Raw genomic sequence first — 57671 nt, forward strand, 5'->3', positions numbered from 1 at the left:
GGGAATGGGCGGCTTTCCAGGCATGGGAATGAGCGGTTCACCAGGAATGGGAATGAGCGGCTTTCCAGGAATGGGAATGAGCAGTTCACCAGGCATGGGAATGAGCGGTTTCCCAGGGATGGGAATGTAAATCTTTTTAATATGACAAACTATGATCCTTTAACCTGATTTCCAATATAATGTTCAACCAAAAAAAGATTGGTAATTTTAATTTAAATCAAAAACGTAGTTGCAAAAACCTTCCTTATAGAATAATGGGAAGGTTTTTTTATATCATTCAACATTAGGCGGTCACGGAAAATTAACCAATCAACCTCCCTCTGAATATGAATATGGATAAATAACCAATTGGAGGAGGATAAAATTTGAAAATTAAATACGATCATTCCTTTCAGTTGCCAAGGTCCGTTGTATGGAAGTATATAAAAGATGAAACGGTTCTTCGAAATTCTCTCCCAGGTTGTAGGATTTTTGAAGAAAAATCCTATGGAAATTACTTAGCTGAAATAGACATCCATTTAGGACCGATTAAAGATGTGTTTAAGCTTGATATTCGGACAGTTGAAGAAAATTCATCATCCTCATACCGCCTTTTTGTAAGAGGAAAAGGAAATCTCGGGGAGATAAATGGCAGTGGAGTTTTGCAAATTAAAGAAGGACAGGAAGGGACGCATTTATCCTTCGTGTCAGATGCCGAAGTAACCGGCGCACTCGCCATGGTGAGTAAACGTGTATTAGACGGATCAGCAGACAAGAGTTTTCAAAGCTTTTTTCAAACCATAGAAAAAGAAATCAAAAGAAAAATCTATCTTTTGAAAAGAAGTGGTAGGTGACTAGGGGTGATCCTGGTCAGCTACCTTTTTATGTTTTGGGGAAGCTAAAATAACGTTTGTATTAGCAAAGCATGGGGGAATCTAGACATAGAAACTTCGAGACAAAAAATAAGGTTTCGTTTTGGGAAGGAGGATGTCTTTGACACAGAGGGCTAGGCTATTTATTTATACATTATTTATGGCTGCTGTGGCGATTACCATTGTTTCAGACCGTGTTCCAATCTATAACAAGACCTTGATCAAAGCCATAATTCTGTACTGGTTATTTAGTACACTTTATTTTCACCTCCGGACAATGAGTAGACAAGGAAATGTTACATTGGATTATGGCATGAATTACAGTTTATCTTTTGTCATGTTTACCGGTCCGTTCGGATTATTATTATTCGAGTCTATTTACCGATTTAGTAATTATGTTTATAAAAAATGGACAAAAACAGCCGACCCAGATGAATTTGAACATATTTTTTATAATATCGGATCGTTTGTCTTCCAGAATTCGATTGCCTATTTTGCGTTTCAATTCTTACATACCTATTTTCAAGGATTTCCGTTTGGATTTTGGATTTTGACGTTTATTCTCGTAACGATTAATGCTATCATTTCAGATACTTTTTTAACTTTAATTTTTTACTTCCTGGGGGAAATAAAAACGCGAGCAGAAGTCCTGCATTTTTTTAAAAGCCGGAGTATACCTGATATGGCGAAAATCTCCTTCACAAACGGAATGTTATTTGTCTTTCTACGAGAAGGAAAATGGGAAACACTGATTAGCTTTTTCATCCTGAATTACCTTGTGAACCACTCTTTTATTACAAAGTCACAATACTTGCAAAATAAGCTAGAACGAGACCAATTCGAACAAATGGCATATACAGACTATTTAACTGGCGTAGCTAACCGCGCCTATATGGCTAAGAAAATGGCGGAGTTTAACCAAAGTAATGAATCGATTGGAATTGTTGTAGCAGATATTGATAAATTCAAGATCATCAATGATACCTATAATCACGCTGTCGGTGATCGCGTGATTCAACATTTTGCAGATGCTTTTCAACGGTATCTTGATAAGGATGATTTATTATTTAGGAGTGGAGGAGAAGAGTTCACGCTTATCTTAAGAAATAGAGATTATGAGCGAACGCTAGTATTAATAGAAAAAATCCGTCTAGGAATTGAAAACAGTCAAGTCGATGTGGAGTTTAACGGAGAAAATGTTGTTATTACCTATACAGCTTCTTTCGGTCTTTATTTTTATCATGTTACTGAAAAGGTATCGATGGAAAAAGGTTATATTTATGCAGACCAATTATTACTTCAATCCAAACAGCATGGAAGAAATCAGCTATCAGCGAAAAAAGAACCACATTTGGAAGACGTGTAATCATGAGATGGTTGAATTGGCACAATCAATCGTTCTTACATAAATAAAAATAGAATGACAAACACTACCTTTCAAAAGGTGGTGTGAGTGATGAAAAAAGACAATCCTAATGATCCTCAGGAATTTCAAAATAAGGGAATAACCAATGAAAAGATGAATAAAAATGTTGAAGTTAATTTGGATAATAATGATATCCAAGCAGAAAGCGCAATAATTATCGGAGGCGGCGATCCAAATCTGTTTCCTGACGGAGGAAAGCCTTTAGTATAGATTACAATGAACATTTTACAAGGAGAGTAATTATGGACAGAGAAAATCATTTTGTAGCAGCTGACCTTTCGCCTAATTTAATAAACGAAATTCAATCTCTCGAAGAAAAACTTACGGAGCAAACTCATAAAAAAGTAGTGGTAATAGCTTACGAAAATGATGAAGCCAAATAAAGCAAAAACCTTCAAATTTTTGAAGGTTTATTTTATGTATGAGGGGGACGGGAAATGAAGATAAAGTGGTTCTTATTACCGATTTTATTTGTTGCCATTCTCATTTTCAGTGCTTTCCACTCAGCCAGGACTACCTCAAAGCAAACCCTAATGTTTCAACAAAAAAATAGGATAACCGTGTATCTCGCTGGTGATTCTACCGTAGCTAATTACCCAAAGACGTGGGAACCCAAAGCAGGCTGGGGACAAATGATTGCTGCTATGTTTGATGAACATGTTATCGTGAAAAATGTGGCCGTTCCTGGCAGAAGTTCGAAAAGTTTTATTAAAGAAGGTCGGCTGTCCAGAATCCTAAACCAAATTCATAAGGGAGATTACCTTCTTATTCAATTTGGTCATAATGATGAAAAAATCGAAGACCCAACACGATACACGGATCCAACAACTACATATAAAAGTTATTTAAAACAGTATATTGACGGAAGTAGAAAACGCGGGGCTATACCGGTCCTTGTTACACCTGTTGAAAGAAGGCAATTCTCGCGGGATAATCAGGCTTTGGCCACACACGGACAATACCCTGATGCCATGAGAGAAGTCGGAAGAGAGGAGAAGGTAGCAGTCATCGATTTAAATAAGAAAAGTAGAGAACTATTTCAACAACAGGGACCAGTAAAAACAAAGGAACTTTTTCTATTTCTTGATGCAGGTGTAAATCACAATTTTCTCAGGGGAGTAAAAGATAACACCCATTTTCAGGAAAAGGGAGCATACATGATGGCAAGACTAGTTGTTATGGAAATTAAAGCGCAAAAACTACCTCTTCAAATGTATATTAGTAATAAACGAAGCTGTCACATGGAGTGTGTATCAAAATGGAAAAATCAGAAAAAATTTATGCAAGGTCAAGTCGCCTGTTATTGAGACAATTTTCACAACAAGATGTTGATTCCTTTTATTTGTACCGTTCAAGTCCTGAAGTAGCCAAATTTCAGTCTTGGGAGAATTATCAATATCACGATGCGGAAATTTTTGTTCGAAAGCAATCTCAGAGTGTGCCAAATCAACCTGGGACTTGGTTTCAGTTCGCAATTGCCTTAGCCGAGACGAATCAATTAATTGGAGATTGTGCGCTTCATACACTCTTGGCAGAGCCTCGAATTGTTGAAATTGGCTTCACCCTTGCTGAAGAGCACCAGGGGAAGGGCTATGCAAGCGAAGCGGTGAGAGTTTTACTGAATTACGTATTTAATGATCTCAGAAAACACAAAGTGATCGCTTTTACTGATGTTAGAAACGAAAAGTCCATCCGGCTGCTTGAACGTGTGGGTATGAGGAGAGAAGGACATTTGTTGGAAAACTACATGTCAAAAGGGCTGTGGGTAGACGAATATCAATATGCATTACTGGAGTCGGAATGGAAAAACAGGTGAAAGGCAAGTTAATTATCGGAAAGCGTGAGCCAATCAGCGGATAAGCGACTCTAATCGGCGGATAACACATTTTAATCAGCAAAAAGCAAAATCACAAATATTTCTTTTATTAAGGGAAGTTAACAATTCAATTAAGAAATGGTTCAAATACCAGATATCGACAATTTTTTTTATATCTTCCGATTAAAATGGCACTTGTGGGAAGGGAGATGAATACGGACTGAAGTTATTTCCGTAAAAGGAGAATTTCACTGATAATCCTTGCTTTCAGATTAGGAATAAACAAAAACGATGGAGATCAGTTCTTTGTAAACATAGCAGCAAAATACCAAACCTGCTTGTATGCATAATAGAGGAGGTTTTTCATTTTGAAAAATAAACTTCGAAATGCTGTCCAGCAAAAAAGGCAACATCTAATCGACGAGCTACTTAAAATTGGTGTTTTTAAGAAAAATAATATGCATCTCTATGAATGGCCATTAAGTGATTTAGAAAAAGAATACAATGAATGGAAACATATGATTTGGATAGAAAGCAACACAAGTGTCGGAAGAATAAATGGAAAATAAAAGGAAGCACGAGGCGATCGTGCTTCCTTTTATTTTCTTGTTTTGATTAATCAATTTCTTCATCATTAATGCCATATACTTTAATTTTATAAGGTTGTTTATACTCTTTATCTAAAACAGTTTTTACCTCATTTCTAATATTATCTGCTATTTCCAATTGTCCCTTATTGTAATTGTCTATGCATGCTTTGATTGTTATGACCAGTGGATTTCCTTTTGTGTATTTAAAATATTCGACCTTATATTCTTTCTTAGAAACCAAACCTTCGAAAATGGTAGGACTTCATCATTTATCCGCGATTTCATCGTTTTCCCCCTTTTTTTATTTCTCTAAAGTATTTGACGCTAATAACCCTCATTTAGACGAACATTTTTGGAAAAATATATTATTATCTATAATCTTTTAAAGTGTTGGAAAAGCTATTTAGGTGCTTAAAGAAAGGTGGCACTTATTTGAGAAACTTTTCATATTCATTAAGGAGGTTAACGATGGGAATTTTAAGTGGAAATCCAAAGGAAGAACCTTTACACTACGGGGAAGTTTTTGATATTTGGGCTTCTCAATTAGTGGGAAATAGTATGATTGCGGGCTATCAAACGATGATGAACCACGCAGGGGATGAAGAGTTAAAAAAGTTATTGTCAGAAGCAATTGAGACATGCCAACAAGAAAAAAAGCAAGTTGAAGAATTATTAAAAGAAAACGGAATCGGCCTACCACCCGCTGCCCCAGAGCCTCCAGATGCATGTTTAGAGGATATTCCAGTTGGTGCAAGAATCCCGGATCCAGCTATTGCGGCTACACTTTCTGCCGATATTGCTGCTGGATTAGTAGCATGTAGCCAAGTGATTGGTAAATCCATCAGGGAAGACGTTGCCATGATGTATGGCCAATTTCATATCCAAAAGGCGGCCCTGGGAGCCAAAGTCCTTCGATTAAATAAAGAAAAAGGATGGCTTATTCCTCCACCACTACATCTAAATAAACATGGCGATTGTTAATGGAAGACACGGTTATTTTTAACCGTGTTTTTTAGTAGAGTAGGAACAGCTAAATTATGGGTTCGTTTAAGTTTAAGAAGTAAAACAAAGAGCATAGTTTACCAATCAGAAAGCAAACTAAAATCGTGGGTGCTGATTTTGCTATAACATTAGCAACCTTGATGGAAAGACAAATCTACAGCAAGGGTGGTAAAGAAATGGCTAAAAATAAGAATAATCAATTTAACAAAAAGAACAACGCACTACCAAAAGCCGATGCAGAATTTGCGGAAGAAAGAGGAAATGGCCTTGAAAAAGTAGCTTTACGAGCTCAAAAGAGTCAAAATAAGTAAACAGATATTGCTTGAATATGGGTTTGTAACAAAGAAAAACAACAAAAAGGCTGCTAAACAGCCTTTTTGTTGTTTTTGCATACCTAAGTAATCAATCATTTTATGGGTCCGTTTTTTGAAATACTTAAACGTTGAAAAATAGGTAGAAAATATGAGTGAGTCAGCGGTTACTCCCCAACTTTTGTTGTGTTCAGATGGAAGCAGTAGAATGTGTTATGATTTTAATAACAATACAGAAGGAGTTTTGTACATGTCTATTGAAACCGTTGTCCAACAGCAAATTGAATTTTATAATAAGCAGGATTTAGAGGGATTTGCGAGTACATACGCAGATGATATTACCGTTTTCTCCTTTCCTGACAACACGATTACATTAAACGGCAAGCAAGCTCTTATTGAAAGATACAAAGAAACATTCAAGAAGAAAATGTTTGCCGAAATAAGAAATCGTTCGATTGTAGGGAACAAAGTCATCGACTGGGAAATCGCAACGAATGGAATTACTGGGGAAAGCACAAGTTTGATGGCTATTTATGAAGTGAATGAACATTTAATTTCAAAAGTTTGGTTTATTCGTGAATAGATTCCTGAAACGATATGTTACGATAAACTGAAGAGCCAATAAAAAAATGACGGGGGAAATCCTATGTACAGTTTTAAGAACGATTATAGCGAAGGGGCACATCCTAAAATCTTAAATGCACTTATTGAATCCAACCTTGAGCAGGAGGATGGGTACGGGGAAGACCGCTACACCCAAAAAACGGTCGAACTGTTAAAGGAAAAACTTGGCCGTACTGATGTTGATATTCACTTAATCTCAGGCGGAACGCAAACGAATCTGATTGCTATTTCTGCTTTCCTAAGACCTCATGAAGCTGCCATTGCGGCAAGCACTGGTCATATTTTTACACATGAGACAGGTGCCATAGAAGCGACGGGTCACAAAATTTTATCAGTAGAAGTGGAAGATGGTAAACTGACGCCTTCCCACTTGCAGGGTGTACTTGACTATCATACAGATGAGCACATGGTGAAACCTAAACTGGTATACATATCAAATTCCACTGAAATTGGTTCCATTTATAAGAAGGACGATCTCAAGCAATTAAGTGAATTTTGTCATCAAAACAATTTGATTTTATATATGGATGGGGCAAGATTAGGTTCAGCCCTATGTTCAGACGAAAATGATCTTAGCATGGAGGATATTCCCTCACTTGTCGATGCCTTCTACATTGGTGGAACCAAGAATGGTGCTCTTATCGGCGAAGCATTAGTCATTTGCCGCGATTCTCTTAAAGATGATTTTCGTTTTCATATGAAGCAAAAAGGGGCGCTTCTTGCAAAAGGAAGATTACTCGGTATACAGTTTCTCGAACTTTTCAAGGATAATCTGTTCTTTGATCTGGCCAAAAATGCGAATAGAATGGCCGGGATGATAAGAGATGAATTGCTCAAGGAAAATATTAAGTTTCTGACCCATTCTCCTTCAAATCAGATCTTTCCGATCTTACCGAATTCAGTAATTTCAGAACTCCAAGAAAACTATTCTTTTCATATTTGGGAAAAGGTAGATTCCAATTACTCTGCGATTCGAATTGTAACCTCTTGGGCGACAAAAGAGGATGTAGTAATCGCATTTATTACGGACCTTAAAAAGGTCCTATCAAACCTAGTTACAAAATGAGAAAAGCTCGGCTAATGCTGAGTTTTTCTCATTTTTACTTTTCGATCAATTCTTCCTCCTGGTAAAATCTGCCTGATAAGAGTTCAGTCAATTATGTATGGTGATAAAGTCTATTTGTCTTCTCTTAATAAATAATCATTTCCATCTTGATCCTTAAAGGAGAACATATTTCCAAATGGCAATCTTAACATTTCTGCTACTTCGACGCCATTTTGTTTCATTTTCTCATACGCTGCTTCGATATCAGTTGTGCTGAACAAAATGGATGGATGGGCAACTTTAGATGGTTGATGTTGTTCCATGGCTGATTTTGAATAAAGGACTAAAGTAGTAAATTCGTCCTTACTTGGTCCAACTTCAATCCAATACGCGTCCGGTCCCATTGGTTGTTCAAATTTTAAAACAAAGCCGATCTTATTTAACCAAAAGTCCTTTGCCTGTTCTTGATCTTGTACATAAACAGTAATCTTGCCAATTTTATTAATCATCCTTGGATTTCTCCTTTATTCATTGATATAAATTAAGTTTATCAATCCCCAAAAACAAATGCAATTTCATATAGAATTAGAATCTTTATTAGATATAAAGTAATAGTAAAGAAGAACTTGTTTTGTTAAAATAAGGAAGGTGCATAGGACATTTGACAGTTAAATATCAATTCAATATAATTCGTTCATAATGAAAAATGATAGGGGCTTACTAATGAAAATACTTTTTAATGATTACATTAGTATTTTGATTCATCAAACTGACCTAACGCTAACCAGTTATATTAAAGCTAAGTTAGCACACTTGAATATTGCGCCGGAACAAAATTTAATTTTGCTGCTCCTTTGGGAACGGGACGGGTTGACACAAAATGAAATTGCTAAAAAGCTTGATAAAGATAAAACAAATATTGCGCGGATGTTATGTAATCTTGAAAAAAAAGGGTTTATCAGAAGGAAAATGAATGAGTTTGATAATCGTTCTTTTAATGTATTTCTCACAGAGGACGGCAAAAAGTTATCTGAACAAATGATTCCTATAGCTGAAGAATTCAATAATATCGTGTGTTCCGGAATTACGAGGGAAGAACTGCAAACAGTTAAACGAGTATTATTCCAAATGCGCCAAAATGTCGAAGGTATCGAGGGAAAATAGTTGCATAGGCAACTATTTTTTGCTAGAATCGAAATGTTCAAAAGTTGCTATAGCAACTATTTGCTAAATAGCAATTAAAAATACTTCATTCTACAATAGATGAATTCTTTTAAAAAGAAAGGACTGACAGGAAATGACAAAAGTGTTGTACATTACTGCTCATCCCCATGATCATACTCAGTCATATAGTATGGCAGTAGGGAAAGCTTTTATTGATTCTTATAAAGAGGTTAATCCAACTGATGAGGTCGTTCATCTTGATTTATATGCAGAAAACATCCCTCACCTAGACGCCGATGTTTTTAGCGGCTGGGGGAAGTTGCGCTCAGGTCAAGCGTTTGAACAATTAGCAGCAGACGAAAAAGCAAAGGTAGGCCGTCTTAATGAATTAAGTGATCAATTTATTTCAGCTGAAAAATATGTATTTGTAACGCCTTTATGGAACCTTTCATTCCCGCCCGTCATGAAGGCCTATCTGGATTCTGTTGCAGTTGCAGGTAAAACTTTTAAATACACAGAGCAAGGTCCAATTGGATTATTGACAGATAAAAAGGCGTTGCATATTCAAGCCCGCGGTGGCTTTTATTCTGAGGGTCCAGCAGCCCAACTGGAAATGGGACATCGTTATTTAAATGTCATGATGCAATTCTTTGGCGTTCCTTCTCTAGATGGGCTTTTCGTAGAGGGGCATAATGCAAGGCCAGATAAAGCAGTAGAAATTAAAGAAAATGCCATTGCACGAGCAAAGGATTTAGCACACACGTTTTAAATAAACATAAGAGCATGGAAAAAATATAGAAAAACGCACAATCACTGATTTAGTCGATTTGTGCGTTTGTTTCTTTATACAAGTTCTTGTGCTTTTATGTCTGAATGGTTGTTACTAAAAACTAAGAAATTTTATAGTAATCTTTATACCACTCGACAAACTTTCTGATTCCTTCCTCAACAGAAGTAATAGGTTTATAGTTAATATCATTCACTAAATCTTCTATATCCGCATATGTTTCTAGGACATCCCCCGGCTGCATTGGCAATAGGTTCATAACCGCTTTCTTTCCGAGCTGTTCTTCGAGTACTTTAATGAAGTCAGTAAGTTGAACAGGTTGATTGTTGCCAATGTTGTAGATTTTATTATAAGATTCAGTTTTGGCAGGAGGACCTTTTTTGATTAGACGATAGATGGATTCAATAATATCCTCAATATAGGTAAAGTCTCTTTTCATATTTCCATAGTTATAAACCTCAATTGGCTCCTGTTTAATGATGGCATTCGAAAATGAATAGTACGCCATATCTGGTCTTCCCCAAGGGCCGTAAACAGTAAAAAAGCGCAGTCCTGTTGAAGGAAGATGATATAAATGGCTATAGGAATAAGCCAATAATTCATTAGCTTTTTTGGTAGCCCCATATAAACTAACTGGGTTATCAACACGATCTTTAACGGAGAACGGCATCTTTTTATTATTTCCGTAAACGGAACTCGATGATGCATATATCAAGTGTTTGATTTGATGTTTGACACAGCAATCTAAAATATTGGCAAATCCAACCAGGTTGGATTGGATATACACCTGGGGATTTTTTAAACTGTATCTTACACCTGCTTGGGCTGCTAGATTAACCACAATTTCAATATCATACTGGTCAAATAGACTTTCCAGTAGTTCAAGGTTTTCAATAGAACCTTTAATGAAATTAAAATTTGGATACTTTAATAAAATACTTAATCTGTCATCTTTTAATTTTGTATCATAATAATTATTGATATTATCAATACCAAGCACATGGAAGCCTTCATCCAACAAACGTTTAGAAAGATGGAAACCGATGAAACCTGCACAACCCGTGACAAATATGCCGCCAGCAAATTTTTGCACGTTTAATTCCTCCTTTCCTGAATTAATCCTATGATGCGGGGGATAAACTGAAGAATACTAGGTTTCACCTTCCTCGTTTAAATTTGAAGTATAGGTGATTTGCGAAAAGCTTCCTAAGATAAATTGTAAATTTTCGAACTCATCATTGATTCCTTTTAGTGTAGTGTGTATTCCAAAAATGGAGTTTGAAAGAGGGGGACTTACATCCATAATTTTGCTGTTTTTAAGAAGAATACTATTTTCAACGACACAATTTATGAGAGTGGAATCATCCTGGATTGACGTAAAAGGTCCTATTTTTGTGTTTTTTATAATGCAGTTATTTCCAATCAAAACAGGGCCTTTTAAAGTACAATTTTCAAGTATAGTGTTAAATCCAACCTGAACCTTGTCCCCCAGTTGTTTCGAAAGCACCCATTCGTTGGCAGCCAACCATCTTTCAATTGTACCTACATCTGAAAAATGTTCATTTGTAAGAGAATAGGAAATTGGATAACCTTGATCGATCATCCACTGTATGGCATCAGTTATTTCATATTCTCCTCTTTTTGATGGTGGTATATGGCGGATAGCTTCAAAAATAGACCCATCAAATGCATACATCCCAATTACAGCAAGATTACTTTTAGGATGTTTGGGTTTTTCTTCCAAACTAATAACTTTGTGATTTTTGATTTCAGCAATCCCAAAATCACTGCCATTCTTTACTTCTGTTACAAGGACAGCCCCTTTATTACCCGTAAATGCTTGAATGAGAGTTTCGATGGGCTCGATGATGATATTATCTCCAAGCATCAATATAAAAGTATCATTATGAATAAATGTTTCCGCCTGGCTGAGTGCATGGGCAATTCCCAATGGCTCTGTTTGATAAATATATTCAAACTTGAACTCTTTTGGGAATGTGGAAAGATAGTTGATAATTTCTTTTTGACCATGGTTCAATACGATACCAATTTCACATATTCCTGCTTTTTTCATCTTCATTATGCAATGATAGAGTAGGGGCTGATTGGCAACTGGCATAAGAGTTTTTGGTAAACTTGAGGAAAAGGGCTGCATGCGAGTTCCTTTACCAGCACAAAGTATGACTCCTTTCATGAATATTTCTCCTTTCAACATTAAAATTCTGGCATACCAATTCCTTCATAATGGTAGCCTAATTGCTTCATGACAGAAGCATCAAGTGCATTTCTGCCATCAAATACAAAGGGGGCAGAAACAGTATTAAGGGCCGCTTTCCAATCCATATCGATAATTTCTTCCCATTCCGTTATAAGAAGGACAGCATCAGCTTTTTTTAGTGCATCTAGAGGATTGGATGTGTATGTTATAGAAGGATATATTTTTTTGACATGTTCAGTACCTTTTGGGTCGTATGCAGTAATATAGGCATTATTTTGCAGGAGATAATCTATTATTTTTAAGGAGGGAGCTTCTCTAATATCGTCTGTCCGGGGTTTGAATGTTAAGCCTAATATAGCTATACGTTTTCCTGATAGTGTACCTAAAGTTTTCTTTACTTTTTCCAAAAACCATTCTGGTTGAGTTTGGTTTACTTGTAAGACTGCTTGAAGGATATTCAAGGGGATACCATTTTCGGATGCCAATGCCAGTAAAGCGCTGATATCCTTCGGAAAGCATGACCCACCATAGCCTATTCCCGCTTGTAGAAACTGAGCACCAATCCTGCTATCCATCCCCATTCCTTTTGCCACTTCGGTTACATTTGCTCCAATTTTTTCACAAAATCTTGCTAGTTCATTTATAAATGAAATTTTCGCAGCTAAAAATGCGTTTGAAGCGTATTTGATCATTTCTGCATCTATAGGAGATGTAAAGAGTATTTTTGATTTTGCATGTCCATATAATTCTTTCATCATTTTTTGGGCTTTCTGTGTTTCACAGCCAATAACTATTCGATCAGGATGCAAGGCATCATATAATGCTTTTCCTTCTCTAAGAAATTCGGGGTTTGAAATCAAGTCGAAAGGAATCTTCAAATTTCGTTTTGTTAGTTCATTGATGATTAATTTTTTTATTTTTGCATTAGTTCCTACAGGGACCGTACTCTTCAAAACAATCACTCTATATTCGTTCATTAAATTTCCAATATTTCTCGCCACTTCTTCCACAAAGGACAAATCAGCTTGTCCGCCCATTAGGGAGGGAGTACCCACCGTAATGAAAAGGATGGAACATTTATCTATACATTCGTCCAATTGAGTGGTAAAAGAAAGTTTTCCGTTTCCTGCTAGTTTTTTTACCAACCCGTCTATTTCTTCTTCATAAAAGGGGAGGCTCGCCTGTTTCAGTTTTCCGATTTTTTCTTTATCATGGTCAATGGCAAACACGGTATGTCCTCTTAATGCAAAAGACACACTTGTTGTGGCTCCCACATAGCCCGCCCCTATTACAGCTATGTTCAAATGATTGACCTCCTTACCGTATTTTCTAAGTAAATCCTAATAATTATTGTAGTTTATGAGAAAAAATAAGTATTTGGAACAGTTAAAAACCTATACAAAAGAGATTTTTACACCTAATTGTACGAGCTTTTTTTACATACATCCGCTTATACCCCAAACCTTACTTGTACTATTTCATATCATAAATTAAGTCTATTTGAGGTTTCTGTAACGATCATCCCGTGTTAGTCTCTAAACAATCTAATGTTAAAAAGTTGCCTACCATAGGCGGACTTCAAAGGAGGGGTATTTTGAAGGAGATAGTAATTCTTCCGTGGGAAGAAAGGGAAGATATAGATAAAGTTTTTGTACCAGATTATATAAATACATTAGCAAAAGAGGTTATAAAAAATTATAGTTTTCAAGTTAATAGTATGGAAGTAGTAGCAACTAAGCCTGAACAAGGCGGGGCTATTTGGAAACTTGCCACCAGTAAGGGGCCGAAAAGTTTAAAACTATTACACCGTAGGCCGACCAGAAGCTTATTCAGCCTTGGTGCTCAAAGATATTTGGTTGATGTTAAAGGTGCAAGAGTGCCAGCTATTGTTAAAACAAATAAGGGACAAGATTTTATTGAGGCTGGCGGAAAAATATGGTTTGTTGCTGAATGGATTGAACCACTGGCCCCGATAGCCAAGGATTTGGAAGGAACAAAGCAGCTTTGTTACACTCTTGGCCAATTTCATGTTCAAACCAAGGGCTATGTCCCTCCAAATGGGGCAGAAATTGCTTCAAGATTGTACAAATGGCCAAAGAAGTATGAAAAAATGATGAATAAAATGGATTGGTTCAGAAATTTGGCCGATGCTTATCGGGAAATGCCCGCTAGTTCGGTTATTTTGAATGTAATAGGTAAATATCAAGAAGAAGTTAGAACAAGTCTAAATAGACTTAATCAATCTAAATATTCTGACTTAGTAAAAAAAGGAAATAAAGAATGGGGGCTCGCACATCAAGATTATGGCTGGTCCAATTCACAAATGGGACGTAATGGCATGTGGATTATTGACCTGGATGGTGTCGCCTATGACCTTCCCATTCGGGATTTGAGAAAGTTGATTACTGGTAAAATGGCAGAATTATATAAATGGGATGTAACATGGGTTCGTGAAATGATACAAGCGTATCATAGAGCCAACCCAATATCTCCTGAACTATATGAAGTTTTAATGATTGATTTATCACTGCCAAATGAATTTTACAGATTTATGAAAGACATAGTGAAGGAACCTGAATTATTCCTAAATCAAACAACAACTGAAGTAATTAATTCTCTTATCGTGACAGAACAATCCAAATGGCCTGTATTAAAAGCGATTCAAAATGATTGGAGGAAATAGGAAAAGATGAAAATATTAATGGTTTGTACAGAAAAACTTCCTGTTCCCCCAGTATTAGGAGGAGCAATCCAAACTTATATTTCCGGTATTTTACCATTTTTAAGCCAATCCCATGACATTACTGTTATGGGAATTAATGATTCATCACTGCCAGTAACGGAAACGAGAAACGGAATCCATTATGTTCGTGTACCAGGTAAAATCTTTGAAATCTATCGTGACGGGGTTGTTCGCTATATTCAAAACAATCACTTTGATCTGATCCACATTTTTAATCGCCCTCGTCTTGTCCTGCCAGTAAGGGCAGTTGCTCCTCAGTCTAAAATTACCTTAAGTATGCATAATGATATGTTCAATTTGGATAAAATTGATCCGTCTGAAGCAACTGCTGTTGTACAAGAAGTATCAAAAATTGTTACGGTGAGTAATTATGTTGGAAATGTCATCCGGCAACTTTACCCACAAGCATCACCGAAGCTCCGAACCATCTATTCAGGGGTAGATACCGAACGATTTTTGCCTGGTAGCTATTCCAAAATGAGCAAAATTAGGAGTTCGATTCGGAAACAACATGGCTTAGAAAACAAAACCGTTATATTATTTGCTGGAAGGCTTTCTGCTAACAAAGGTGTCGACAGATTAGTCAGAGCATTACCAGCACTTTCTAATAAATTTAAAAATTTAGCGTTAGTCATTGTCGGAAGTAATTGGTTTAGCCAAAATGATGTAACCGACTATGTAGCCTATGTCAGAGCTTTAGCGGCTAAACAATCCGTACCTATTGTCACAACAGGTTTTGTAAATCCAGCTGATATCCACAACTGGTTTGCAGTGGCTGATTTATTCGTCTGCACCTCACTTTGGCAAGAACCACTGGCAAGGGTTCATTACGAAGCCATGGCTGCAGGACTGCCAATCGTTACAACTGCAAGGGGAGGAAATCCGGAGGTTATTCTTCTTAATGAAAATGGACTTATAGTAGAAAATCCAGAAGATCCAGGGGATTTTGCAAACAAAATAACCGAAGTCTTATCTGACAAATCTAAGATGAAAAAAATGGGAGAAAGAGGAAGAGAGCTGGCTGAATCCAAATATCAGTGGACTAGGGTAGCAGGAGAGGTACTTGAAGTATGGGAACAGTCTGAAAATGCTGATTTGACGGAAATACCCATTAACGAAAATGATTTAACAGTAGTTGGAGTCGAGAAAGCCGAATTAGATGGGAATTCCCAAGTTAATACAGACAATAAAGATTCTCAAAAAGATAAATACCAATATAGGAAAAAATCCAAAAAAGATAAATACAAAAACAGTAAAAATTCAAGTAAAAATAGTAATAAGAAGAAAAAAAAGTAACATCGATTTTAGTAGTAAATGGGATAGGACCGTGTGTGCTTTTTTTTGCGCAGACGGTTCTTCCTATTATATTTCTGAAAAATAAAGCTGCCTTTAAATGGGCATCTTTTTTTGTATTTAAATAAATGACCACTACGGTATCTATGTAATAAAGAATCCACTAACCAGATATAATACGATCGCTATAAAGCCACCAATCGCAGAGACCTTCAACTTATAACGGGCATATTCGACAAGCGGTAAATCGAGAATGGATGCAGTCGTGATGGTCGTATCACCTAATGGTGAAGCCAATGCACCAAATGCGCCACTTGCAAATACAGCGCCGACTGTTAAGGGGATGGACGCCCCTGTAGCAGCAGCTAATGAAATTCCTAATGGCATGAACAATCCCCAGGTTCCCCAAGATGAACCAATAAAATATCCCGTAATCGAACCAAGCAAAAAGATGGTTGCAGGAGTCAAAAAATCTGGTAGGAAGGACCCTAAAGTTGAACTAATAAAGGTGGAAAAACCAAGGTCGTTGGCTGCCAGCGTTAATGACCAAATAAGAACAAGCAGACTAATGGCCTCCATCATCTGGTTGCCGCCATCATAAAAATGATATAAGGTTTCATTTAATGGCAGCCGTTTCACGATATAAAAAGTAAAGGATAAAACAAGTGTAAGGAAGACTGCTAAAAGCATAACAAAGGTGGCATCAGCCTTAGAAAAAGCTTCAAAAACTGTGTATGCACCTTTGGATGTACCATCCTTCCATAAAAGAAATAAGGAAAGTCCGAGCAACAAAAAAACAGGGATAATCAAATTCCAAGGTTGTGCTTTAACTAAGGATAATTCTCTTTTAATTCCAGCCCGGTGAAATTCATGTTCTTCCTCTTCTAACTGGATTTGTTCTTTATTTGAACCATTTGTTTTTCGTATTGGAGCCCAAAATGTTTGGATCAGGCCGATTACAAGCATAGTGATAGCAAAAAAATCAAACAAAATACTTGTTAAGAAAATCTGATAGGGTGACTGACCGGAGTGGAGTCTTCTAATACTTCCTTCTACTAACGAAACCATGAAGCCTACGAAAGCCGTCGCTACAGGTAAAAGAACGATAACGGACTCTGTCGAAATATCCATCGTCAGACCAACCTTTTGCTTAGGGATGTTGATCTTTTTGGCAAGTGATTTCACAACTGGGCCAATCATCATGATCCGAAACATAGGCATCATAAAGGTAAAAGGGAGGGTGAGCCAGATAAATCCTAACAACCCTCGTTCTGTCCTGATTTTTGTCCCCATCCATTCGGAAAAACCTTTAATCCCGCCGGAAATATTCATCATCCCTACGAGCCCGCCAAATAAATAAAGAAACCCGATAATTTTCATGTTCGTCACATTGGATAGAGTTGTGACGATATAGGTCACAGTTTGATAAGCACCTTCTATTAAATGGGGTGACACAATATAGGATCCAACAAGCAAGCCCACTACCAGGCCAGGTAAAATGTTTTTGATCCAGATGGACATGGAAATCACGATAAGGAAGGGTAGGAGTGAAAGCCAAGAATGTTCCAAAATTTCTTCCTCCTGAAATTGATGATGTTGAACTACTCTTTTATTATATTCAGAAAATCGGCAATAAACCGTAAGCTTTAAACAAGTGCATGAGCCTGCATGAACAATTGATCGCTAATAAGTGATATCCGTATTGAATGAAATAACGGTAATTGTAAAAAATAAAAAATGAATAAGACAATGAATAGGAGATATGAAAATGCCCAAAGTTGAAGTTTCTTGTGCGATCTCTAACTGTACGTTTTATGGTGAAGGAAATGTGTGTACTGCTGAAAAAATTATGGTTGAACTTGATAGCCATTCAAGATATGATACGGAAATGTCTTCCGAATTAGGTGAAAAGAATCATATAGATACAGCGGTTAATTCAGCCGAAACATGTTGTAAAACCTTCAAATCTAAACGTAGCTGATATAGGTGCAAGCTAACCAAACAATAAGTGAGTTTCACAATAAAGCTAGTCACCTTTGTGAAAAGGGACTAGCTTTATCTTTTCTATCTATTTCAAATAATTTTCAATAAACTTCCTTAATCAAAATTTAATGGAAATAAAGGATTTGTACAAAACATATTCAGGTAAATAATTCAATATTAATAGTAACAAAGTATTGGGAGAGGAGGTCATCTACATTAAAGTTGCGGAAAATACCCGAACATAATTGGACATTAGGTTATGTTCTTTTTTAATAAGTAAGTGTAAAAGGGTTATAAGATAGGTCGCCTTTTGAAGTAGGTGGGAAATGATGAATAAATTTCGATTGCGTACTAGCTTAATTTCCAAACCAGGTCAACGAGATAATTTATTTAAAGTATTATTTGAGGCTTCAAAATTAATTGAAAACTTTAGCGGTTGTAAGATCTTTGATGTAACATTTTCCATTGAAGAACCCAATTTAGTATTCATTTATGAAGAATGGACTGATGAAAGCACGTATCGTTCTTCTCTTTGTATTGGAATTACTAAAGAGCTTATTCTACGAGCTAAACCAATGATTTCCGGTATGGTCAGAACAAGAGCACTTACAGTCCACTAATCAAATATGAAAAGTAAAATAGGAGCAAAGTTTGCTCCTATTTTTTATCACTTTAAATTTTCGGAAGGATTCATCTGATCGTCAATTAAACTTATCAAATCTGTGAGGTAGGGAGGAGTAAAGATGGCTCAACAAGAAATTCAAACTACGAATCAAATTACAGGCTCCAAAAAGTGGTGGGCCCTTGCAACAGTCCTTTTGACGATGTTTTTCTCATCGATGGACCAGACAGTTGTATCAACCGCCATGCCCACCATAATTGGGGATTTACATGGTTTAAATTTGTATGCGTGGGTATTCACGGCCTATATGATGGCTTCTTCTGTGACCATTCCTATTTATGGTAAGCTGTCAGATGTATTTGGAAGAAAACCGTTCTATTTATTTGGACTCATCATGTTCGGAGTTGGTTCTGCGGTATCGGGGCAGGCACATACGATGACAGAACTAATTTGGGCGCGCGCCTTTCAGGGGATTGGTGCCGGTGCCATGATGAGTATGCCCCGTGCCACAGTCGGTGACATTTTTACACCACAAGAACGAGGAAAATGGCTGGGTGTTGTAATGGCTGTATTTGGGTTGTCCAGCATTATCGGTCCCGCCCTTGGTGGATGGATTACGGATACGTTATCATGGAGATGGGTGTTTTATATTAATTTGCCGTTTGCCGTTCTTGCTATATTCGGTGTAATGGGAACTCTGCCTAAAGTACGGGCAGAACATCAGGTTAAGATTGACTGGGTCGGTTCCTTAGTTTTGGTTATTGGCTTAATTCCAATTTTACTTGGGTTTACATGGGCAGGTACGAAATATGACTGGGGCTCTCCAATCGAGTTAACTCTTTTTATTGGTGGCGCGATTGTTCTTGCAGCTTTTATTTTATGGGAGCGGAAAGCAATAGACCCATTACTCGCACCATCCTTGTTCAAAAATCGTATTTTTAGCACCTCATTAATTTTAGGTGTCTTGGTTGGGATGACAATGTTTGGCAGCCTCATGTTTCTGCCTATTTTTGTCCAAGGGGTGATTGGGCTTAATGCACAAAGCAGCGGCTGGGTCATGTCGCCTATGATGCTAGGTTTTATTACCGGAAGCATAGTCTCCGGTCAAGTCATGTCAAAAACAGGCCGTTACAAATACATTGCATGGCTAAGCGGTGCTGTTATTGTAACTGGCTCGATTTTATTGAATCGAATGAATATTCATACAACGTGGTCAACGGTAGCTTTCAACATGGTTGTTCTTGGAATTGGCATTGGCTCGTTGATGCCACTTATGAATATGGTTGTTCAAAATGCGTTTCCTTACAAAATGATGGGTACTGTAAATTCTACACAGCAATTTGTGAGTTCACTGGGCGGGGTTATTGCTTCACCTATTTTTGGTTCCATCCTAAGCAAAGGATTTACCCATAAGTTTAATGAGACATTGCCAGATTCTCTGCAACAGTTTAAAAGCAGGCTGACTGGACTGAATCCCCAAGCGCTGCTGACTTCGCAAGCACAAAACTCGATTGCAGTAGAGTTCAATAAATTCGGTGCTGCAGGGCATCAAATGTATCTTCAATTCATGAAGGCAATAAAGGTTTCATTGACTTATGGTATTCAACAATTGTTCGTGGTCGGTTTAGTTTTTGCCATTCTTTGCTTCATCGGTACCTTTTTCTTGCCGGAGGTCAAACTTAAAGGCAAAGAATATTTTCAATCCGGAAGTGCGGTGGGTAACGGACAAAATAATGACGTAAAGGTCGACGAATGAAAAACGAATCTCAAATTCTGCACAAGAATTACTATGAAAAGGTAGGGATAACTCTACCTTTTTAATTTTTTTGCCAAGGTGTTCTGCCAAAAGAAATTCCGGGTAATAATCACCTGGAATTTTATGATTAATGTTTACAGGCTCCTTAGGATATAACAACATTTAGTTGACTAAATCAACTAAATGTTATATTCTTTTTTTAACGTTAAACATTCTGAATATTAAGGAGAATAAAGATGGATAAAAATCAATATGTAGAAAACATTCGGAAATTCAATCGGTATTATGCAAATGTTTTAGGTAGAATTGATCAAGAAATCTATAATAAACCTTTTCCTTTAACAGAAACACGTGTTATAGCTGAAATCAATTTTAGAAATGGTTGTACTGCAACGGAAGTGAGAGAAAATCTTGGAATAGACCGTGGCCAATTGAGCAGAATCGTTCAAAAATTTGAGGAAGAAAAAATTATTGTTAAAGAGCAAGCAGCAGACGATAAACGCCAATACATACTTTATCTCACTGACTATGGGAAAGTAATTTTTAATGACTTAGTTGATATTGCAAATCGTGAAGTTGGAAAAATGATTCAAGAAATATCTAATCGTGATTTGACTAAGCTGATTAGTTCCATGGAATCTATAGAATCCATATTCTCAAAAGAATATCCTTCTCAATCAAAGGTATCCATTCGAACTTTTCAACCTGGAGATGTTGGTTTCGTTGCACACCTTCATGGAACGTTGTACGAAAATTCTTATAAGTTTGGCCGAATGTTTGAATATTACGTAATGAAGGGCCTAACTGAATTTATGATCAATACAGAAGGAGGGGAACTGTGGATTGCTGAAGTAGACGGGAAAATGGCAGGTTCGATTGCAATAACTAAATCCAATGAAAACGTAGCCCAATTAAGATGGTTTATTTTGGATGAAAATTATCATGGATTGGGTATTGGAAAGAAGCTTATGGAGACAGCCATCGATTTCTGCAAAAAACAAGGTTACAAACACGTTTTCCTATGGACGGTGAGTATTTTAGAAACTGCACGTCACCTTTATCAAAAATATCATTTTAGATTAACAGAAGAAAAACAAAATTATGAGTGGACTGGATCGAAATTAATAGAAGAACGATGGGTATTAGAACTAACTGACGAAAAGTAAACTCAATTTTTGGGTTGCTTCAGTGATTGGATTTTAATTGTCTTAATACGACTATTTAACTTGGATCATTCATTACCATAATGTTAATTCTATCCCGTTTTCTATATAGATGATGTTTTGTAATCCTGTTAGGTTTACCAGATATTCAAATACATTTTTTGCTGTGCGTCTAATCATCCCGCCTAGACCTAAATTGTCAAATACGCGTGCATAGCAACGGATTATCAATGTATCATTTTCTCTTAACACATGATAATAGACGGTTTCTTTCTGTATTTTCGAAAAACAGTGGATAAATAGATATTCATTTGTTTTTTCGAATCCTTTTAGTAAAAGTTCTTTTTGAACTATTCGTTTTATTTCCTCCATCTGTTTCTCTGTTAAATTTATAATCATACCAGCTTCACCATCTTTTTATATGATCTGCATTCCATCTATTTCCATTATACGATGGTGCGAGCTCGCCTGTCACAAAGCGATGGTTTTACTTCTTCAAACCAGCTGCATAGAAGGGACCATTAAATGTTATGGTTGATAGGATTTGAGCCATTTCTTGTGGAGATTCTTTCCTGCCACTATTCAACCATTGTTGAATTACCCCTATATGCGCAGACGCAACGTAAGATGCTAAATATTGTCCTGGAACAAGTAAATTTTCCTCCTTAATAAGTGCGTTTGGATCATTTCCAAACAGTGTTTTCCACATAAAATCTTTCAGTCTTGTTTGAAAGGATAAATCTCCTTTTGGACCTAAAACAGCTCTCATAAAACCACCTTTTTTACTTAGATATTCAAATAATGAAACTGCAAGGTAAAATGGTGTTTCAGTCGGTGAGCTGATTTCAAGTGCCGCAATAACAGTAGGGAAGTTCTGTTTTGCAATTCTGGACATTTCAAACATAATCTCTTCTTCGCATTTGGTCATTAAATCAAATTTGTCATGATAGTGCGCATAAAATGTACCCCTATTAATTTTCGCTCTAGTTGTTATGTCTTTAACCGTAATGGCTTCGAAACCTTTTTCATCGATTAATTCAACTAATGCATCTCGGATTGATTCTTTTGTCCGAATAATCCGCAAGTCCGTATTATGATCTCGCAAGTTATTTCCTCCTAAATTATATCCAACACAATTATAAAAGGTGTTCCATAAACGACACAATTGCCATTTTTGATTATTGAACAGTATAAGGTTCAATTATAAAATTTGATATATAATAAACAACACGTTGTTTGTTATTATAACAAATACAGGGAGGATAATTAACTATGTTCAAAAACAAATTATTATTAAGTTCACCCATTATCGCATTCGCAGTTATTTTTATTTTTTCACTAACCCTTTTTCCATCGGTTCAACCTCAACCTAAAAATTTACCCATTGCAATTGTTAACGAAGATCAAGGAGTACAAATTCCTAATCAACCAAAAATGAATATGGGTCAGACCATCGTTGAAATGATACAAAAAAATTCAAAAACAAGTATAGATAAAGGCCCTGCTGTTAAATGGCTTGAAGTAAAAACTGCAGAGGAAGTACAAAAAGGAATGGATAATCAAGAATATTATGCAGCATTGGTCATTCCGAAAGATTTTAGTTCCAAGCAAGCATCATTTAGGACACCAGCGCCTTCTTCACCTGAAGTTCAAATATATATCAATCAAGGAATGAATACAGCAGCTTCAACGATGGCTGGACAGGTCTTGAATGGAGTAGTTGACAATATGAACAATCAAATTCGTACCCAACTACTTGATGGTTTTGAAAAACAAGGTGCAACTTTAACAGCAAAACAAGCTGCAAGCTTAGCGATTCCTATATCAAAAAAAGTCACAAATGTTAATGAAATTGGTATTAATAGTGCAAACGGAAATTCTCCTGTTTCCTTATTTCAGCCATTATGGATAGGAAGTTTGGCAAGTGCTGCTATTATCTTTTTGGCTGTGAGTAAATTATCAATTACAAATCGGAAAGAGTACCTTATCACAAAGATAGGACAAATTTTAATAGGTGCAATTGTTTCCCTTGTCGTTGGATTTGGTTTAACTTGGCTGGCAGGTGATATGGTAGGACTTCATATTCCACAGTTTACGGACACAGCTTTTTTCCTATCGATTACTTCCTTTAGCTTTTTCCTAATGATTTCAGCTGTACTTTCGTGGTTGGGAATCAGAAGTATGGGTCTTTTTGCCCTATTGTTATTCTTCGGGGCACCTTTACTTTCAATGGCTCCAGAAATGATGTCTCCATTTTATCGAGATTGGATTTACTCATGGTTACCAATGCGATTTATGATACAAGGCTTGCGTGAATTGTTCTTCTTCGGAAAAGGATTAGCCTGGAGTTCATCTGTTTCAACTCTTGTATGGATTGGAGTAGTAAGTATGGTAACCATACTAGCTTCTGCTATTAAAGTTAATTCAATAATAAACAAAACACAAAACCAAAAATTAGAGGGTTAACAATAAATAAGCCGTTTCCTTATGGGAAATGGCTTGTTTTATCAAAAGTTTGTGAATAAACGTACAAGTTTTTGATAGCGATCATTCGTATACGAATTACTTGTATACAAATGATTTAGAAAATGTTATATTTCAATTAATCGGAAAATTTAAAATAATGGTGGGGTATTCATGGAAAGGTACGATATCTGTGTTCATTTTCTTCTAGGGAAAGCTTTGCAAAGAGTGAATCAAGTGAGTAAATCCAAACTTTCCCCGTTTGGTGTGACACCAGTTCAATATGCGCTGCTGCGTCTTCTGTGGAAAGAGGATGGACAATTTGGTTATGAATTAGCTGAACAACTTCTTCTAGACAGTGCAACCATGACAGGTATAATCGACCGGTTGGAACAAAACGGATTTATTGAACGACGAGTTGATACCAATGATCGACGTAACAAAGTAGTTTTTTTGACTGAGAAGGGGAGGTCTTTGGAGATTCCATTATGTGAGAAAATGGATGAAATGAATAATGAGGTGATGTCTGATTTGGAAGTCGAGGAGATTCAGCAATTTAAGAAAATTCTTTTTGATATTGGTATTAGTAGCAAGAATAAAAGTCTCTAATTCGAATAATAGTTTAAGCGTAAAGGATGGTTACCAATTTGAACGATAGAATTATTATACCTTTATGGGCCATTGGCTCTTTTTTGGTACTAATGAACACGACGATGTTCAACGTTGCCCTCCCAACCATCTTACACGACCTTAACATATCTGCTGGGGAAGGCTCCTGGATTGTATCTGGATATTCGATTATATTTGCCTTGTCAACTATAACTTTCAGCCGATTATCTGATTATGTGTCAACCCGGAAATTGCTGTCCATTGGTTTAATCTTATTTGGCATATCATCCATAATAGGTTTTTTTACACATAGTTTCGGTATTCTATTAGTTGCTCGATTGATCCAGGCAAGTGGGGCGGGGGCCGTGCCGGGACTAGGTATTGTGTTGGCGAGTCGTTACGTGCCCTTCGAGCGCCGTGGCCGAGCCATTACTATTATTGCATCAGGATCATCCTTGGCTTTTGCCTTGGGTCCCGTGATTGGTGGTGTTATCACACAATTCATGGGATGGAATGGGTTATTTCTAATCACTTGTCTAGTCATCCCTTTGGTACCAGTGCTATGGAAGCTGTTGCCCCAAGAATCCCCTTCGGAATTCAGCTTTGACATCCCTGGTGCCTTCCTTACTGGAATTGCAGTGGTATCGCTATTAATTTGCGTAATGCAATTGTCACTATGGTTTCTACTCCTCAGTTTTGGCGCACTCGCAGTAAACATTTGGCACTTGCGCAGGGCAAAAAATCCCTTCATACTGCCTGTCTTGTTTCACAATCATGGTTACCGCAAACTGCTGATTATTAATTTTTGTGCTTTTATCCTAAATATGTCGATGCTGTTTTTGATGCCTTTACTTCTGTCAAATTGGTTTCATATGCCTGCAGGCACCGTGGGACTGATGATATGTCCTGGATCCCTATTATCTGCACTCTTGATAAGGGTGGTTGGACGTTGGATTGACCGATATGGAAACTACCGCTTTCTCTTAATTGGGCATTTTTTCTTGGCTGCAAGCCTGATTATGATGGCAACTATGGTAAATGTCTCGTCATACTTCGTTATGATCGGGTATATCATTTTCGCTCCGGCTCTCTCCACGATTTTATCTGCTCTTTCGAATGAAGTTTCTAGAACTCTGACAAAAGAACAGATTGGTTCTGGAATGGGTCTAAGTCAACTTTGTCAATTCTTCGGTGGCTCATTTGCCGTTGCCGTTTGTGGAATACTCATTAGTTGGCAAACTAATATACCATTCATAGCCGCATTTCAGCGGATCTATTTGTTGCTGATTTTGGTTGTATTGTGTTCGTTCATGATCCTTATCTGGTACTCCAGAGCCAATGTATCCTATCGTAAATGGCAATCCGTATCTAAAGGCTGAAAAAAGATGCTAGTTTGATACTATTTAATCATAATTTTATTTGGAAGGTGAAGAAAATGAATCATTTAGAAGGTTTAAAGAAAATGATGACAGGTGAAATACCTGGTCCACCAGTGGCACAAATACTTGGTTTTAATGTGACAGATGTAGAAGAAGGTAGAGTTGTAATCGAGTTGGAAGCTTCTGATAGGCTGCATAATCCGATGGGTACCCTTCACGGCGGGATCCTATGTGATATAGCTGATGCTGCGATGGGCTATGCTTTTGTTAGTACACTTGATGAGGACGAACTTTTTACCACGGTCGAGATTAAATTGAATTTCCTTAAACCTATTTTTCAATCGAAACTTCGAGCAGTGGGTCAACTCATTAAAAAAGGCTCCAAAGTTGGATTGCTAGAATGTCATATATATGATGAAAAAGAAAGTCTTGTTGCTCATTCAACCAGCACGTGTATGATTTTAAAAGGAAATCCAAACGGGAAAAGAGAAAAGATAAAATAAGGTAAACTTATCATTTTCAAGATGACAACAACTGTGAGGGGGGCTTTAAAAATTAAGCATTCTTCTTTTATTAACAATGACATCAATGAAGGCATTTTTTCATACTATATTTCTGGGGTGATAAAATGCCAAGAGTAAATTACCGAAGTTCAGATGTTGACTTAATGGCAAGGATGATGAGAGCAGAAGCCGAAGGTGAAGGAAAACAAGGAATGTTATATGTTGGAAATGTAATTGTGAATCGGCTTGTCGCGAATTGTTTAGATTTTAAAGGCTTAAGAACTGTTAACCAAGTTATTTATCAAGTACAAGGTGGAAATTATTCCTTTGAAGCAGTTCAAAAAGGGAATGTATTTTATCAAAGATCAAGAACTTCTGAAAGAAGATTGGCCCAACAGAATTTGGATTATTGGAGAGACCACCCAGCGAAATTTGCACTATGGTATTTTAATCCACATGCTCCATGTCCTCCAACATGGTATGATCAACCTAAATCTGGACAATTTAAAGAACATTGTTTTTATGAACCAAAGCCAGCAACTTGTGATAGTGTTTACAGCGGTTAAGCTTACTCCTTGAGTAAGCTCTTTTACATAGTTAGAATCGTCATTTTTAAATTGACAGGATTAGTCGTAATTAATTTGTATACTAATTTTATCAACTTAAACAAAGTAAGGGAGATTCGTGTGAAAAAACAGCGTAACATTATTCTGTATATTGGTACTTCGATTGATGGTTATATTGCAAATGAGGATGGTACATTAGAATGGTTAGAATCAACAGAAGTAGAAGGTGATTCTGGCTACCATTCACTCCTTGAAAGAATTGACACGGTTGTTATGGGAAAAGCAACTTACGATGTTATTCGTGGATTTGATATAGAATATCCGTATTGTGATTATAAAAATTATGTATTTACTAAATCTGTTAGTGGATCAGATGAATATGCAGCATTTATTGATGAAGATGTCAAAACTTTCATTAAAAATTTAAAACAAAAGCCTGGTAAAGATATATGGTTAATTGGTGGAGGAAATTTAGCTCGAGAATTTTTTAAAGAAAATTTAATTGATGAATTCCAACTAGCCATTGCGCCTATTATTTTAGGGAAAGGAGTCTCCCTATATACCGGAGATGACATTACTCGAAATTACACATTAACCAAAGTAGAAAAATTAGGTCAACTTGCTATGCTTCATTATATAAAAAAATAAATCTCAGCATCTTACCCTTTTATTTGTAATGACAAAGATTCAATATTTGCCTGTATAATTAAAACTAAAATAGTTTTTTAGGATGCTGATAACTTGAAAACAAATGCTAGGTATCAAAATTGGATTCGAATGAAAAAACTACTCATTTTTTTACTTGTCTCACTTTTATTCATCTTGTTAACATTCTTTCCTATGCATTTTTATTTGCGAATTTTAACAATTATTTTGGCGTTACCATTCGTTTATATTGCATGGATTATTTCTTATTCCTATTACCAATTCGCAGCCTTTGGGGGGAATTATCAGTCAAAGATACATGACTTAATTGTTGCCAAGGTGAATGGGGAAGAGGAAGGAAAAATACTGGATATAGGCACAGGCAGCGGTTCACTGATTATTAAACTTGCAAAAGCTTTTCCCGAGTCCTTATTAACTGGCATTGATTATTGGGGCAAAGATTGGGAATATTCGAAAGCACAAAGCCAACGAAACGCTGAAATTGAAGGGGTTTCTGATCAAATCAATTTTCTGAAAGCAAGTGCAGCAAACCTGCCTTTTATAAATGACGAATTCGATACCATTGTAAGTTGTCTAACATTTCATGAAGTTAAAGAGGAAAAAAATAAATCAGAAGTAATGAAAGAAGCATTAAGAGTGTTAAAACCTGGTGGTAAATTTGTCTTTTTAGATTTGTTTAGGGATGAAAAAATATTTGGGAAGGAGAAAGATCTCTTAATTACCTTAAAGAAACATGGCGTATCTGAATTAAAAAGCTATAAACTCGCTAAAGTAATTAAACTGCCAAAGCTTTTATTGAACAAGAAAGTATTGGGGAATGCCATGCTTTTAATTGGAAGAAAATAGACTTTAAACGGAGCATTTCTTTGAAGGAGGAATGCTTTTTATTTTCGTCTAAGTAACTTTCGGAGAAGGGAGGGTTGCAGATTATTGTACTCTTCCTAATTTAATTATAGCATACAAAAAATGGTCAATATAGACTTTTTATTCTCATTTACAACTGCTAAAATGCAATAGAACTTTAATGAAATTGGTTGGAGGGATAGAATGAGTTCTTTGGTTCTCGGTTTTCAGGAAGTGGAAAAAACACAGCTTTTGCTCGTTGGCGGAAAAGGGTTAAATTTAGGGGAATTATCAAAAATCCAAGGAATACAAGTACCAGAAGGATTTTGTGTTACAACAGTGGGATTTGAAAAAGCCATCGAACAAAACGAAACGTTTCAAGCTTTGTTGGATCAACTAGCAATGCTAAAAGTAGAGGATCGAGTTCAAATTGGTGAGATCAGCAGGAAGATTCGACAAATCCTTATAGAAGTAGAAATTCCTTCCGATGTTGTGATGACAGTTGCTCACTATCTCTCCCAGTTTGGCGATGAATATGCTTATGCCGTGCGTTCTAGTGCAACGGCTGAAGATTTACCACATGCCTCTTTTGCTGGTCAACAAGATACCTACCTAAATATCATTGGAAAAGAAGCCATCCTGCAGCATATCAGCAAATGCTGGGCTTCCCTCTTTACGGATCGCGCGGTAATCTACCGTATGCAAAATGGATTTGACCACCGTCATGTTTATATATCCGTTATCGTTCAAAGGATGGTTTTCCCACAGGCAGCAGGGATTTTATTTACCGCTGATCCGATGACTTCTAACCGAAAACTGCTCTCCATCGATGCCAGTTTTGGCCTTGGAGAAGCACTAGTCTCAGGCTTGGTCTCTGCCGATTGTTATAAAGTACAGGAAGATAAAATCGTCGATAAGATGATAGCAACCAAGAAATTGGCTATCTATGGACTAAAAGAAGGCGGAACAGAGACTGTTCAGATCGATCCGGATCAGCAAAAGACACAAACACTTACAGACCCACAAATTTTACAACTCGCACGAATCGGAAGACAAATTGAAACTTATTTTGGTTGCCCGCAAGATATCGAATGGTGTTTGGTTGATGGTACATTTTATATTGTCCAAAGTCGTCCAATCACTACGCTTTTCCCCATCCCTGAAGCGAATGATCAAGAAAATCACGTCTATATATCTGTTGGTCATCAACAAATGATGACCGACCCCATGAAATCATTGGGATTGTCTTTTTTCCTGTTAACGACTCCGGCACCCATGCGAAAAGCTGGTGGAAGGTTGTTTGTTGATGTCACACATCAACTGGCTTCACCTGTCCGTAGAAACAATTTATTAAATGCTATGGGACAACACGATCCGCTCATGAAAGACGCACTCATGAGCATAATAGTGCGAGGAGATTTTATAAAATCGTTACCAAATGAGGAAATAACACAGAGTCCCAGCAGAAACAATACAGATATGCTGGCAAATATCGAAAACGATCCGACAATCGTTGCTGATTTGATTAAAAGTACTCAAACATCGATAGAAGAGTTAAAACAAAACATCCAAACGAAATCAGGCTTGGATCTATTTAATTTTATTCTAGAAGATATCCAGCAATTAAAGAAGATTTTATTTAACCCACAGAGTACGCGTGTATTTATGGCAGCTATGAATGCTTCATCTTGGATTAATGAAAAAATAAATACGTGGTTAGGTGAAAAAAACGTAGCAGACACACTTTCTCAATCTGTACCAAACAATATCACTTCAGAAATGGGTCTGGCGTTATTGGATGTCGCAGATGTGATTCGTCCTTATCCGGAGGTAATTGATTATTTACAACGTGTAAAAGATGATAACTTTTTGGATGAACTGGTTAGGTATGAAGGTGGGCAAGAAATCCTAGACGCTATTTATGCGTATCTCAACAAGTATGGAATGAGATGTAGTGGAGAAATCGACATTACTAAAACTCGTTGGAGTGAAAAACCAATAACACTTGTTCCCATGATTCTGGGTAACATCAAAAACTTTGAGCCTAATGCCAGCAATCGGAAATTTGAGCAAGGATTACAGGAAGCTTTGAAAAAGGAACGAGAGGTTTTAGAGCGATTGAAGCAATTACCAGATGGTGAACAAAAAGCCAAAGAAACAAAACGCATGATCGACCTAATCAGGAATTTCATCGGTTACCGAGAATATCCAAAATACGGAATGATTAGTCGCTACTTCGTTTATAAGCAGGCTTTACTGAAAGAAGCCGAACAACTCGTACAAGCGGGCTTTATTCATGAAAAAGAAGATATATACTATCTCACTTTTGAAGAACTTCACGAGGTCGTACGCACAAATAAACTCGATTACCAGATTATAAGCAAACGAAAAGACGAGTACAAATTATATGAAAAACTAACTCCGCCACGCGTTATCACGTCTGATGGTGAAAGCATTGCGGGTAAGTACAAACGAGAAGATCTCCCTGCGGACGCGATTTTAGGTTTGCCTGTTTCTTCCGGAGTGATAGAAGGAAGGGCACGTGTCATCTTAAACATCGAAGATGCTGATTTAGAAGATGGTGATATATTAGTCACTTCCTTTACTGATCCTGGTTGGACACCATTGTTTATATCCATAAAAGGGCTAGTCACCGAAGTTGGTGGGCTGATGACACATGGAGCAGTGATCGCCCGTGAATATGGTTTACCAGCAGTTGTTGGGGTAGAAAATGCAACCAAACTGATAAAAGATGGGCAAAGAATTCGCGTTCATGGGACTGAAGGGTATATCGAAATATTGGTGTGATTGCTTTGCCTATTTTTTCGAAATTGAAACTAATTTGGCCGATTTCCAAATGTGGAAATCGGCTTTATTTATATAAATTTGTGAGGTATCTTTTACTTGATTTTCCATAACGGTGTTTTTGAAAAGCTTACCGATTTTTTAGATGCCGGATATATTCTAAAGAAAGAAGCGGACGAGATGTTTCGTCGTGCCACACTGTTCCCACCATTAACGTACACTGAAACATACCGTGAACACTACGAAAACTGCGTAGACATTATTCCTAGTCCCTAACAATAGAGCGTTCCTTAAAGATCCTATCGTCAAGCCAGTATTTAATTATTACAATATATTGGAATGTGAAAGTATTTTTTAATTAAATCATATAAATATTGCTGCAGTCTTCGGCAATAATACCGATTAGAGTTATGTGTTTTTGACCGTGTATGAGAAGATAATGATCAGCGACACTTATCCGGCTAATTAAGAAATCTAAGTTTAAAAATATTGTCCTTATTAAGCTAACCGGGACTTAAGTTAAAGAGGGGTTTGCTTCGGCAGCCCTTTTTCTTGTTCAATTGACGGGGAGGTTAGTTGAGTAAAGAGTGGTATATAACATGGTTTTAGATAACATTTTTAAATTGTTCAAGATTTATTTCGTCCCCATTTTAAGTTTTATTTAAGTATCTTTTAGTAAATCTAAAATTTTCAATAAATTAATTTTCGGGAACAAGATTGTTATCTGCTTTCTTTACTAAGGCTATAATCGAACGTGAAATTAAAAAAGTAATGGTCATTGTACAAAAACTAGTAAATGAAGTCCACCCTTTTTTAAATTCGATTAAGTCAGTTTTCTTTTCTAAAAAGTGTTCTATTACTGCCATAGGAATACTGAAATATAAAGCCTTAATAAGAATACCGAAAATATTTGAACTTTTAGTGATTTGGTTATAGTAAACGCACGTTATTGGATAAAGCAAATAATCAAATCCAAAGCTGATATTAACAGATTTCAAAAGAGTAACTGGATATTTGATGTAACCCTTTTTTACAACAAAAGTATCTAAAACTGAAGAAAGAACTCCCTTCAAAAGAAATATGATCAACCAATCTTTTACTGGTAGTTTTCGTATTAAATTTATAATGGAAATGATACTGAATACAAGCAAAAACCTTAATATATTCATCTCTATAGATTGCTTTTTCATAATAACACCTCTAAGTAGGAGTATTCCCTTCTCAATGATGATTCCAAAGTTCATATTATTTTGAAAGATATAAGACCTTGTTTAAAATGATAGAGAAGGAGTGTGATAACAAGTGAAAGCACAGGTGATTAAAAAGTTTGGAGATCCATCTGTTTTTGAGATTGTGGAGGTTCCTAAGCCTGAAGCAATTCATGGGCACGTGGTTATTGAAGTAAAAGCAACAAGTGTAAATCCGATTGATACAAAGGTAAGGTCTGGAGCGGTACCAGCGGTTGCACCAGATTTTCCGGCCGTGTTACACGGCGATGTAGCAGGAGTTGTTGTAGAGGTTGGCGAAGGAGTAACAGAGTTCAAGGTCGGTGATGAAGTCTATGGTTGTGCAGGAGGTTTTAAGGATACAGGTGGTGCTCTTGCTGAATATATGCTTGCGGATGCGCAGCTTTTAGCTCCTAAACCCGAAAATTTAACGATGGCAGAAGCAGCGGCGCTTCCTTTAGTAACCATAACTGCGTGGGAAGCACTTTATAATCGAGCAAATGTTCAAAATGGGCAAACGGTTCTTGTTCATGCAGCCACAGGCGGGGTAGGTCATGTGGCCATTCAACTAGCAAAGCTGGCCGGTGCAAAAGTATTCACAACGGCTTCATCTGAGGAGAAATTAAGCATCGGAAAGCGTTTGGGTGCAGATGTGGCCATTAATTATCGAGAACAGACAGTAGAGGAGTACGTAAAGGAATATACAGATGGAAAAGGGTTTGACATTGTGTTTGATACGGTTGGTGGCGAAAACCTCGACCGGTCTTTCCAAGCTGCTGCCACTTACGGAACAGTATTAGCAATCGCGGCACGCTCAACACATGATTTGTCTTTGCTCCATTCAAAGGCACTATCTTTACATATTACCTTCATGCTTTTAAAAGTAATAAATAAAGAGCAAAGGAAAGAATACGGAAAAATTTTACGAGAAGTAACAAAACTTGTAGAGGAAGGGAAACTTCAGCCGTTAGTCGAAAAAAGGATTTTTAAGTTTGATCAAGTAAAGGAAGCACATCTTTTACTAGAATCAAATAAGGCTATTGGAAAGATTGTATTGACAAATGAATGGTAAACTATTGGGGAATTGAACTATCTAAGAGTAGAGAAGAATGTTTGATACATTCATCTCTATTTTTTTTGTGCCAATAATGCAGAGGGAATCTTGTGTTTATGCACAAAAATGTATTTTTACAAATAAAAGTGATTGTTTGATTCTCGGAAATGGCATAATTTTATTTGTTTTATTGAAAACGCTTACTTAAAAATTAGAATAAATATTCAAAAAAATATGCAAAAAAAGATTGTCAAACGATCTTTTTTTCACTATAATCATCTTATAAAAGTGATGTGAGAAAACATAACATGAAATAGAGAGGTAATGTGACATGGCTGAAACACTTTTTTCAAATGTACCAGTAGAAACTGCAACTCTAGAACAAATCAAAGAAACTATTAAAGAAAAAAGTGTAGAACTATTACACTTGCAATTTGTAGATATTGAAGGAATCTTAAAGCACGTTACGGTAACGACTGAACAACTTGAAGATGTAGTAGAAGGAAAAATGATGTTTGATGGTTCATCTATTAAAGGATTCTCTCCCATTAATAAGTCTGACCTTTATCTACAACCAGATCTTAATACGTTTGCTGTGCTTCCTTGGACTGTTGAATCTGGTTATTCAGAAGCCCGCTTCTTATGCTCCGTAAAAAATCCTGATGGAACGCTTTTTGAAGGAGATACCAGAAACGTTCTAAAGAAAACAGTGGACCGTGCCGCTGACAAAGGCTATACGATTTCAGTTGGGCCAGAATTAGAGTTTTTCCTTTTTAAAACAGACGAAAATGGCTATGCCACTCAAGAACTTGGTGATAAAGCAGGATATTTTGAGCCATCACCACATGATCTTGGCGAGCGCGTTCGTTTAGAAATCTACCGTGCCCTAAAAGCAATGGGCTTTACGATTGAAGCGTCACACCATGAAGTGGCAGAAGGACAACATGAGATTAACTTTAAATATGCGGACGTTTTAACAGCAGCTGATCTTGCCACTACATACAAATGGGTCGTGAAGACGGTTGCGAAGAAATTTGGTTTACATGCTACCTTTATGCCAAAACCAGTATTCGGTATCAACGGTTCGGGCATGCATGTTAATATGTCATTCTTCAAAGGAAGCGAAAATGCCTTCTTTGATCCATCTGATGAATTGCAATTATCAGAAAAAGCCTACCAATTTATTGCTGGTGTGCTAGAGAACGTAAAGAGCTTTACAGCCGTTACAAATCCGCTAGTAAATTCTTATAAGCGCTTGGTTCCAGGTTATGAAGCCCCATGTTATATTGCTTGGTCTGCTTCGAACCGTTCGGCATTGATTCGAATTCCGGCAAAAAAAGGGTTGGCAACACGTGTAGAATTACGTTGTCCAGATCCATCATCTAACCCTTATTTAACCTTTGCCGTTATTGCCTCTGCAGGTTTAGATGGAATTGAAAATGAGCTAGCTGCACCAGCTCCAATCAATGAAGATATTTTCCATATGACGGAAGAAGAAAGAGCGTACCAAGGAATTGACAACCTTCCTGGCAGCTTAGCAGAAGCAATCAAAGCCTTAGAATCAGGGGAGATTGCTGCGAATACGCTTGGAGAACACGTTTATAACGAATATGTTTCCTTGAAGAAAGCAGAATGGGATAGCTATCGTACAGCCGTTCATACATGGGAAATTGAAAACTATCATTCTAAGTTCTAGTAAAAAAAGCGGGGGAATCCCCGCTTTTATGTTCAAATTCATTTAAATAACTTGGCATTGTTCTATATTTTTCGTTTTTTCAAAACTTAGAAAGTATTGACGATAGAGCCACTTCTCAAATGGTATTTTATGCAAATTAGGAAAGATGACCTGTGCCGTTTCACTGGTGTAGAAGTTTGCCATTTTTTCAATGTAATCATCATCTAGTAATGGAAAACACATAACCATTCGATTATCTCGTACCAACTCTAACATAAAGTTTCACTCCTCACTTTAAATACAAATCCAAGCAGCAATCTATCAAAATACTTTCAATATTCCAATTGAGAGTAATAAAGATATTAATACAATAATAACAAATCAGTTAATTCAAAAAAATCTAAAAAAACTGATATTATTACACTTTATTTGACATTTTTCGATTTAATTATTGAAAAAACATCATATTAGTATAGTGTTTTAAAAGGTTTTTTAGCGAAACGTAAAGAAAATAAAAATAATAAGTATATTAAATGTGTGAACAATTGAACTATCTTTTTTCTAGTTGAAAAAACGCGTTTAAAAAAGCTCCAAACTTTGTTAGGTAAACAATGTTTGAAGCTTTTTTGTATTCTTGTAAATCAGCGGCAACAGCGCCAAGCTTTTTTGAATACGTAAAATCCAAAAACAAGAAAAGCAAGGAATCCAATAATCGCAATAATGATAATTAAAATATGACCAAGGCTGCCGAGTTCAATTAATCCAAAAAATTCAGTAAGTTTTCCCGACAGGGCAATTAGTAACCATATTACACCTGTTAAAAATCCTAGGAAACATCCAAATATGCATCTGTGTGAATGACAATGACAATGACCATGACAATTACAATGATGACCCATTTTAATTCACCTCCTTGTCAATGGTTGTTCAACATTATGGTATGCGACTGCTTGAGAGCTTGTTTATAAAAAACACAAAAAGAGGCTAAAACTGATTTAAATATAGAGGAGTTTGAAAAAAATTGTGGTTATCATTGGAAATTATTATTAATTTTCGAGATTAGGAGTTCATAGGAAACTAGAGGAATGAGGATTATTGAGCTCATTCCCGAATTATATAAGATGATTTATAATGTAATTAATTAAACATTTGGTTGAATTAAATCTTTTTCCAATGGTTATCATAAGCGAAAATGCGGGAAAAGGAGATTAGCTATGACCACCGATAAAGATTTAAATCCAATGAATGTGATGAAACCGCTAAATATTAATCCAAAAAAAGCAGATGTGACCGAACCTTTAACGTCTTTTGAAATGGGTAAACTTTGGGCCACCTATATGGGAAACAGTATGTCCATTCAAATCTTAAGTTATTTTCATCAGCACTGTGAGGATGAAAATATTAAGACGCTATTGGAAAATGGTTTAGCTTTATCAACGGATTTCATGCAGAGGATTGAAGTATTTTTTAAAAATGGGAATTTCCCTATCCCAATTGGATTTACTAAAGATGATGTAAATCTTGGTGCCCCCCGTTTATACGCAGATGAATTTTACGTTCATTATTTAAAATATGCTTCAAAGGCAGGTATGAGCCTTTACGCAGTAGCAGTTCCATTGGTACTGAGGGAGGATATTAGGGAGTTTTTTATTTATTGTAATCAATGTACCACCGTCTATTTAGGACAAATTAATAATCTTTTAATGGAAAAAAGATACATTGAAGAACCTCCTATCATTCCGACACCAGATGGAATTGATAAAGTAGATAAACAAAGTTACTTAAATGGTTTTTTTGGAGAAGTCCGGCCATTACAGGCATTAGAACTCATACATCTTTGGGATAACATTGAGAATAACGTAACAAGTATGGCATTATTATTGGGGTTTCATCAGATTGTTCAAGACCAAAAGATAAAGGCTTTGTTTAAACGAGGTTTGGACATGACGGATAAAGCGGTAAAGCAATATAAAGAAAAACTGCATGTTGAACACATTCAATCACCGTCTTACCTAGACCATTTAGTTAAAACATCTACATATTCACCTTTTTCCGATAAAATAATGCTGTTCCATAAAGTAGACATGTTCGCAATGAAGATAAGGTCATTTGGAAATTCACTGGCGGTAACGGCAAGAAGAGATATAAATTTCTTGTATGGAAGAACTCTTATGAACATTAGCTTATTTGTTGACGACGGCATGAATATCTTAATTGATAAAGGTTGGGTGGAAGCGCCACCAAAAGCGTATGACAGGGTTTAAGTTTTCATTTTGAACAGAAAGTCGAATATTAAAAGGATGCGGGTGGGGGATAGGAAGGGTATTCTTACTTATCATTTGTTTTTCAGTCTTTTTTGTTACTGTGGGATTGATGGATTCCGAAAAAATAAAAATATTTGGATTTTTATTTGGAACAGTTTGGCTAGTTAACCAAGCACGGCTGACCTGCTTCGTCAAAAGCGTGCTTATAGTCAAATGCAAAAGGAGTGGGTCCATGCTGAAGAAAATAGTTGTAACGCTTGAAAGCTTCCTTCCAGGATACATCCTTCACCTTTTCCGTCCACCACATCACATATGTAGGTTGGTTCGCTTGATGAGCCTCAATCCATTTGTTCCTGTCTCGCAGGGCTTGCTTATGCTGGCCTGAATAGGTAAAACGATATAAAGATTGAAGGCTTTTCCATACCGTTAATGTAAGAATGGGAGTACCATTCCCTTTAATTGCTTCCTCAGGGAATGGCACGCCAAATGGTGAAAATTCCTCTATAAGATGCCCTGATTTAGATGCTTGTCGCATAACTTCGTATCCCACTTCAAAAAACTCTCGAGAGGCAGGTTGCTCATGCGGATGTTTAAGCCTGCCAACAGTATAGATCGCAACAAAGGCCATAATCATCTCCCCATTTCCCTTTTTTACCTACATATATTCATGGAAGACTGGACTCATTCCTTTTGAAAAAAATTGCTGTCACCATCCGGAAAAAGAAAAATAAAAAACCACTCAAAGTGGTTTTTAATCGCGCATGGCTCCTGCCTCTCGGGAAGTCATTGCCCCTTGCCCTTGGCTTACATCTTTTTGAATTTCTTGTTTTACCTTTTGTGCATCAGTTCCGGCAAATTCTGATTTCATAATAGACCCCAAATTCTCTTTAGCTTGCTGACCCTCTTGCATACGAGTCCTCCTCAATTTATTGTTTATCTGTCATATTATTTACTAAAATACACAAGGTATATCCTGAGAATTTGATTGAATTCCACTTAAAGTAGCGACATTAGATTCCTGTTTATTTCCAAACCTGAACTGCTTGACATGAAACCAATTAATTTTCTATTATAAATCATCACCAATCGGAGACTGGGTGATTTTCACCAATACATTTGAGCATTCTTAACAGTCAGCTGATCGGAAAATTGAAGAGGGGTATTCCTTGATGACAAAAAGTAAAATGAATCCTAAGGTTGATGAATTCTTAAGTAAAGCTAAAAAGTGGAAGGAAGAATATGAGAAGTTGAGAAAAATCGTTCTTGACTGTGAGTTGACAGAAGAATTTAAGTGGATGCATCCTTGTTATACGTTTACGAATAAAAACATAGTATTAATTCATGGGTTCAAAGGATATTGTGCGCTTCTGTTTCACAAAGGTGCCTTGTTAAAGGATGCCCATGGGATTCTAATCCAACAAACGGAGAATGTTCAGGCGGCGCGCCAGATTCGGTTCACCAATGTTCAAGAAATAGTTAATATGGAAACCATCTTGAAAGACTATATTTATGAAGCCATTGAAGTCGAAAAAGCCGGTTTGGAAGTGAATTTTAAAAAGAATACTGAATATATAATTCCTGAAGAACTTCAAAATAAATTTAATGAAATCCCTGGCTTGAAAACTGCTTTTGAATCATTGACGCCGGGACGGCAAAGAGCATACATTCTTCATTTTTCTCAGCCCAAACAATCCAAAACTCGAGAGTCAAGGGTTGAAAAATATATGCAGCAGATTCTCAGTGGAAAAGGATTAAATGATTAGTATGGTTAATGAGAATATGTTGATAGTTGTCCTTTAGTACATCTCATGATATAGTAATATTTAATAATTTGAACTTTTGTGCGATAGGTCTTACCATGATTTCCAAAGGTCCAGGTACTTGTTTCATGATCTATTTAAACTTCTTTAATAAATTTTTTTCAAGACTTATTAGATATCTTTAATAAGTTTATTTTTCAAGACTTATTAAAGATATTTAATAAGTTTATTTTTCAAGACTTATTAAAGGTGTTTAATAAGTCTATTTTAATAGGAGGTGCTCCTTGTGAATGCTACTCCAAAATCGTTGAGGACGGAAATCCTTCGCGGTATTCGTAAAGCTTTTTTAGAATTTGAAAGTGCAACTAAAGTTGAACTTAGCGATAAATTAGGAATTAGTTTCCCCACAATAAGTAAATTCTTATCACAGATGGAAAAAGACGGTGAACTTATTTCAATCGGACTTGATGATTCTAGTGGTGGAAGAAGGGCAAAAAGATATGCATACAATCCGGAGTTTATGTTAGGGTTGGCCATCTTTTTAGAGAGAACAGAGACAAATTATCTTGTCTTTAACTGTTTAGGCGAAGTAAAGGATGTTGGAAAAACGTCAAGTGCATTACTAGATGATGATTTAACAATATTAACCAAGTGTGTTGAAGAGATACTGGAGAAATATCCAAAAATCACTTCAGTAGTTATTGGTGTACCAGGTTCCGTTGATAATGGACGAATTATTTATATACCAGGGTATGATCATCTTCAAAACTTTGATCTGAAGGGATATTTGGAAAATTTGTTCTCCATACCTGTTGTAATAGAAAACGATATGAATGCGGCAGTACGCGGTTTTCACGATAGTATGGGAATCAAGAAAAATAAATCTCTTATCTATTTATATTCAGGTCAAAATGGCCCAGGTGCTGGAATCATGGTAAATGGAGTGGTGGTGCGAGGAAAAACTAATTTTTCCGGAGAAGTTTCATTCGTTCCACAGTATGATGACCGAAACTTCGGGCAGGCTTTGAAGATTGGGAATCGCTCTAAAAAAGCAATTATTTCAGAGGAATATGAGATTGATGCTATTAGCAGGTTAGTAGCTTCCTTTACAGCTATTATTAACCCTCACACCATTATTTTTTGTCATGATGAAGTAAACCAATTTACCCTAGACCAAATTGTAGAACGAAGCTCAAAGTATATTTCAGCAGAGCATCTTCCAGAACTTATTATGAGTGATTGGAAACAAGATTATCTATTTGGGTTACAAAGTCTGGGTCTTGACCTCATGATTACGGAAATTAGCAGCTAAGACAAATCAAGAACTATAAAAATGCTAGGGGAGGTTATACATGGCTACATACTTTTTAGTAATCATCTACTTGGCTTTTATTAGCTTAGGTTTACCAGATTCATTATTGGGAGTGTCATGGTCATTGATGCAATCGGAATTTGGGGTACCACTTGAGACTGCCGGATTGCTTTTTATGACAATAGCAGGAGGAACAATCATTTCCAGTTTTGTAAGTGGAGCAGTGCTAAAGCGATTCGGAACTGGCATCGTCACATTTTTCAGTTGTTTCATGACAGCTGGAGCGCTCCTTGGGTTTTATTTTGCTCCTTCGATTTTTTGGTTGTTTATTTGTGCAATACCACTTGGGTTAGGTGCAGGTGCCGTTGATACGGGTTTAAACAATTATGTAGCTTCACATTACAAAGCACACCACATGAGTTGGCTTCATTGTTTCTGGGGAGTTGGGGCTACCCTTGGTCCCGTAATTATGTCTCAGTTTATTTCAGGGCAACATTCTTGGAGAAACGGGTATCTTACCATCGCTGGTGTGCAGTTTATATTAGTAGTTATTCTTTTCTTCACTTTGCCTTTATGGAACAAGGTTGGAGGAAACAGCAATGTTAACGCAACTAAAGAGCCGAATAGTCCATTGTATGTGACAGAAACTGAAAATCAAAAACCCATGCAAATTAAGGGAGTTAAACTAGCTTTGCTATCTTTCTTGTTTTATTGTGGTGCAGAAGCAACAATGGGTCTTTGGGGAAGTAGTTTCCTAGTAAATGTTAAAGATTTATCCGTAGATGTAGCAGCAAAATGGGTTTCCTTGTATTACGCAGGAATTACCATTGGTAGATTTATAACAGGCTTTATAACCTTAAAAATTGGCAACCGTTCTCTAATACGGATGGGACAATTAAAAGCATTAATTGGTGCAGCACTTCTATTCTTACCATTGCCGTCCATATTCTCTCTTGTTGGTTTTATAATGGTGGGATTAGGATTAGCACCGATATTTCCGTGTATGTTACATGAAACACCCATACGATTTGGCCAAAAACATTCTCAAACAATAATGGGGTATCAAATGGCTGTTGCTTATACAGGTAGTACGTTTCTGCCTCCACTTCTTGGTTTCATTGCAGCAAACTCAACAATAGGAATTTTCCCATTTGTCATTGCAGGTTTTATTGCAATAATGCTCTGGGGTTCTGAAAAATTGGGGGGAACCCTGGCAAGAAATTCTAAGAAAGTAGAAATATAGCTTAATAGAGTAATATACAATAAAATTTTTTATATTGGGACGAAATCATATGATTAAGTTAGTGTAATTGAACAGGCGTTTTGCAATGCTTAAGTGATATCTGGTTTGTTGATGTTCGTAAAAAAGCTCCAAACCTCTATTTATGAAGGGTTGGAGCCATTTTTGTTTATTCTTTTTTCAATCTTCCAGCCTTTTTTGCAGCCTCTTTTAGGATTACTTCGATTTGGGCGTTCACACTTCTGATTTCATCTTCCGCCCATTTCTCGAGGACTTCATATAATTTGGGATCAATCCGAAGCGGAAATGATTTTCTTTTAGTCATTTACTACACAACCTTAATAAATACTTCCTGTATTAATAATTGGCTGGGTCCCTTTTTCAGAAACAATGGCGACCATCAAATTATTGACCATCTGTGCCTTTTTCTCTTCATCTAATTCCACAATTTCTTGCTCTGCAAGCTGGTCAATAGCTGCCTTTACAAGACCTACCGCACCATCGACAATCACTTTTCGTGCAGATAAAACTGCTTGCGCTTGTTGCCTTTGTAACATAGCTGAAGCGATTTCAGAAGAATAAGCGAGATGCATAATCCGTGCCTCGATCACATCTACCCCCGCAACATCCAGTCTTTTTTGTAAATCAGATACGAGTACATCGGCGACTTCATCACTATTTTGGCGAAGGGTTAACGCGTTCTCATTATTTCCGAACGAATCATAGGCATAGGTACTAGCAATATGACGAATACCGGTTTCACTTTGAATTTGAATAAATTTCTCATAGTTTTCTACATCATACAATGCTTTTGCTGCATCGCTAACTTTATATACCACAACAGCAGCAATTTCAATTGGATTTCCTTCTAAATCATTTACCTTAAGCTTCTCACTGTTAAAATTGGTAACACGTAAGGAAACGCTTCGTTTGAATGTAAATGGAATGGTTGCCCATAAACCTTGGTCCCTAATAACTCCTAGATAAGTACCAAAGAACGTTAATACCTTTGCTTCATTCGGTTGAACAATGGTTAGACTTGTAGCAATGATTAGTCCCAAAAGTATGACCAATACTCCTAAAGCTACTTTTTCAGGACTATTTGTTCCTGTAACAATTAAATAAATTCCAGAACAAATACACAACAGTGCTAGGATAAGTGCTGCAAAACCATTCATTTTAAAAACCGATTTTTCTCTCATGAGCTTCCCTCCCGAAATAATGTGATATAAAAGTGATATCACATTTATATCATAATAATTCTGTTGAAAAAAGTAAAGGAATACCCTGGAGGAGGGTTCTCATAGTGTGCTAATGGTGTTATGTTAGTTCAAAACACGAACCGTCCCCTTGGCCCTCCTAAAAATAAATACCTAAATTTAAAAACATTTTATTTTTGTAAAGCTTTTTTCAACTAATGTTTGCTAGTGGTGTAATCAAGCTGCCATTTGTCGTGTTTTGAAAAGATGAATCCTTCTGTGGGACATTTTTATGTGTTTGTAGCTAAGATTTGTCTCATTGTACTATTCTATGGGACAGTTTAATACTAGAGAAGAATTGATCAGTTTTAAACACTTTAAAACATATCCTTGAACTTATACTAAGACCTTGAGAACATCATAGTGAGTTAAATAATACCTTCATATAAAAAGGAACCGCATTAGCGATTCCTAAGATTGTTATTTATTTACTTTATTAATAACATTAAGAGAATTGTTAAGTGCAGTTTTGAAATGGTTGACATCAGGGTTTGATGTACGAACGGCCGCTAAAACTACGTCAATAGTTCCATCAATTTTTGTCCATGATGTGCCATCAATTTTCCTAAGTTTCGGCTCTGATGTGTCCCATTGATGTTCTAAATCGTCGGCCTCTTTTTTCGCTGAAGTAAAGTCCTTTGAGTTTACTTTGTTTAGCATATCACTTTCGATTTTTGCAAAATCAGTTAATTGTCCAGACAAAGTGGTTTGGGCAGAATCGGTTTGCGCTGCTATTTTATCGTTGCGCCAAACATAACCGCCAATACCGACAACTAAGAAAAGGCACAGTACGGCAATAGTCTGCTTAAAAACATTTTTCTTGCCTTCCATTGTTTGGTTTGTTGCCACTGTTTGACCTTTTTGTGTTGTATCAATTTTTGTAACAGCAAGAAAAATGATAATGGCTAAAATAGCGATAAGGAAAATCGCACTAGTAACGGTTGTCCCCAACCCTAACCCGCCATTATTTTTTGGTTGAGAGAGGTAATCACCTAATGATGCTCCGAGTGGCCGAGTAAGAATATAGGCAATCCAGAACGATAAAATTCCATCAAGTTTGAAAAATTTCCATGCCAAAAATACACAAGCTATTATAATAACGACGATGATTCCTGTGTTTAGGTAACCAAAACCAAGCTGTTCGGAATATAAATCTCCGACTGCTGTTCCAAGGGCAAATGTGAACAGAATAGTAAGCCAATAAAAAACTTCTCTTTTTCTTGTATGAATCGAGTGAATTGAGAGTGTTTTTTCACTAAGATACCAAAAAAGAAAGGTTAATCCTAATAACACTGAGAAAACTACTGTACTAAGCTCGAGGGGTACTGCCATTCCGTCTGTCAAATTATCAGTGACCAAGGTTCCAAATACACTTATTAGAACAACCGTTAGCCAATAAATTCCTGGAACATATTTCGTTGTTCTGAATTGAAAAAACAAAACGATGAAAAATGCGATTCCCATAATAACGGTAGTAATAGTTAAACCAAGTCCAAGGTTGAAATTTATGAAATCAGCGAATGTTTCCCCGACAGTTGTGCATAAAACTTTAATGATCCAGAAGAATATGGTCAATTCTGGTACCTTATTAAGTGAAATTTTCCATTTACTTTGGTTATCTTTCATACATAATCTCCTTTTTGAAAGCCGTCATTTTTACAAAGAAATGATACTTGTTTCTACTATATAAGAAATTGAGGGGGGATTTATTAAAAACTGATTAATATAAACTAAAGTGTTTATTAAGTATGGGATGTTGTACTAAAGTAGTAGATGAGTTAAAAAAGAATTAACTATTAAAATGGGGGAATAACAAGGGGGATGGGAAACCGACCCATACTCTTACACAATTTAGAAATAGAATTACCTAAGGAGTGGTAAAAATGGCACGTGTTTTATTTATTAATGCCGGATCAGAAGGACATATCAATCCAACTATAGGAGTTGTGCAAGAGCTTATTTCACGCGGAGAAGAGGTAGTTTACTTTACGATAGAAGCTTTTCGAGAGCGATTGGAGAAGACAGGGGCTACTGTACGAACATTGGATGGTCAAAGATTTATAAAAGCCTTTATCTCGGGTGGAAGAAATTATTTACTTGAAAGAATTAACGGTCTTTTACATACAGCAGAAATTGTCATACCTAGCTTGCTAGAACAGATTGAAGGAGAGCATTTTGATTACATCATCCATGATTCAATGTTTGGTTGTGGACGTTTAATTGCCCAAATCCTTAAGCTTCCGGCAATTAATTCTTGTACTTCCTTTGCGCAGACAAAGGAATCATTCGATAAAATGTTAGAGCAGCTTTCAAAGAATATTCCTAAAGAAGTGCTTAAAAACATTAACGATGAATATCGAAGACTGACGGCAATGGTGAAGGAAAAATATACTGTCGAGATCCAATCTCCTTACGAAATTTTTTGTAATCCTGCACCAGTTACAATCGTTTATACAACTAGGGAGTTTCAACCTTATGGAGAAGCATTCGACCAAACTTATAAATTCGTAGGTCCATCCATTTCTTCACGATTAAAGCAGGAAAGTTTTGACTTTACAGCTATCAAAGGGAAAAGGCCAATTTACATTTCTCTCGGTACCGTTTTTAACCGTGCCGTTGATTTTTATAAGCTTTGTTTTGAAGCATTTGCAGATAGTAATCATACGGTTGTCATGTCGATAGGGGAACAAACTCCACAATTTGATTTAGGAGAAATACCGCAAAACTTCATTGTAAAAAATTATGTTCCACAAACCGAAGTACTTAAATACACTAAATTATTTATCACGCATGGTGGAATGAATAGTACTAATGAGGGTCTCTACTATGGGGTTCCGCTAATTGTAATCCCACAAAGCGCGGATCAGCCGATTATTGCTAGGCAAGTTGCCAATATCGGAGCAGGTGTTACATTACAAATGCAACGCTTGACAGCAAATCAACTTCGTGAGGCCGCAGGAAATGTGTTAAACAACCCATCTTTCCATAAAGCTGTTTTACAAATAAGGGAATCTATTCAAAAATCGGGTGGATATTACAAAGCTGTTGATGAGATTTTTGAATTTAAAAGTCATAATGATATCTAAAAATAAAAAGAAAGCAAGGTTAATGATTCCCAAGCTTTCGATTTTTAACTTAGACTATTCTTTAACGACGATCCAAGGGAACACTTCTGAATCTATGTTAGAGGCATTATGAAGTATTAAAACCATGACATTAGGTTGACTTGGCCCACTTTGTACAGAATAAATATTTTCCAATGGATCTGTTAAGTATCCCGCACTAATGACATTTCCATTTTTCTGTGCTTCTAATCGAAAGTCAAGATATTCACGACTCTTTATCTGGATTCCAGGTCTCCAGGTATAACGTTTGAAACCTTGGCCAAGATCCTCTTCAGTAGCATTTTGAAAATTCAAATCAAAACGTCTTTTATACATTGAGTCTGGAGATTCGTTCAATCGATTCGTATAATGCAACCATCCATTAACCGATAAAAAGTTACTCACTTGGATCAACTCCAAATCTAATAGAATATGAGGCATGGTGAATTAGTAATATAGACTATCAGACTATATAAAATGAAGAAATAAGGTTAATTCTTCATTTTATATATATAGGTTGCTAGCGATAATATTCCAGAATTCTAATATATTGAAAAATGGTTTTATTTATTTTGCCTAAATATAACGGCTCACACCGACACATGACAAATGTCCTCCTTTCACCCTGTTATTCGACTCTTGAAAAATATATACCTTTTATTCAGATGAGATTTAACAAACTTTTCAAAAATAACTTGTAAAAATATGTTAAAGAGACATAGAGGAATGGAATTTAATGCTAAAATGAAAAAGTGGAACTTAATGATGAGTTTATTTAGGACAATGTAATTTATTGTAGCCAAAAAGGGGCGATGGATAAATGATAGCAACACAATACAAGATTCTATTACCAAGTGATTATGATATGAATATAATCAAAGAGAGAGTAAGAAATAATGGGTACAAAACGGACGGATTTGATGAACTAAAATTCAAACTTTATTTGGTAACAGAAAAAGGAGTCAATCATAATTTGCAAAATAGTTATTGCCCGTTATATCTTTGGAAGGACAGCAACGGGTTAAACAAGTTTTTATTTAATGGATTTTACGATAATATCTTAAACTCTTTTGGATGGCAGCAAGTAAATATCGGAATTCCACTAATTGACACAACTACCTCTAAAATCACAGAGAATAAATATGTTTTTCAAATCACAAGAAAAATACAACCACAAGAAAGCCTGAATAACTTTAAAGATAAAATCGAAGAAAGTATTCAAACGTTTGATGATGCAGAGTATATTGTGATTTATAATCCTGAAAAATGGGAGTACGAGGTGTGCTACTTTTTAAATGATTTAAGTAACGTAAAAGAAATGAGTGGAGTGACATATAGTATTCTCCATATTTCACAGGAAGTACTTCCTGAATAAGAGCCCGAGTAGGGGCTTTTTATTTTGTCTATAGTAAAAGAATATAAAGGTAACCGGATTCTTAAGTTCGCTTCAATTCTAATCTTCGCGCAACAAGTGACAAAGCATAATTCACGATAAAGTACATCAAGGCTACCAAGACAAAAACAGGTACCACATAGGATCCTTTTTGCGCGTAAATAATTTGTCCGTTGTGCAAAAGATCTGGCAACGCGATGACGACTGCTAACGACGTATCTTTTAGTAGAGAAATAAATTGGCTGACAATAGGAGGAACCATTCTCTTCAGCGCCTGGGGCATGACGATGTAGCGTAATGTCTGGATGTAGCTTAGTCCTGACGCACGCCCTGCTTCAATTTGTCCTTTTTCGATGGAGTTTAAGCCGCTACGGATAATTTCTGATAACATGGCCGACTCAAACACTGTCAAAGCAGCGATTGCTGCAGTCGTGATTTCCATTTCAATCCCGATTTCGGGTAAGGCAAAATAGGCGAAGAAAATGATGAGCAGCAATGGTAGGTTACGATTCGTCTCGACCACCACAGCAAGTAAAGGAGAAACAACAGGAATCTTCATATATCTAAGTGTGCCAATAAGACCACCAATCAGGAAGCTGAGCACAATCGAAAAGCCAGCGACCTTTAAAGTGACCCCAAATCCTTCTAGCAAAAATTTAAAATTATCAATTGTATAGACTTCTATAAACGGTGCTAGAAAATCCACCCAGGCACCTCCTCAATAACTTCTAGCCAGGCGTTTTTCTAAAAACTGTACGCCAAGACTTAAAGGGATTGTTAATAGTAAATAAAATAAAGCAACAAAGACATAAGTATCAAAGGTGACGTATGTCTTTGTCGATATTAAATCCCCCTGATACATTAAATCCCCACCAGCCACTACGGCTAACAAGGATGAATTTTTAACTAAATTAATAAATTGGTTGCCAAGAGGGGGGATAACGATTTTGATAGCCTGAGGGAGGATAATCCATCGCATGGCCTGGCTGTAACTCAATCCTGTAGAACGGGCTGCTTCCATTTGCCCTTTTGGAACAGACAGAATTCCAGCCCGGATGGCTTCGGCAATGAAAGCTGCTGTATAGATGGTTAATCCGATGGTTCCGGCAATCATCCCGCCAAAGTTTCCCGCTAAGTACGTGAAAAACACGATAACCAGGACAGGAATGTTACGGATAAATTCAACGTATGCCGTCCCCAGCCAGTTAAGAGGTTTAAAGGGGGCAATACGCATGACTGCCAGAAGGGTTCCTAAAATAAAGCTCCCTAATAAAGCAATTAAACTAGCAATGATAGTTATTTTTAATCCATCCAATAAGGAATCCAAATGATTCGTTAATATCGAGAAATCGAGCAAGTAATCTCCTCCTCATAAATCAGGATGGGCAGGTCCGTAAATCTGCCCACAGACAACTTCCCATCCTGACGAGAAACCATGTTTAAATCATCAATTTTTAATCCATTTATTCTTAATTTCATCATACTTTCCGGATTCCTTCAGACTTTTCAATGCTTTATTCAACGCATCAACAAGCTCTTTATTGCCTTTTTTAACAGCGATTCCATAAGGCTCTTTTGTGAACGTTCCTCCGACAAGTTCAAATGACGGATCTTCTTCTGCCATCCCATAAAGGATTGCATCATCAGTAGTCAAAGCATCACCCTTGCCAGCCTTTAAAGCGGTAAATGCTTCAGCATAATTTTCATATTCAAGAACGGTGGTTTCTGGAGCTTTTTCGCGAATATTGATAGTCGATGTAGAGCCTTTCACAGCAAGTACTGTTGTGCCTTTTTTCAAGTCTTCAAGTCCATGAATCTTGCTGCCTTTTTTCACAAGCAACGATTGCCCGGCATCAAAATAAACATCTGTAAAATCCACTTCTTTTTTACGCTCCTCCGTGATGGTCATCGTAGCGACAACCGCATCCACCTTGCCGTTATTTAGGAGACCAACTCTTGTTTTCGATGTAACCTCAACGTACTCCGGCTTTACTTCCTTGCCAAACATTTCTTCTGCCAGTGCTTTGGAGAGATCGATGTCGAATCCTTCCACCTCACCAGTCTTAGGATTTTTCAATCCAAATAAGCGAGTATCATGTTTTACACCAAACACGATTTTTTTATCTTCCTTAATTTGGGCGAGTACATCCTTGCTGCCATCTGTAGAGGCCTTGTCCTTACCGCAACCGCCAAGGAATAGGGCGGCCACCATGGTTACTAACGCCATTTTCACGATATTTTTTGTTATAAACAATTCATTTCCCTCCAATTAATGATTTAGAATTCGGCTGAGAAAGATGCGAGCCCGTTCTTCACGGGGATTCTCATAAAATTCTGCCGAAACTGCTTCTTCTAAAATGCGCCCCTCATCCATAAAGACGATTCGGTCAGCCACTTCCTTGGCAAAGCCCATTTCATGGGTGACGACGACCATCGTCATGCCTTCCTTGGCAAGGGCTTTCATCACATCCAAGACCTCGCCGATCATCTCAGGATCAAGTGCTGAGGTTGGTTCATCGAATAGCATGATTTGCGGTTTCATAGCCAGTCCGCGGGCTATGGCAACACGCTGCTGCTGTCCTCCGGAAAGCTGAGAAGGATAAGACTCGGCTTTTTCTAAGATACCTACCTTATCGAGATAATGACGGGCTGTTTCCTGAGCCTCCTTTTCGGATTGGCCCAATACTTTCATTGGAGCTAGAGTGATATTTTCTAGCACGGTTTTGTGGGGATATAAATAAAAATGCTGAAAAACCATGCCGATATTGCGCCGAAGCTTATTGATATCTGTATTTTTATCGCCAACAGATATCCCATTTACGCTAAGTTTCCCGTCCGAGATGGATTCCAGATGATTGATACAACGCAGCAGGGTGCTTTTTCCTGAACCGGAAGGACCTATAACGACGACGACTTCACCTTGATGGATGGTGAGATTAATATTTTTTAAGACGTGAAAGTCCCCATAAAACTTATTAACCCGATCAAATACAATCATGCTTGACCTCCTGAACGAAAACCTAATAATGAAACGAATTCCATTTTGGACATTTCCGAATCTGTAGAGTATATTCAAACCTTGTCCTAATCAAACCGCGACCATTTACTCGTTTTTATTTTGGGATTTTTTTCCTAAAAATTAATTGATAGACATCCGAACATCAATAGGGGATAACTGTAAACCGAGTCAGTTTTAAAAAACTTAATCACATATTTTTATTTCCTGCATATTGTAACTTCTGTGTAAGAAATGCTAGGGAGGAAGTAAGAACAATGAATAACCAGCAATTAATCATATCTAGGAATAGCGATTGTAAAGATGGAGGAAATGGATATAAGGTAATTGAATTTAATGTATCTGATCCTACTGAAAAATTATTTTCCGTGGTCACTCCGATAAAGAAGCAATAAAAGAAATGACCTCTTCATTTCAATAAGCGGAGGGAACCATTAATAGAATGAAAAAATTTCTATCGTAGATGAAATGCCATTGAGATGATTACTTTGGCGGGTAATGGTGGTAATGATTAATCTTTCAGGAATGTATATCTTTCAAAAATAGATACTAAGTTTAGGATTTGCTTCGGCAGTCCTTTTTCTAGGTAGTAAAGGGACAGTTTAATATAAGAAGTGGTAATATTAAATTCCATTTATTAGTTAGAGGAAGTGATACAATGTTCTTTTATTATTTAATGCTCATACTTGGTGTCTTATTTGTAATAGGGGCAGTATTTGCCTTAATTGTTATGTATGGTACAAAAGACTTTCGAATATTAAATGTAGGTAAATGTCTTGGAACCTTACTTTTTGGTGTTTTTCTTTTAGGGATTACTCTGCCAAGCCTAAAATATGTTGTGCTAAAGGAATATGATGTCGTCAGTGGGAAATGTGTCATCGAAATAGATTCAGCAGGTCGCTCTCCTGAAGCGAACATTAAAATGCTCCATACAGATGAAATATTTACCTTCAGAGATATTCCTGCACTTGATGCTTATGGAAAGTCAATCCCTTATTATTGTGAGGTGACAGTTACAAAAGACCATATGTTCGACATTAGTTATAAAATATTTGATGTCAAAACACGAAAGTTAATAATAACAAGTAAATAAATATTGATAAAAACGGGCTTTTTTGACGAAAAGTTTTATTGACAAATGATGCTATTCAGTAATACTATATACTAGTAGTCAGTAACACCGAATATAAGTAACACAAAATACCTGTGTTACAGAGTACTAAAAAAAATATAAGTAAAATATTAAATGGAGGTGACAAATTGGAAAATATCACGGAAATGCTGAAAGGAGTGCTTGAGGGTTGTGTACTTGAAATCATCAGTCGCGGCGAAACTTACGGCTATGAAATTACGCAACAGCTGCGAGAACTTGGCTTCACTGATGTAGTTGAAGGCACAGTTTATACGATTACCATGCGGCTTGAGAAAAACAATCTGGTGTACATCGAGAAAAAGCCATCTACTATGGGACCGCCAAGAAAATTTTACACTCTCAACACAGCAGGTCAAGAGCAGCTTGAAAATTTTTGGAAAAAATGGGATTTCGTTTCAAGTAAAATTAACGAACTTAAAACTAAAATAAAATTAAAAGGAGAAATAATATGAGTATTTTTGAAAAAATTATTGGAAGTCTGGATGACAAGCGGGAATGGAGGGCGATGGAGGCGCGTGCGAAGGCACTTCCAAGTGAGTACCGCAACGCTTACAAAGCTATGCAAAAATATATGTGGACTGCTGGTGGTGGTCCCACCGACTGGAAGGACAGCAGCCGTATCTTTAACGGCATTCTCGACCTCTTCGAGGAAGGTGCAGCGGAAGGCAAGAAAGTCACTGACCTTACAGGCGAGGACGTTGCTGCTTTCTGCGACGACTTAGTGAAGGATGAGCAAACTTGGAAGGATAAGTATCGCAAGAAGTTGAACGATAACATTGGTCGTAGCTAACGGAGAAATCCTAGTGGATTTTAGCCTATATCGACACTAATGCGCAAACCGCCACTGGGTAGCACTTGGCTTCCTTTACCAATGAACTTGTGGCAAATGCTAAAACCTATGTTGACAAGTATCGGGAAGATTTGAATCAGAGTATCAGGAGATTGGGAAAAAAGAAAATTCAATAGATCATACCGACTGAATAGCTGGTTACAAATGTAATGTGTTCACCTTCACTATTCAGTTATATTTTTAACTCGGTAGTAAGTAATACTGAATATCAGTAAGACTAAGTAGAATGGAATAGGCAATCAAGCGCCCTGCTGCGCTTTTTATAAGGGGGAAAAAAGTATGAGCAATACTGCGATTTCTGTAAAAGGGTTAAAAAAATCCTTTAAAGATAAGGAAGTATTAAAGGGGGTGGATTTTGAGGTGCGGGGTGGCGAGATTTTCGCACTGCTGGGCTCAAATGGAGCGGGCAAGACTACGACGGTCAACATCCTCTCGACACTGATGAAGGCCGATGGTGGCGAAGTAAGTATTTGCGGCTTTGACATCCAACTTCAACCAGATCATATTCGCCAGAGTATCAGCCTGACAGGGCAGTTCGCAGCTTTGGACGGCATGCTCACCGGGAGGGAAAACCTGATAATGATCGCCAAGTTGAGGGGAGTTTCCAATCCCGCTCAAGTCACCGACAATCTGCTTGCAAGATTTAGCCTGCGTGACGCGGCCAACCGCCGGGCGGACAAATATTCCGGCGGGATGAAGCGCCGGCTTGACATAGCCATGAGCCTGATAGGGACGCCAGCAGTCATTTTTCTTGACGAACCGACGACAGGGCTTGACCCCGAAGCGCGGATTGAAGTCTGGGAAACCGTCAAGGAGCTTGCCAGCGGAGGCACGACCATCTTGCTGACAACCCAGTACCTGGAGGAAGCTGAACAACTGGCGGACCGTATTGCCATCCTGCATGGTGGAAAAATCATCAAAACCGGTACCCTTACCGAACTCAAGGAGATGTTCCCGCCAGCGAAAGTGGAGTACATCGAGAAGCAGCCGACACTGGAGGAAATTTTCCTCGCGATTATCGGCAAAAAGGAGGAGATGTAAATGAAAAGCAATACAGGGGTATTACTAGGGCGTTTAATGCGGAACATCATGCGCAGCCCGGATACGATTATCACGGTGGCGATTACGCCGATTATGATGATGCTGCTGTTTGTTTACGTATTTGGCGGCGCCATAGAGACTGGCACGGACAACTACGTCAATTATTTATTGCCGGGAATCTTGCTAATGGCTATCGCTTCCGGCGTCGCTTACACTTCCTTGCGGCTGTTTAACGATGTAAAGAGCGGACTGATGGCGCGTTTCATTACGATGCCAATCAAGCGTTCATCGGTATTGTGGGCTCACGTGTTGACTTCGCTTGTTTCCAATGCGCTTACTGTCGTGGTGGTTATCCTCATCGCCCTCTTGATGGGCTTCCGTTCCAGCGCTGGTATCCTGGATTGGCTCGCAGTAGCTGGGATACTCGGGCTGTTTACGCTGGCGCTGACATGGCTGGCGGTCATTCCCGGATTGAGAGCGCGGTCTATGGAAGGGGCGACAGCCTACTCGTACCCGCTGATTTTCCTGCCGTTTATCAGTTCGGCCTTTGTCCCTACCGAAACCATGCCTAAAATTGTCCGTGCGTTCGCTGAGAACCAGCCAGTGACTTCAATCGTGAATGCAATTCGTGCCCTCTTGTATGAAGGGTCTGTTGGCAATGATATCTGGATCGCGCTTGCCTGGTGCGTCGGCATCATGGTCATAGCTTACTTCATCGCCAGTAAACAATTTAAACGCCAGTTAGGGTAAGTCCACCAATATGGGATTAGAGGTTTGCCATGCATGCTTTAGAAGAATTTACAGCGGGTTATGCTCTTTCGCAGGAGGAGAAATTAATAGAATGAAGCCCATAGATATAATTGACAGTAAATGAGAAGATTCTGAAGTAAAACCGCTTTGGTAACCAATGCCATTAACTTAAGGAACTATGGATTACATTTCAGCTGGAATGTGATTCATAGTTTTTTTCGATTGAAGGAAAAAGTTTTTAAGGCAGCAAGAAAAGAGAGGATTTTTCTCCTTTAAATCGGATTTTTTGTTGTTTTATTGTGAACTAAATGAAATTTTACCCCATGGATTTTTATGTTTTTTTTACACCTTTGCCCATTTTTTTTACCCTATTTTGACGTGAAAATGAAGTAGAATCAGTCTATGCCAGAGAAGCAATTCAATACGAATAAAAATTAATCCTAGTTCAACTTAAAGAATTATAAAGATGAAATTAATTCTTGTGGAGGTATCAGAATGTCAATAATTCAAGAGACTATTTGGCTTTATAATCTTTGGCTGTTCAACTTTTTTTTCGTAATATTCGGCGTAAGAGAAGTCATGTCATGGGAGAAACGTAATAACAAGATCAAGAAATATATATATCTAATTCTTAAACCAAATCAACCTGGAGTGGTCGTCGGAGCCACAAGTGCTATGAGAGAGGCAGGGCTCGTAGTGATTTGGCAAAATCGATATAAATCATGAAAAAAATTTAATATATAAATATTGAATGTATATGTTCTGAAATGGTAGACCAATGAGTACCTTTCTTTCCAAAGTTGAATCAGAAATCCCAACGGTTCTTTATCTGTTTGTATTTTTCGATGGGTTTCATAAAAAATCTATCTTGCGGAGTATTGAATTTGGAGGAACTTATTATGTTTGAAAAATTCTTTGATTACCTTGGTTTTGCTACACCTTTTATAGTATTCTTTTACTTAATTTTGCTAGAAAAATTAAAAAGTAGAAAAAAAGTGAATAAATAAGAGAAAATCCTGTTTTATATAAATATTTTACAAAAAAGTCATTTTTTATTCGAAATTAGCTATTTACAAATTGATAATAAAGAATTTAATCACTACTTGTAAACCAATTAATATACCGGATTAATACTGAGGAAATCAGGAGCGGAGGAACCAGTTAATTGGATTCATTCTGGGAAACCAGAAGGGATGAGATACTCTTCCGCCATCCTACCCGTCAGCTAACTTCGTCGGCTAAAGCGAGGGAGGTCAAAAGACCGTAAAATCTGAGGGCTGTTTTGCTTGTAATTAAAACAAGATCGTCTAAAGATTAACAGTAGGTCTTTTTATTCTGCCAATGAATTAGAAAAAGGAATTTAGAAGACAGAACGCAAAGAGAGGCAAATCTTCGCTGGGCGCTAAGTAGACCTGATGACTTTTTCTCCGATTTTATTTTGTTGTTGCAAGTCATAATGCAGTTGGGGAAAAGTTTTATTCTCCACAGAACGATTATGATTTTGCATGTCTGCAAATACGGGGAGAAAGAAATCCAGGTCTATTTTTTGTGAAAACTGATGGTATTAACCTGAAAATTTCTCTCAATGCAATTAAGTTTGAGTTTAGGTAAATGGATAAGATTACTGAAATAAACTTGAAGAGGAGAGGTTGGTTAAAATGGGAATGATCGTACAAAAATTTGGTGGCACTTCGGTAGGAACTAAAGATAGAATTTTAAAAGCTGTTGATAAAATTATTTCCGCAAAGCAAAAAGGAAATGATGTCGTTGTTGTAGTATCTGCAATGGGAAAATCAACAGATGTACTGGTGGACATGGCAAATGAAATCTGTAATGAAGTACCTGAGCGGGAAATGGATATGCTTTTATCAACAGGAGAGCAGGTATCGATCGCTTTACTGGCTATGGCTTTACAGAGCAAGGGGTACTCTGCGGTCTCTTTAACAGGATGGCAGGCTGGAATCATTACGGAACCTGAACACACCGAAGCAAGAATAAAACAAATAGACACCTATAAAATACTGTCCCATTTTCAATTAGGACACATAGTGATTGTCGCGGGTTTCCAAGGAATTACAGAAAATGGGGAAATTACCACATTGGGGCGAGGAGGATCCGATACGACAGCCGTAGCGCTTGCAGCAATGCTCAATGCAGATTTGTGTGAGATTTATACGGATGTGGATGGTGTGTATTCCGCAGATCCGCGCATTGTGCCGACGGCAAAAAAAATAAAAAGTATATCTTTTGACGAAATGCTTGAAATGGCCAGATTAGGTGCGAGTGTTTTACATCCGCGTGCAGTAAAATGTGCGCAGAAAAATAAAGTAAGGTTAACGGTTCGATCAAGTTTCTCCAATGAAGAGGGGACTTTCATTCGGGGGATTTTTGGAATGGAGGATGACAGCCACGTTTGCGGCATTGCACATAGTGAAAATGTATTGTCAATAACAATTACCAATTTCCCAAATGAAGGGAATACTCTCTATTCCTTATTTTCCTTATTTATGGATTCACGAATTCATGTTGAATTTATCCATCAAAGTTCCAAAGATTTACCTAAAACGACTGTTTCCTTCGTTGTATCTAAGGAAAATGCAAAACGGACATTAAAATTCCTGGAAGAACATAGAGAAAGACTTCACTTTGACAGAGTGTATACTGAGACAGGATTAGCAAAAGTTTCGATTGTTGGTAAAGGATTGAGTTCTGCTCAGGATATCGTTGCAAGAATGTATATAGCACTTGCTTTTTCAAATGTTTCGACAAAAATGGTTAGCACATCGCAAAATAAGATTTGATGTATAGTCCCTGTAGATCGCATGGTAACTGTAGTTCGAACACTTCATTGTACCTTTGGTCTGGAAACAGCAGGGTTAGACATGGTTCATTGAACTTGCAAATTCTAAAAAAATATCTCTTTAAAGAATTTTGTATTGAAAGATGAATTCAAAGTAAAAAGCCAAAGTTAGGGTCTTTGGCTTTTTATGTTAGCAATAGTATGAATTTTTTGAATTCGAAACTTACTCCTCTAGAAACTTTTCTAAATTTATATCCACAATAAATACTCCTATTCTCTCCTCCATTTTCGCGTTTATATCACTATAACGGGACAGGACAGTACAAAGAGTTACATTTTGCTTGCTGGGCGTTAAGTAGACCATGAGTACTTTTTCTCCAATTATTGATTAATTTAACGAAATACCTTAATAGTATATCTTTTTTAGATATTTCCATATGGTTATCGTTGGCATTGATCTACTGGGGGACGAGTAAGCCATGGTCTATTTTTTGTTCCTGGATTTTAAAAGAATGTGAACTAAATGAATATTTCACCCCCTGGATT

General features: G+C 37.0%; 63 protein-coding genes, 2 pseudogenes and 1 riboswitch. Of the genes and pseudogenes, 45 read left to right on the forward strand and 20 right to left on the reverse strand.

The features are described 5' to 3' along the window. The first annotated feature begins 365 nt into the window (after window positions 1-365). The 11 genes from ABES02_RS01860 to ABES02_RS01910 all read left to right on the forward strand — a co-directional run bounded on the left by ABES02_RS01860 (window position 366) and on the right by ABES02_RS01910 (window position 7686). Window positions 366-833, forward strand: coding sequence for a CoxG family protein (locus ABES02_RS01860; protein WP_430129987.1), 468 nt, complete (start codon window positions 366-368; stop codon window positions 831-833). 139 nt (window positions 834-972) lie between these two features. Further along, complete coding sequence (locus ABES02_RS01865) at window positions 973-2217, forward strand: GGDEF domain-containing protein (RefSeq protein ID WP_430129990.1); 1245 nt, start codon at window positions 973-975, stop codon at window positions 2215-2217. Between the two features lie 90 nt (window positions 2218-2307). Beyond that, window positions 2308-2487, forward strand: a complete 180-nt coding sequence (locus ABES02_RS01870) for a hypothetical protein (RefSeq protein WP_430129993.1) — start codon at window positions 2308-2310, stop codon at window positions 2485-2487. Window positions 2488-2519: 32 nt separating this feature from the next. Beyond that, window positions 2520-2660 (forward strand): hypothetical protein, encoded by a 141-nt coding sequence (locus ABES02_RS01875; protein ID WP_430129995.1) that lies wholly within the window; start codon window positions 2520-2522, stop codon window positions 2658-2660. A 54-nt stretch (window positions 2661-2714) separates the two neighbouring features. Further along, window positions 2715-3584: a rhamnogalacturonan acetylesterase gene (locus ABES02_RS01880; RefSeq protein ID WP_430129997.1), complete on the forward strand. Its 870-nt coding sequence runs from the start codon at window positions 2715-2717 to the stop codon at window positions 3582-3584. After that, entirely contained in the window at window positions 3536-4093 is a 558-nt protein-coding gene (locus tag ABES02_RS01885; protein WP_430130000.1) for a GNAT family N-acetyltransferase, read from the forward strand. The genes ABES02_RS01880 and ABES02_RS01885 overlap by 49 nt, the downstream gene beginning before the upstream one ends. Before the next feature lie 368 nt (window positions 4094-4461). Next, entirely contained in the window at window positions 4462-4662 is a 201-nt protein-coding gene (locus ABES02_RS01890) for a Fur-regulated basic protein FbpA (protein ID WP_430130003.1), read from the forward strand. Window positions 4663-5151: 489 nt separating this feature from the next. Beyond that, window positions 5152-5664: a DUF3231 family protein gene (locus ABES02_RS01895; protein ID WP_430130005.1), complete on the forward strand. Its 513-nt coding sequence runs from the start codon at window positions 5152-5154 to the stop codon at window positions 5662-5664. Between the two features lie 125 nt (window positions 5665-5789). Further along, window positions 5790-5996 (forward strand): hypothetical protein, encoded by a 207-nt coding sequence (locus ABES02_RS01900; protein ID WP_430130007.1) that lies wholly within the window; start codon window positions 5790-5792, stop codon window positions 5994-5996. A 250-nt stretch (window positions 5997-6246) separates the two neighbouring features. Then, on the forward strand, window positions 6247-6579 hold the full coding sequence (locus ABES02_RS01905) for a nuclear transport factor 2 family protein (RefSeq protein WP_430130010.1): 333 nt from the start codon (window positions 6247-6249) through the stop codon (window positions 6577-6579). Window positions 6580-6642: 63 nt separating this feature from the next. Beyond that, window positions 6643-7686 carry a threonine aldolase family protein gene (locus ABES02_RS01910; RefSeq protein WP_430130013.1) on the forward strand — a complete coding sequence of 348 codons (1044 nt, stop codon included), beginning with the start codon at window positions 6643-6645 and terminating at the stop codon, window positions 7684-7686. 110 nt (window positions 7687-7796) lie between these two features. Here ABES02_RS01910 and ABES02_RS01915 read toward each other — a convergent pair whose 3' ends face one another. Continuing rightward, window positions 7797-8174 (reverse strand): VOC family protein, encoded by a 378-nt coding sequence (locus ABES02_RS01915; RefSeq protein WP_430130015.1) that lies wholly within the window; start codon window positions 8172-8174, stop codon window positions 7797-7799. A gap of 214 nt (window positions 8175-8388) precedes the next feature. Here ABES02_RS01915 and ABES02_RS01920 point away from each other — a divergent pair, with 214 nt between their 5' ends. Then, window positions 8389-8829 carry a MarR family winged helix-turn-helix transcriptional regulator gene (locus tag ABES02_RS01920; protein WP_430130017.1) on the forward strand — a complete coding sequence of 147 codons (441 nt, stop codon included), beginning with the start codon at window positions 8389-8391 and terminating at the stop codon, window positions 8827-8829. Window positions 8830-8962: 133 nt separating this feature from the next. Next, window positions 8963-9598 (forward strand): FMN-dependent NADH-azoreductase, encoded by a 636-nt coding sequence (locus ABES02_RS01925; RefSeq protein ID WP_430130020.1) that lies wholly within the window; start codon window positions 8963-8965, stop codon window positions 9596-9598. Window positions 9599-9719: 121 nt separating this feature from the next. Here the strand turns inward: ABES02_RS01925 and ABES02_RS01930 are convergent, their stop codons facing one another. The 3 genes from ABES02_RS01930 to ABES02_RS01940 are packed head-to-tail and all read right to left on the reverse strand — an operon-like array spanning window position 9720 to window position 13138. Beyond that, window positions 9720-10709, reverse strand: coding sequence for an NAD-dependent epimerase/dehydratase family protein (locus tag ABES02_RS01930; protein ID WP_430130023.1), 990 nt, complete (start codon window positions 10707-10709; stop codon window positions 9720-9722). Between the two features lie 57 nt (window positions 10710-10766). After that, complete coding sequence (locus ABES02_RS01935; RefSeq protein ID WP_430130026.1) at window positions 10767-11810, reverse strand: sugar phosphate nucleotidyltransferase; 1044 nt, start codon at window positions 11808-11810, stop codon at window positions 10767-10769. Between the two features lie 20 nt (window positions 11811-11830). After that, window positions 11831-13138, reverse strand: coding sequence for a UDP-glucose dehydrogenase family protein (locus ABES02_RS01940; RefSeq protein WP_430130029.1), 1308 nt, complete (start codon window positions 13136-13138; stop codon window positions 11831-11833). Between the two features lie 290 nt (window positions 13139-13428). Between ABES02_RS01940 and ABES02_RS01945 the strand changes: the two genes are divergently transcribed. Both ABES02_RS01945 and ABES02_RS01950 read left to right on the forward strand, forming a co-directional pair. Continuing rightward, window positions 13429-14517, forward strand: coding sequence for a CotS family spore coat protein (locus tag ABES02_RS01945; RefSeq protein ID WP_430130031.1), 1089 nt, complete (start codon window positions 13429-13431; stop codon window positions 14515-14517). Window positions 14518-14523: 6 nt separating this feature from the next. Then, window positions 14524-15873 carry a glycosyltransferase family 4 protein gene (locus ABES02_RS01950; RefSeq protein WP_430130034.1) on the forward strand — a complete coding sequence of 450 codons (1350 nt, stop codon included), beginning with the start codon at window positions 14524-14526 and terminating at the stop codon, window positions 15871-15873. Window positions 15874-16014: 141 nt separating this feature from the next. Here ABES02_RS01950 and ABES02_RS01955 read toward each other — a convergent pair whose 3' ends face one another. Continuing rightward, a complete protein-coding gene (locus ABES02_RS01955) occupies window positions 16015-17439 on the reverse strand; it encodes a Na+/H+ antiporter NhaC family protein (protein WP_430130037.1) in 1425 nt (474 codons plus the stop codon). Window positions 17440-17638: 199 nt separating this feature from the next. On the opposite strand from ABES02_RS01955, the gene ABES02_RS01960 reads away from it, so the two are divergent. The 4 genes from ABES02_RS01960 (at window position 17639) to ABES02_RS01975 (ending at window position 21397) form a co-directional block, all read left to right on the forward strand. Beyond that, entirely contained in the window at window positions 17639-17851 is a 213-nt protein-coding gene (locus ABES02_RS01960) for a DUF1540 domain-containing protein (RefSeq protein WP_430130040.1), read from the forward strand. 331 nt (window positions 17852-18182) lie between these two features. After that, entirely contained in the window at window positions 18183-18473 is a 291-nt protein-coding gene (locus ABES02_RS01965) for a putative quinol monooxygenase (protein ID WP_430130043.1), read from the forward strand. A 123-nt stretch (window positions 18474-18596) separates the two neighbouring features. Further along, window positions 18597-20231, forward strand: a complete 1635-nt coding sequence (locus ABES02_RS01970; RefSeq protein ID WP_430130046.1) for an MDR family MFS transporter — start codon at window positions 18597-18599, stop codon at window positions 20229-20231. Between the two features lie 236 nt (window positions 20232-20467). Continuing rightward, window positions 20468-21397, forward strand: coding sequence for a bifunctional helix-turn-helix transcriptional regulator/GNAT family N-acetyltransferase (locus tag ABES02_RS01975; RefSeq protein WP_430130049.1), 930 nt, complete (start codon window positions 20468-20470; stop codon window positions 21395-21397). Between the two features lie 72 nt (window positions 21398-21469). Here ABES02_RS01975 and ABES02_RS01980 read toward each other — a convergent pair whose 3' ends face one another. Together ABES02_RS01980 and ABES02_RS01985 are read right to left on the reverse strand one after the other, a co-directional pair. Further along, entirely contained in the window at window positions 21470-21793 is a 324-nt protein-coding gene (locus tag ABES02_RS01980; RefSeq protein WP_430130052.1) for a hypothetical protein, read from the reverse strand. Window positions 21794-21881: 88 nt separating this feature from the next. Then, a complete protein-coding gene (locus ABES02_RS01985; protein WP_430130055.1) occupies window positions 21882-22499 on the reverse strand; it encodes a TetR/AcrR family transcriptional regulator in 618 nt (205 codons plus the stop codon). Window positions 22500-22666: 167 nt separating this feature from the next. Here ABES02_RS01985 and ABES02_RS01990 point away from each other — a divergent pair, with 167 nt between their 5' ends. The 9 genes from ABES02_RS01990 to ABES02_RS02030 all read left to right on the forward strand — a co-directional run bounded on the left by ABES02_RS01990 (window position 22667) and on the right by ABES02_RS02030 (window position 31504). Next, on the forward strand, window positions 22667-23860 hold the full coding sequence (locus tag ABES02_RS01990) for an ABC transporter permease (protein WP_430130058.1): 1194 nt from the start codon (window positions 22667-22669) through the stop codon (window positions 23858-23860). Window positions 23861-24031: 171 nt separating this feature from the next. Further along, window positions 24032-24466, forward strand: coding sequence for a MarR family winged helix-turn-helix transcriptional regulator (locus ABES02_RS01995; protein WP_430130061.1), 435 nt, complete (start codon window positions 24032-24034; stop codon window positions 24464-24466). Window positions 24467-24504: 38 nt separating this feature from the next. After that, entirely contained in the window at window positions 24505-25845 is a 1341-nt protein-coding gene (locus tag ABES02_RS02000) for an MFS transporter (protein WP_430130064.1), read from the forward strand. 56 nt (window positions 25846-25901) lie between these two features. Continuing rightward, window positions 25902-26348: a PaaI family thioesterase gene (locus ABES02_RS02005; protein ID WP_430130066.1), complete on the forward strand. Its 447-nt coding sequence runs from the start codon at window positions 25902-25904 to the stop codon at window positions 26346-26348. Between the two features lie 125 nt (window positions 26349-26473). Continuing rightward, window positions 26474-26914, forward strand: a complete 441-nt coding sequence (locus tag ABES02_RS02010) for a cell wall hydrolase (protein ID WP_430130069.1) — start codon at window positions 26474-26476, stop codon at window positions 26912-26914. Window positions 26915-27034: 120 nt separating this feature from the next. Continuing rightward, on the forward strand, window positions 27035-27562 hold the full coding sequence (locus tag ABES02_RS02015) for a dihydrofolate reductase family protein (protein ID WP_430130072.1): 528 nt from the start codon (window positions 27035-27037) through the stop codon (window positions 27560-27562). Window positions 27563-27691: 129 nt separating this feature from the next. Beyond that, window positions 27692-28426, forward strand: a complete 735-nt coding sequence (locus tag ABES02_RS02020) for a class I SAM-dependent methyltransferase (protein ID WP_430130172.1) — start codon at window positions 27692-27694, stop codon at window positions 28424-28426. Between the two features lie 201 nt (window positions 28427-28627). Further along, the gene (gene ppsA / locus ABES02_RS02025; RefSeq protein WP_430130075.1) at window positions 28628-31231 is read left to right on the forward strand and encodes a phosphoenolpyruvate synthase; all 2604 of its coding nucleotides are present in this window, start codon (window positions 28628-28630) and stop codon (window positions 31229-31231) included. Window positions 31232-31327: 96 nt separating this feature from the next. Continuing rightward, window positions 31328-31504 (forward strand): hypothetical protein, encoded by a 177-nt coding sequence (locus ABES02_RS02030; RefSeq protein WP_430130078.1) that lies wholly within the window; start codon window positions 31328-31330, stop codon window positions 31502-31504. Window positions 31505-31926: 422 nt separating this feature from the next. On the opposite strand, the gene ABES02_RS02035 is transcribed toward ABES02_RS02030, so the two are convergent. Next, a complete protein-coding gene (locus ABES02_RS02035; RefSeq protein ID WP_430130081.1) occupies window positions 31927-32418 on the reverse strand; it encodes a CBO0543 family protein in 492 nt (163 codons plus the stop codon). A 112-nt stretch (window positions 32419-32530) separates the two neighbouring features. Here ABES02_RS02035 and ABES02_RS02040 point away from each other — a divergent pair, with 112 nt between their 5' ends. Next, window positions 32531-33526 carry a zinc-dependent alcohol dehydrogenase family protein gene (locus tag ABES02_RS02040; protein WP_430130084.1) on the forward strand — a complete coding sequence of 332 codons (996 nt, stop codon included), beginning with the start codon at window positions 32531-32533 and terminating at the stop codon, window positions 33524-33526. A gap of 313 nt (window positions 33527-33839) precedes the next feature. Continuing rightward, the gene (gene glnA, locus ABES02_RS02045) at window positions 33840-35204 is read left to right on the forward strand and encodes a type I glutamate--ammonia ligase (RefSeq protein WP_430130087.1); all 1365 of its coding nucleotides are present in this window, start codon (window positions 33840-33842) and stop codon (window positions 35202-35204) included. Between the two features lie 42 nt (window positions 35205-35246). Here the strand turns inward: glnA and ABES02_RS02050 are convergent, their stop codons facing one another. Both ABES02_RS02050 and ABES02_RS02055 read right to left on the reverse strand, forming a co-directional pair. Continuing rightward, a complete protein-coding gene (locus tag ABES02_RS02050) occupies window positions 35247-35459 on the reverse strand; it encodes a hypothetical protein (RefSeq protein ID WP_430130089.1) in 213 nt (70 codons plus the stop codon). Between the two features lie 365 nt (window positions 35460-35824). After that, on the reverse strand, window positions 35825-36082 hold the full coding sequence (locus tag ABES02_RS02055) for an ABC transporter (protein ID WP_430130091.1): 258 nt from the start codon (window positions 36080-36082) through the stop codon (window positions 35825-35827). Between the two features lie 315 nt (window positions 36083-36397). On the opposite strand from ABES02_RS02055, the gene ABES02_RS02060 reads away from it, so the two are divergent. After that, entirely contained in the window at window positions 36398-37447 is a 1050-nt protein-coding gene (locus ABES02_RS02060) for a DUF3231 family protein (protein ID WP_430130094.1), read from the forward strand. 160 nt (window positions 37448-37607) lie between these two features. On the opposite strand, the gene ABES02_RS02065 is transcribed toward ABES02_RS02060, so the two are convergent. Then, window positions 37608-38075 carry a DUF3291 domain-containing protein gene (locus ABES02_RS02065; RefSeq protein WP_430130097.1) on the reverse strand — a complete coding sequence of 156 codons (468 nt, stop codon included), beginning with the start codon at window positions 38073-38075 and terminating at the stop codon, window positions 37608-37610. 123 nt (window positions 38076-38198) lie between these two features. After that, window positions 38199-38357, reverse strand: a complete 159-nt coding sequence (locus ABES02_RS02070; protein ID WP_430130100.1) for a hypothetical protein — start codon at window positions 38355-38357, stop codon at window positions 38199-38201. Window positions 38358-38616: 259 nt separating this feature from the next. On the opposite strand from ABES02_RS02070, the gene ABES02_RS02075 reads away from it, so the two are divergent. The 3 genes from ABES02_RS02075 (at window position 38617) to ABES02_RS02085 (ending at window position 41762) form a co-directional block, all read left to right on the forward strand. Beyond that, window positions 38617-39210, forward strand: coding sequence for a YdeI/OmpD-associated family protein (locus tag ABES02_RS02075; protein WP_430130103.1), 594 nt, complete (start codon window positions 38617-38619; stop codon window positions 39208-39210). Between the two features lie 283 nt (window positions 39211-39493). Next, entirely contained in the window at window positions 39494-40519 is a 1026-nt protein-coding gene (locus ABES02_RS02080) for an ROK family protein (protein WP_430130106.1), read from the forward strand. A 40-nt stretch (window positions 40520-40559) separates the two neighbouring features. Next, complete coding sequence (locus ABES02_RS02085; RefSeq protein ID WP_430130109.1) at window positions 40560-41762, forward strand: MFS transporter; 1203 nt, start codon at window positions 40560-40562, stop codon at window positions 41760-41762. 166 nt (window positions 41763-41928) lie between these two features. On the opposite strand, the gene ABES02_RS02090 is transcribed toward ABES02_RS02085, so the two are convergent. From ABES02_RS02090 to ABES02_RS02100, 3 genes are all read right to left on the reverse strand, one after another. Continuing rightward, the gene (locus tag ABES02_RS02090) at window positions 41929-42084 is read right to left on the reverse strand and encodes an Arc family DNA-binding protein (RefSeq protein WP_007083705.1); all 156 of its coding nucleotides are present in this window, start codon (window positions 42082-42084) and stop codon (window positions 41929-41931) included. 13 nt (window positions 42085-42097) lie between these two features. Further along, entirely contained in the window at window positions 42098-42961 is an 864-nt protein-coding gene (locus ABES02_RS02095; RefSeq protein ID WP_430130112.1) for an SPFH domain-containing protein, read from the reverse strand. Window positions 42962-43438: 477 nt separating this feature from the next. After that, complete coding sequence (locus tag ABES02_RS02100) at window positions 43439-44644, reverse strand: COG4705 family protein (RefSeq protein ID WP_430130115.1); 1206 nt, start codon at window positions 44642-44644, stop codon at window positions 43439-43441. 257 nt (window positions 44645-44901) lie between these two features. On the opposite strand from ABES02_RS02100, the gene ABES02_RS02105 reads away from it, so the two are divergent. Then, window positions 44902-46104: a macrolide family glycosyltransferase gene (locus tag ABES02_RS02105; RefSeq protein WP_430130118.1), complete on the forward strand. Its 1203-nt coding sequence runs from the start codon at window positions 44902-44904 to the stop codon at window positions 46102-46104. A gap of 54 nt (window positions 46105-46158) precedes the next feature. On the opposite strand, the gene ABES02_RS02110 is transcribed toward ABES02_RS02105, so the two are convergent. Next, window positions 46159-46527 carry a hypothetical protein gene (locus ABES02_RS02110; RefSeq protein ID WP_430130121.1) on the reverse strand — a complete coding sequence of 123 codons (369 nt, stop codon included), beginning with the start codon at window positions 46525-46527 and terminating at the stop codon, window positions 46159-46161. Window positions 46528-46942: 415 nt separating this feature from the next. Here ABES02_RS02110 and ABES02_RS02115 point away from each other — a divergent pair, with 415 nt between their 5' ends. Next, window positions 46943-47497 (forward strand): DUF4865 family protein, encoded by a 555-nt coding sequence (locus ABES02_RS02115; protein ID WP_430130124.1) that lies wholly within the window; start codon window positions 46943-46945, stop codon window positions 47495-47497. A gap of 61 nt (window positions 47498-47558) precedes the next feature. Here ABES02_RS02115 and ABES02_RS02120 read toward each other — a convergent pair whose 3' ends face one another. The 4 genes from ABES02_RS02120 to ABES02_RS02135 all read right to left on the reverse strand — a co-directional run bounded on the left by ABES02_RS02120 (window position 47559) and on the right by ABES02_RS02135 (window position 50513). Next, window positions 47559-48221 (reverse strand): amino acid ABC transporter permease, encoded by a 663-nt coding sequence (locus tag ABES02_RS02120; RefSeq protein WP_430130127.1) that lies wholly within the window; start codon window positions 48219-48221, stop codon window positions 47559-47561. 12 nt (window positions 48222-48233) lie between these two features. After that, entirely contained in the window at window positions 48234-48872 is a 639-nt protein-coding gene (locus ABES02_RS02125) for an amino acid ABC transporter permease (RefSeq protein WP_430130130.1), read from the reverse strand. A 90-nt stretch (window positions 48873-48962) separates the two neighbouring features. Then, window positions 48963-49742: a transporter substrate-binding domain-containing protein gene (locus tag ABES02_RS02130; RefSeq protein ID WP_430130175.1), complete on the reverse strand. Its 780-nt coding sequence runs from the start codon at window positions 49740-49742 to the stop codon at window positions 48963-48965. A 42-nt stretch (window positions 49743-49784) separates the two neighbouring features. Beyond that, window positions 49785-50513: an amino acid ABC transporter ATP-binding protein gene (locus ABES02_RS02135; protein ID WP_430130133.1), complete on the reverse strand. Its 729-nt coding sequence runs from the start codon at window positions 50511-50513 to the stop codon at window positions 49785-49787. A gap of 275 nt (window positions 50514-50788) precedes the next feature. On the opposite strand from ABES02_RS02135, the gene ABES02_RS02140 reads away from it, so the two are divergent. The 9 genes and pseudogenes from ABES02_RS02140 (at window position 50789) to ABES02_RS02180 (ending at window position 57219) form a co-directional block, all read left to right on the forward strand. Beyond that, a complete protein-coding gene (locus ABES02_RS02140; RefSeq protein WP_430130136.1) occupies window positions 50789-50926 on the forward strand; it encodes a hypothetical protein in 138 nt (45 codons plus the stop codon). Window positions 50927-51189: 263 nt separating this feature from the next. Beyond that, on the forward strand, window positions 51190-51624 hold the full coding sequence (locus ABES02_RS02145; RefSeq protein ID WP_430130139.1) for a hypothetical protein: 435 nt from the start codon (window positions 51190-51192) through the stop codon (window positions 51622-51624). A gap of 167 nt (window positions 51625-51791) precedes the next feature. After that, window positions 51792-52136, forward strand: a complete 345-nt coding sequence (locus ABES02_RS02150; RefSeq protein WP_430130142.1) for a PadR family transcriptional regulator — start codon at window positions 51792-51794, stop codon at window positions 52134-52136. Further along, window positions 52133-52474, forward strand: a complete 342-nt coding sequence (locus ABES02_RS02155) for a DUF1048 domain-containing protein (protein ID WP_430130145.1) — start codon at window positions 52133-52135, stop codon at window positions 52472-52474. Before ABES02_RS02150 ends, ABES02_RS02155 begins: the two co-directional genes overlap by 4 nt. 65 nt (window positions 52475-52539) lie before the next feature. After that, a pseudogene (locus ABES02_RS02160) lies at window positions 52540-52650 on the forward strand (DUF1048 domain-containing protein); the annotation flags it as partial. Window positions 52651-52813: 163 nt separating this feature from the next. Continuing rightward, window positions 52814-53575 carry an ABC transporter ATP-binding protein gene (locus ABES02_RS02165; protein ID WP_430130148.1) on the forward strand — a complete coding sequence of 254 codons (762 nt, stop codon included), beginning with the start codon at window positions 52814-52816 and terminating at the stop codon, window positions 53573-53575. After that, complete coding sequence (locus tag ABES02_RS02170) at window positions 53576-54325, forward strand: ABC transporter permease (RefSeq protein WP_430130151.1); 750 nt, start codon at window positions 53576-53578, stop codon at window positions 54323-54325. A 495-nt stretch (window positions 54326-54820) separates the two neighbouring features. Next, window positions 54821-55051: a hypothetical protein gene (locus ABES02_RS02175; protein WP_430130154.1), complete on the forward strand. Its 231-nt coding sequence runs from the start codon at window positions 54821-54823 to the stop codon at window positions 55049-55051. A 384-nt stretch (window positions 55052-55435) separates the two neighbouring features. Next, window positions 55436-55580, forward strand: a riboswitch (cyclic di-AMP (ydaO/yuaA leader). A gap of 403 nt (window positions 55581-55983) precedes the next feature. Continuing rightward, window positions 55984-57219: pseudogene (locus tag ABES02_RS02180) on the forward strand (aspartate kinase). Window positions 57220-57671: the final 452 nt, after the last annotated feature.

This window comes from Neobacillus pocheonensis (assembly GCF_050477905.1).
In the GTDB taxonomy this organism is placed as follows: domain Bacteria; phylum Bacillota; class Bacilli; order Bacillales; family Cytobacillaceae; genus Neobacillus; species Neobacillus pocheonensis_A.

Bases quoted from the DNA above. Each gene is read 5' to 3' on its own strand.
- ABES02_RS01870 (WP_430129993.1), top strand. From the start codon at position 2,308: ATGAAAAAAGACAATCCTAATGATCCTCAGGAATTTCAAAATAAGGGA.
- ABES02_RS01875 (WP_430129995.1), top strand. From the start codon at position 2,520: ATGGACAGAGAAAATCATTTTGTAGCAGCTGACCTTTCGCCTAATTTA.
- ABES02_RS01880 (WP_430129997.1), top strand. From the start codon at position 2,715: ATGAAGATAAAGTGGTTCTTATTACCGATTTTATTTGTTGCCATTCTC.
- ABES02_RS01885 (WP_430130000.1), top strand. From the start codon at position 3,536: ATGGAAAAATCAGAAAAAATTTATGCAAGGTCAAGTCGCCTGTTATTG.
- ABES02_RS01895 (WP_430130005.1), top strand. From the start codon at position 5,152: ATGGGAATTTTAAGTGGAAATCCAAAGGAAGAACCTTTACACTACGGG.
- ABES02_RS01905 (WP_430130010.1), top strand. From the start codon at position 6,247: ATGTCTATTGAAACCGTTGTCCAACAGCAAATTGAATTTTATAATAAG.
- ABES02_RS01910 (WP_430130013.1), top strand. From the start codon at position 6,643: ATGTACAGTTTTAAGAACGATTATAGCGAAGGGGCACATCCTAAAATC.
- ABES02_RS01915 (WP_430130015.1), bottom strand. From the start codon at position 8,174: ATGATTAATAAAATTGGCAAGATTACTGTTTATGTACAAGATCAAGAA.
- ABES02_RS01920 (WP_430130017.1), top strand. From the start codon at position 8,389: ATGAAAATACTTTTTAATGATTACATTAGTATTTTGATTCATCAAACT.
- ABES02_RS01925 (WP_430130020.1), top strand. From the start codon at position 8,963: ATGACAAAAGTGTTGTACATTACTGCTCATCCCCATGATCATACTCAG.
- ABES02_RS01935 (WP_430130026.1), bottom strand. From the start codon at position 11,810: ATGAAAGGAGTCATACTTTGTGCTGGTAAAGGAACTCGCATGCAGCCC.
- ABES02_RS01950 (WP_430130034.1), top strand. From the start codon at position 14,524: ATGAAAATATTAATGGTTTGTACAGAAAAACTTCCTGTTCCCCCAGTA.
- ABES02_RS01960 (WP_430130040.1), top strand. From the start codon at position 17,639: ATGCCCAAAGTTGAAGTTTCTTGTGCGATCTCTAACTGTACGTTTTAT.
- ABES02_RS01965 (WP_430130043.1), top strand. From the start codon at position 18,183: ATGAATAAATTTCGATTGCGTACTAGCTTAATTTCCAAACCAGGTCAA.
- ABES02_RS01970 (WP_430130046.1), top strand. From the start codon at position 18,597: ATGGCTCAACAAGAAATTCAAACTACGAATCAAATTACAGGCTCCAAA.
- ABES02_RS01975 (WP_430130049.1), top strand. From the start codon at position 20,468: ATGGATAAAAATCAATATGTAGAAAACATTCGGAAATTCAATCGGTAT.
- ABES02_RS01980 (WP_430130052.1), bottom strand. From the start codon at position 21,793: ATGATTATAAATTTAACAGAGAAACAGATGGAGGAAATAAAACGAATA.
- ABES02_RS01990 (WP_430130058.1), top strand. From the start codon at position 22,667: ATGTTCAAAAACAAATTATTATTAAGTTCACCCATTATCGCATTCGCA.
- ABES02_RS01995 (WP_430130061.1), top strand. From the start codon at position 24,032: ATGGAAAGGTACGATATCTGTGTTCATTTTCTTCTAGGGAAAGCTTTG.
- ABES02_RS02005 (WP_430130066.1), top strand. From the start codon at position 25,902: ATGAATCATTTAGAAGGTTTAAAGAAAATGATGACAGGTGAAATACCT.
- ABES02_RS02010 (WP_430130069.1), top strand. From the start codon at position 26,474: ATGCCAAGAGTAAATTACCGAAGTTCAGATGTTGACTTAATGGCAAGG.
- ABES02_RS02020 (WP_430130172.1), top strand. From the start codon at position 27,692: ATGAAAAAACTACTCATTTTTTTACTTGTCTCACTTTTATTCATCTTG.
- ppsA (WP_430130075.1), top strand. From the start codon at position 28,628: ATGAGTTCTTTGGTTCTCGGTTTTCAGGAAGTGGAAAAAACACAGCTT.
- ABES02_RS02035 (WP_430130081.1), bottom strand. From the start codon at position 32,418: ATGAAAAAGCAATCTATAGAGATGAATATATTAAGGTTTTTGCTTGTA.
- glnA (WP_430130087.1), top strand. From the start codon at position 33,840: ATGGCTGAAACACTTTTTTCAAATGTACCAGTAGAAACTGCAACTCTA.
- ABES02_RS02050 (WP_430130089.1), bottom strand. From the start codon at position 35,459: ATGTTAGAGTTGGTACGAGATAATCGAATGGTTATGTGTTTTCCATTA.
- ABES02_RS02055 (WP_430130091.1), bottom strand. From the start codon at position 36,082: ATGGGTCATCATTGTAATTGTCATGGTCATTGTCATTGTCATTCACAC.
- ABES02_RS02060 (WP_430130094.1), top strand. From the start codon at position 36,398: ATGACCACCGATAAAGATTTAAATCCAATGAATGTGATGAAACCGCTA.
- ABES02_RS02065 (WP_430130097.1), bottom strand. From the start codon at position 38,075: ATGGCCTTTGTTGCGATCTATACTGTTGGCAGGCTTAAACATCCGCAT.
- ABES02_RS02070 (WP_430130100.1), bottom strand. From the start codon at position 38,357: ATGCAAGAGGGTCAGCAAGCTAAAGAGAATTTGGGGTCTATTATGAAA.
- ABES02_RS02075 (WP_430130103.1), top strand. From the start codon at position 38,617: ATGACAAAAAGTAAAATGAATCCTAAGGTTGATGAATTCTTAAGTAAA.
- ABES02_RS02085 (WP_430130109.1), top strand. From the start codon at position 40,560: ATGGCTACATACTTTTTAGTAATCATCTACTTGGCTTTTATTAGCTTA.
- ABES02_RS02090 (WP_007083705.1), bottom strand. From the start codon at position 42,084: ATGACTAAAAGAAAATCATTTCCGCTTCGGATTGATCCCAAATTATAT.
- ABES02_RS02095 (WP_430130112.1), bottom strand. From the start codon at position 42,961: ATGAGAGAAAAATCGGTTTTTAAAATGAATGGTTTTGCAGCACTTATC.
- ABES02_RS02100 (WP_430130115.1), bottom strand. From the start codon at position 44,644: ATGAAAGATAACCAAAGTAAATGGAAAATTTCACTTAATAAGGTACCA.
- ABES02_RS02105 (WP_430130118.1), top strand. From the start codon at position 44,902: ATGGCACGTGTTTTATTTATTAATGCCGGATCAGAAGGACATATCAAT.
- ABES02_RS02115 (WP_430130124.1), top strand. From the start codon at position 46,943: ATGATAGCAACACAATACAAGATTCTATTACCAAGTGATTATGATATG.
- ABES02_RS02130 (WP_430130175.1), bottom strand. From the start codon at position 49,742: ATGGCGTTAGTAACCATGGTGGCCGCCCTATTCCTTGGCGGTTGCGGT.
- ABES02_RS02135 (WP_430130133.1), bottom strand. From the start codon at position 50,513: ATGATTGTATTTGATCGGGTTAATAAGTTTTATGGGGACTTTCACGTC.
- ABES02_RS02140 (WP_430130136.1), top strand. From the start codon at position 50,789: ATGAATAACCAGCAATTAATCATATCTAGGAATAGCGATTGTAAAGAT.
- ABES02_RS02145 (WP_430130139.1), top strand. From the start codon at position 51,190: ATGTTCTTTTATTATTTAATGCTCATACTTGGTGTCTTATTTGTAATA.
- ABES02_RS02155 (WP_430130145.1), top strand. From the start codon at position 52,133: ATGAGTATTTTTGAAAAAATTATTGGAAGTCTGGATGACAAGCGGGAA.
- ABES02_RS02165 (WP_430130148.1), top strand. From the start codon at position 52,814: ATGAGCAATACTGCGATTTCTGTAAAAGGGTTAAAAAAATCCTTTAAA.
- ABES02_RS02170 (WP_430130151.1), top strand. From the start codon at position 53,576: ATGAAAAGCAATACAGGGGTATTACTAGGGCGTTTAATGCGGAACATC.
- ABES02_RS02175 (WP_430130154.1), top strand. From the start codon at position 54,821: ATGTCAATAATTCAAGAGACTATTTGGCTTTATAATCTTTGGCTGTTC.